The sequence below is a fragment of the Coriobacteriia bacterium genome (genome assembly GCA_013336165.1).
Lineage (GTDB): Bacteria > Actinomycetota > Coriobacteriia > Anaerosomatales > JAAXUF01 > JAAXUF01.
Map to the genome: position 1 here is coordinate 1 of JAAXUF010000001.1, position 57,671 is coordinate 57,671.

Sequence of the window (57,671 nt, forward strand, 5' to 3'; positions counted from 1 at the left end):
GAGCGTAGATGTGTCACCCATGAGGGTGCCGGATGACCATACGATGCCGGCGACCCACCCAAACGCAATAGCAGCACAGGCCGCTGCCAGCACCGCGCCGACCTTGAGCACACGCTTCGTCCGACTGTTCATCGAGGCACCTTCTCTCATACAACGACCAGCACGCCACACAGTCCCATTCATATGACGCACATCACGCCCCGATGGTTCGCAAGCCTTCCAGAGATCTGTGAGGCAGACAGATCTATCTCGCAGGTGTTTGCAGATCGGACTCAACGGGGGATTGTGTGGGTATAGGTGTTATGAGTTCCCATGAAAGTGTTGCATTGTGGGATGAAGTGGCATAGAGTTCTGGGCGTAGAGCGGGGACTCGTGCGGAGGTTCCTGGGCGATAGGCCAGTCGGAGGAGGGGGGCAAGATGTTTCTCGGCGATTACCAGCACACGCTGGACGTCAAGGGGCGCGTCTCCCTTCCCGCGAAATTCCGAGCCGAGATGACGGGCAAGTTGGTCATAGCCAAGGGGCTGGACTCCTGCCTGTATGTCTACTCGGCAGAGGAGTACGCGCGTTTCGAGGAATCGCTTCCCAAGGATGACTTCGATCCGAGTGTTCGCAGGATTCGCCGGTTCTTCCTTTCGGGCGCGGTCGAGGTCGAATTGGATTCAGCCGGCCGGATCTCGCTGCCGTCAGTACTCCGAGAGTATGCGCACCTCAGCAAGGACGTAGCAGTCACCGGCAACGGCAATCGGATAGAGATCTGGGATGCCGTTGCGTGGAGCGAGTACAACGGCGAGACAGATGACATCAGCGATCTCGCCAAAGGGCTGTCCAACGCGGGGCTGCTCTAGAGGTTTGACAATGGAATACCGGCATATCCCAGTTTTGTTGGCCGAGGTCACGCAGCAACTTTCGCCGCAACCCGGTTCGATCATCGTGGACTGCACCTTGGGCGGGGCAGGACATGCGAAACGGTTTCAGGACCTCGTGGCACCTACCGGTACCTTGGTGGGAATTGACCAGGACGATGCAGCGCTCGCCGCAGCAGCAGTCACACTACGCCTCGGCCAACACGATTCGACAGCTAGGACAGTGCTTCTGAAGGGGAACTTCGCCGATCTGGACACGCTTCTCATAGATGCGGGCGTTCCATGCGTCGACGGGTTTCTTTTCGATCTGGGCGTGAGTTCGCATCAGCTTGATTTTCCCGAGCGCGGCTTCTCGTACAACGAAGACGCGCCATTGGATATGCGGATGGATCCGGGTCGTCAGACTCTAACCGCAGCAGAGGTCATCGCAACATACACCGCAGCCGACCTCACCCGGATCATTCGCGACTACTCGGACGAGCGATGGGCGTCGCGCATCGCAGCCTTCATCGTCGAGGAACGCGCGCATCATCCGATTGCGACGACGTTGCAGCTCGTCGAGGTCATCAAGGCTGCGGTTCCCGCAGCCGCCCGCCGAGAGGGGCCTCATCCCGCCAAGCGCACGTTCCAGGCGTTGAGGATAGAGGTCAACGACGAGCTCGGCGTGTTGGCAACAGCGCTGCGCGCCGCGATCAGATGGCTTTCCCCGGGCGGCAGGGTCGCTGTAATCAGCTACCAATCGCTTGAGGACCGCATTGTGAAGACCATCTTCACGGAACTCGCAGGACGGTGCACGTGCCCGCCCGAGCTGCCCGTCTGCACATGCACGCATACGCCGGTACTCCGAATTGTCACACGGAAGGCGATCTTGCCTACCGTAGAAGAGATTAGACAGAACCCTCGTGCTCGCAGCGCCAAACTGCGAGTCGCTGAGAGAGTGTAGAAGACGATGCGTCCGGATTAGACCGGCGAATAGGCGAGGAGGTGTGGCACGATGGGGCTCCCAGCTTTGCGGAACGATCCGCAGTACGAGAGGGTTGCTGAGAAGCCTCGCCTTCGTGTTGTGAAGCCTCAGGCCACCAGTCGCCCTTCTCGGCGACCGGCTGCCGTCTCTCGGAAATCCGTGCAGCGGGTGTATACATCATTTGTGCTCCTAGTCGCGTTGGTAGCGCTTCTGGGTATGGGCAGAGTCTGGCTTTCCGCGTCGGCGGCAAAGGCGTCAATCGAAGTCACGAGTCTGCAGAGCCAGATCAAGGCAGCGCAGAACGAGGGTGATATTCTCGAAGTCCGGAAGAGCTCGCTTGCCACGCCGTCTCGCATTCAGGCGGTAGCATCGACCGCAATGGGTATGGCATCCGCCGCATCGTCGACCTACCTTGATCTGGCAAACGTCCCGACAGTTGCCTCTTTGAAGACGCCGAGCGTTGCTGCTGCAGGGACAACGGGAAGCGCGTTTTCTCGCATGCTGGAAAAGGCTGTGAACATGGCTGCAGGAGAGGCTCACCAGTTGCTTGTGGGCGATGTCGGCCTTGCGTCGGAATAGGGAGCACCGGGGAGGCGGCGGGGCTTCCCGAAAGAGACGATCGCCGGGAAACGGACGAATCCTGTTTCTCTTCGGCACGTTCTCAGTGCTCCTTGCGGCGATCGTTGTCCGCTTGGTCTGGGTTCAGGTGGTTGTTGCCCCCGCCTACGCAGCCCAGGCGACGGCCCAGCGTATGAACGATATCGAGCTGACGGCGCGACGGGGAACCATCTACGATCGTTCCGGTGAGCCTCTTGCGGTCACTGTCGACGCGAGTACCGTATATGCCAACCCCGGCTCCGTGAAGGACAAAGCGCAAACGGCGCAGGTGCTTGCCTCGGTACTTGGGGGGGCAGCCAAAGACTACGAAGCCAAGCTCTCTCGGGAAACAAGCTTCGTATACATTGCGAGGAAGATCGACCCGCAGAAAGCCAAAACCCTTGAGGCCCAGTTGAAAGAGAAGAGTCTCAAGGGGATCGGTTTCCTTGAGGATTCGCTCCGCGTCTATCCCTCAGGCGAACTCGCGTGTCAGGTCCTTGGATTCGTCGGCGTTGACAATGAGGGACTCGCCGGTATTGAGAAGCAGTACAACTCAGTCTTGGCGGGGAAGCCCGGGGTGCTGCTCGGCGAGTGCGATCCATATGGAAGGCTGATTCCCGGCGGCGTCCAGAAGACGATCAAGGCCGTCGACGGCAAAGACATCGTACTCACGATCGACAAGGACATTCAGAATGCAGCGCAGACCGAGCTGGCTGCCGCTGTCTTGAAGTGGGGAGCCAAAGGCGGCTCGGTCATCGTGATGAATCCCCAGACCGGTGAGATCTACGCGATGGCGTCAACGCCGACGTTCGATCCGAATGCCTATCAGACCGCGGATCAACAGGCGATCAGAAACGTCGCAACGTCCGATTCCTACGAGCCGGGATCTACCATCAAGGCCATCACTGCGGCTGCGGTCATCGATGAGAAACTCTACAAGCCGGATTCCATGTTCGAGCTCCCTCCGACATTGACGGTTGCGGGTTACACCATTCATGACTCAGAAGAGCGCGGAACCGTGAACTGGTCGCTGACGCAGATAGTGACCAACTCATCCAACGTGGGCGCGGTTCAACTGGGCACAGCGCTGGGCAAGCAGGGACTCTACGATTACTTTGCCCGGTTTGGCCTGACCAAGACCACCGGCGTGGACTTCCCGGGAGAAGCCAAGGGGCTGCTGGCCGATCCCAGCACGTGGTCAAGCGCATCGATTGCGAACATCCCGTTTGGCCAAGGGCTGTCGACTACGCCACTCCAGCTCACACGGGCGGTCTCCGCGCTGGCGAATGGCGGCCAGTTGGTGACTCCCCACTTTCTGCTGAAGGTGCCACAGGATCCCAATTACTCGATGGTGTGGCCGAAGTCAACGGCTTGTTCGGCGGAGACCGCACGCACGGCCACAAGCATTCTGACGCAGGTCGTGTCCGACGGCACCGGCAAGGCTGCGGCGGTGCCGGGCTATGCTGTTGCCGGAAAGACGGGTACTGCGCAAATCGCGCTGGGCAGCGGACTGGGTTATGCGCAGGGGCAGTACATCGCCTCCTTCATCGGGTATCTGCCTGCCGACAATCCACAGGTGATCATTTCTGTGAAACTCGATCAACCGAGCAACTCAATCTACGGTGGAACGGTTGCAGCACCACTGTTCTCGGCGATCGCCAAGTTCACGGTGGAGCACCTCGGAATCTCCCCATCGACTGGAGCGCTATCTACCGGCACTCCCGCGAAATAGACAGGAATGAACCGCAGTCAACAGGTCGGCGGCAGAGGCGGGTGGCAAGGGCTGGGCATGGTAGAATCGCACGTTGAATTCCTCAGGGAGACCGAGTGACTGACACGAGAATCATGACCTTGTTGCAGGGGCTTGGCGCGCGCGCCTTGAGCGACGCAAACCCATCCGTATCCGGCGTTGCCTACCGATCCGATTCCGTTTCGGAGGGCGACGCCTTCTTCTGCGTCCCCGGTCTTGTTCATGACGGTCATGACTACGCCGCCCATGCGGTGGCGCGAGGCGCGGTTGCGCTCGTCGTCGAGCGGGAGCTTCCCGGAGTTGATGCCCCCCAGTTCCTGGTGGCCGACGCCAGGTCGGCGCTCGCGCTGGTCGCATGCACCTTCTACGAAGATCCGAGCGCTTCGCTTTCGGTTGTGGGGATCACCGGGACAAACGGCAAGACCACTACCACATACCTGCTCGATTCGATTCTGCGCGCCGCGGGATTGCTCACGGGCATCATCGGCACGGTGGAAACTCGCATCGCGGGTGAGCAGCAACTTTCGAGCCGCACAACTCCCGAGTCCAGCGATCTGCAGGCGCTTCTCGCGGATATGCGGCAAGCTGACGTTGACGTGGTTTCCATGGAGGTCTCGAGCCACGCGATTGATCTCGGCCGAGTCGAAGGTGTGAGGTTTGCCGTTGTCGCGTTCACCAATCTCACTCAGGATCATCTCGACTATCACCACACCCTTGACGCGTATTTTGCCACCAAGCGCAGGCTGTTCTCGGATTTTGAGGTTGGGGCCCGAGTGGTCAACATCGACGATCCGTATGGCAGAGTCCTGGCTGACGACTTCGGCGATGCACTGACGGTCGGCCGTTCAGAAGATGCCATGGTCCGCGCTGCCGATGAACAGCTTGATGCACAGGGCGCCTCATTTACCTTGGTGATGCCCGAATGGTCGGAGCGCGTGCGCCTTCCACTGGCCGGTGCGTTCAATGTCAGCAACGCGCTCGTCGCCGCTGGCTGTGCGCTTGCTCTGGGCATTGCCCCCTCGGCCATTGCCGAAGGCCTCAGGCACGCCCGTCAGGCGCCCGGCCGCATGGAGAGAATCGACGCCGGCCAACCGTTCGCGGTGGTTGTGGACTATGCACACACCCCTGATGCACTCCAGAAGGCCATTCTGGCGCTCAAGGACGTGACGCAGGGCCGCGTCATCGTCGTATTCGGGTGCGGGGGAGACCGCGATCCCCTAAAGCGCCCCATCATGGGAGCGATAGCCGGTCGATATGCAAGTATCCTGATTGTCACTAGCGACAACCCGCGCTCCGAGGATCCTGCCGACATCGCTCGTGAGATCGAAGGCGGACTGGCGGGCTGCTCGGCCGAGTATGAGGTCGAGCCGGACCGCCGCCGAGCGATTGCGCGTGCTCTTGCGCTCGCCGTCGGCGGAGACGCCGTGCTGATCGCAGGCAAGGGTCATGAGGACTACCAGGTGTTCGCGGATGGTACCGTTCATTTCGACGACCGCGAGGTTGCCCGAGAGGAGTTGACACGCCTGTGCTGACCGCCACTGTTCGCAGCATTGCCGAGATAACCCGTGGTGAAGTACTTGCGGGTTCGCCGGGAAGCGTCGTCTACGGCGTCGCGATTGACTCCCGTCTGGTGACGCCGGGGTGTGCTTTCATTGCGTTTCCGGGTGAGCAGGCTGACGGTCATGATTTCGTTGCTGATGCTTTGGCGCGGGGAGCGCATGCGATCCTAGTCACACACCCGGATGAGCGGCTGGATGAGTTGCTGACGCTGGCACAGGATGCCCAGGCAACAGTGATTCGCGTTGCCGACGCCACCCGCTCCTTGCAGGACTTGGCGCGCTACTACCGATCCCGCCTGCGCTGCGAGGTCGTCGGCATAACGGGGTCGACAGGCAAGACGTCCACGAAGGATTTCCTTGTCGCAGCGCTGTCGGAGACGTTGAACGTGGCATATTCCACGGGGAATCGGAACAACGAACTCGGCGTACCGCTCAATGTCCTTCAGGCGGATGCGGAGGCAGACGTCCTGGTCGCCGAGATGGGAATGCGCGGGCTCGGTCAGATCGATGTCCTGTGCGATATCGCGCATCCGAGGATTGGGCTCATCACGAACGTCGGAACCAGCCATATCGAGATTCTCGGGAACCAAGACGCCATCGCCGAGGCGAAGTCTGAACTCCTGAAGTGCCTGCCTGCCGATGGGATGGCGTTTCTGAACGGCGATGACGCCTATTCGGATACACTGCGGCATCAGACGATGGCGCCGGTGACATCCTATGGGCTGTCAGACGAGTGCGACGTTCGCGGGACCGAGATCGAACTCGACGACCAGAGTCGCGCTTCATTCGACATACTCACGTCGGTGGGGTCGGCCAGAGTCGCTCTTCCCGTGCCGGGCCGTCATAATGTCTACAATGCGCTCGCTGCTGCAGCTGTGGCACTCCACCTCGATGTGCCTTTGGGCAGCGTCGTTGAAGGGCTGTCGAAGGCCTCTCTCAGCGCGATGCGCATGGAGGTGTTTGTTTCCGCGAACGGCAACACAGTCATCAATGATGCGTACAACGCAAACCCGGTTTCGATGCGCGCGGCCATCGAAACCTTGGCTGAGATGTCGAGTTCGGGACGTCGCATTGCGGTTCTCGGCGACATGGCGGAACTTGGGTCGCTCACCGAACTCGCTCACTTCGGCATCGGCGAGCAGGTGGCAAGGCTCGGCATCGATCGGCTGATCGCTGTTGGGCCACGTGCTGCACACATCGCCGAGGGCGCAATCGCCGAGAGAATGCCCGCGGATCAGGTCATGCGGTGCGAGTACGCGAGCGACGCTGCCGAGGCACTCTCCGAGTTGCTGGAACAAGGCGACACGGTCCTCGTGAAGGCTTCACGCGTGATGGGTCTGGAAACGGTTGTTGAGAGGATTGTGAGCGCTCTGTGATTTCGCTGGACAGATATCCCACATATCAGGTCTTCCTGGCTGTTGTCTTGGCTATGCTCGCGGCGGCCGTCCTGTTTCCGGTGTGGATCCGGCTCCTGCGCGTTCGCAATATCGGTCAGCAAGTCCGTGCCGACGGCCCACAAGGGCATCTGGTCAAGCAGGGCACGCCCACAATGGGTGGTGTCCTGATCCTGCTCGTGACAATGCTTGCGTTCTTCCTGTTGGGAACTCCGGATCGCAAGAGCTTGCTCGTCTTGGCGACCATGCTGGCGTGTGGGGCTCTCGGCTTCATAGATGACTGGTCGAAAGTCTCTCACGAACGTTCGCTCGGTCTTCGCCCCCGCACGAAACTGATCTGGCAAGGGGTCGTGTCAGTTGGATTCGGGCTCCTTGTGGTCAACTGGGCTCAGATCTCGACTCTGGTCGAGATACCCCTGGTCAACGTGAACCTCGATTTTGGGGAGCTCGCAACGGCAATTCCCGTGGGCAACGTCTCTGTTGTAATTCCTTGGCTGTATCTCGCACTGGTCTATCTGATGGTGACTGGCTTCAGTAACGCAGTGAACCTGACGGACGGTCTGGACGGCCTAGCGGCCGGGACCGTCATGATCGTCATGCTGGCGTATGCGGCAATCTCGTTTCGTCAGAACACACTGTCGACGGCACTGCTGGCTGCTTCAGTCGCCGGTGCATGCGTCGGATTCCTCTGGTACAACAGCTATCCCGCAGACATTTTCATGGGCGACACGGGCTCCCTCGGGCTGGGTGCGGCAATTGCCGCGATTGCAGTCACGACGAAGACAGAACTGTTCGTTTTGATCATCGGCGGGATCTACGTAGCTGAGATCTTGTCCGTGGTGCTCCAGGTCGCCTCATTCAAGCTCACGGGCAAACGGATCTTCCGTATGGCGCCTTTACACCACCACTTTGAGATGAAGGGCTGGTCAGAGACGAAAGTCATGGTCAGGTTCTGGATCGTCACAGGCATTCTCGCCGGCCTAGGATTCGCGCTGTACTTCGTCGGAACCATTGGAGCGCGATAATGGCCGGCTCACTCGGCAGCATTCTCGTCATGGGACTTGGTCGGAGCGGCCGGGCAACCGTGCACTATGCCGCAGCACTGGTCACGTCCGGCGAGGCTGTGTCCGTCACAGCGGTTGACTGCTCGGACACTCCGGCTCTGCGCGAGGTCGCGACGGAACTGCGGAGTCTTGGCGCGGAGGTTCGGCTCGGCGTGTCCGAGGTCGACGGCCGGTTCGACCTAGGCGTTGCGAGTCCTGGGATCAAACCCGGGTCTGCACTCATGAAGGCGGCGAGAGCCGTTTGCGGGAGAGTCATCTCGGAAATCGAGTTCGCCTATTCGCAATCAGACCGGACGTGGGTGGCGATCACCGGAACCAACGGCAAGACCACGACGACGGCCCTGGTTGCTCATTTGCTCAACACTGCGGGGATTCCTTCGACCGCGGTTGGCAACATCGGAACGCCCGCCACAGCGTGTCTGGCCGAAGACGCGGCGAACGTGTTTGTTGCCGAGGTCTCGTCGTTTCAGTTGGCGCTGACCGAGACGTTTCATCCGAGAGTTGCCGTGCTTCTCAATCTGACCCCGGACCATATCGACTGGCACGGCTCTCTTGAGGCGTATTCGGCCGAGAAGGCGAAGGTTTTTGCGAACATGAGGCCAGGTGACGTCGCCGTCATCGACATGGACGACCCGGGCTCGGCAGTGTTTGCCGAGCCTGTCGCCGAACGTGGCGTTTCCGTGGTGCGGGTGAGCCGGAATGTCTTGTATGCCGATGGCGCGAGCGTAGTTGATGGGGTGATCGTGCTGGCGACCCGCGGGGGTATGATCCGCCTTGTCCGCACCGACGACCTGCAGATCAAGGGCGAGCACAACATCAGCAACGCCCTCGCGGCAATAGCAGCGGCGCATGCCCTCGGCGCTCCTGCTGAAGGTCTGACAGAGGGACTCGTCTCCTTCACTCCAATTGAACATCGGTTGGAACCCGTGGCGGAGATCGAAGGCGTCAGGTGGTTCAACGACAGCAAGGCGACGAATCCGGATGCAGTGCTAAAAGCGCTCACCGCGTTCAAGGGACAGGGGCTTGTCGTTCTTCTGGGCGGACGAAACAAGGGAAATGACTTTCGCACGTTGGCTGAAGCTGTGGCGCATGGGGCTAAGGCGGCAGTTCTGTACGGAGAGTCCCGCCATGAACTCGTGGGTGCGTTTGAAGGACTTGCGGTTCAGATGGTGGTAGTGGACACACTCGCCGAGGCCGTCGATTCTGCGCGGACGCTCTGCGAGCGGGGAGACGCTGTTCTCTTGTCGCCGGCATGTGCGTCTTTCGATCAGTTCTCCTCCTACGAAGAGCGAGGGCGCGCGTTCAAGTCCCTCATCGCCGCGATCGGGAGCGGGCGAGAGTGAGTAGCAAGCAACGTCATCAACTTGCAGGCGGCCCCGTGGCCCGGTACCTGCTGCTCGGCATGGTTGTGTTCCTGACGGCCTTCGGCTTGGTCATGATCTACTCGGCATCATCGATCACTGCGCTCGTCAAAATGGGCTCCGGCCTTTACTACCTTGAACGCCAGATGATTTTTGTTGTGGTGGGCGGCGCTCTCGCGTTCGGCCTGTCGCGCTTCGACTACCGACGCTTTCAAGGTATGCTCGGGTATCAGGCGTGGGGGGTGATCGTGGCCCTTCTGGTGCTAACGTATGTGCTGGGTCAGACGACCAATGGGTCGCGCCGATGGATTCCGATGGGTTTTTTCAACCCGCAACCGTCCGAGTTTGCCAAGGTCGCGTGTGTGCTCGTGGCGGCACTCCTGACCGTGGAATGGCAGCGCCGTCGGATGGAGACGAAGAAGTACCTGTTGCGCATGGGAATCTTTGTCGGGATTCCGGCGCTGCTCATTGTCTTTCAGCCGGATCTGGGAACCGCGATCCTGATGGCTTCCGGTGTGGCAATCGTGCTCTTCCTCGGCGGAATCGAGATAAAATGGGTGACGCGGGCTGCGGTCCTCTTGGTTGCGTTTGGCGTTTTTGCGATCGCAATCGCGCCGTATCGGCTGGAGCGAGTTATCACCGCACTCAACCCTTGGTCTGATCCGACAGACAAGGGTTACCAGACCATTCAGGCGCTTCTTGCGTTCGGTACGGGCGGTATCAAGGGGGTTGGACTCGGACTATCCCGCCAGAAGTGGTTCTACCTGCCGATGGCGGATACTGACTTCATCTTCGCAATGATCGGCGAGGAGGTAGGCCTTATCGGCACCGTTGCCGTCGTGGTGGCTTTCGCTGTCCTGCTCTACGCAGGTGCCCGTATAGCCATGGGGAGCCGGGATCAATTCGGCCGGCTTCTCGCGGGTGCGCTCACGGGTATGCTTGGTTTTCAGGCAATTCTAAACATGGCAGCCGTGACGGGGGTGTTTCCGGTGACTGGGAAACCGTTGCCGTTCCTGAGTTACGGTGGGTCATCTATGCTGGTGACTATGCTCAGTGTGGGGTTGATACTGTCGGTATCTGAGTTCGGCGCTCGAGCGCCTCGCGTGATGCGAGCTGTCCCGAAAAGCAAGGAGCCAATTCGTGCGAATCTTGATGAGCGGCGGAGGCACAGCTGGGCACGTCTACCCCGCGCTGGCAGTGGCGGGGGAGTTCGCTAGCGGGTGTGACGAAATGCTGTTCGTGGGGACACCGACCGGCGCCGAGTCGCGGCTCGTTGCCGCTGCCGGAATTCGGTTTCGCGAGCTCGCAGCCCGAGGGTTTGACCGAGCTCGCCCCTGGACGTTGATCACGTCTTCGCTGCGAATTGCGGCGTCTACTGTCGTTGCATGGGCGTGGATGGGTGCGAATCGGCCCGACGTCGTCGTCGGGTTTGGCGGGTATGTCTCGATTCCTGTGGGTATGGCTGCTGCCGTACGCGGAATCCCGCTCGTCTTACACGAGCAAAACTCGGTCCCGGGACTCGCCAACCGTACTCTTTCCCGCTGGGCTGACAGGGTAGCAGTCACCTACGAGGAATCAAGGTGCTATTTCAGGCATCCCGAGAGGGTCGTGCTGACCGGCAACCCGGTGCGTTCGGCCGTGCTGGGTGCGGATCGCATCGCTGGCCGAGCCGTACTCGGGATTGAGCCGGACGCTTGCGTGCTGCTTGCTTTCGGAGGGAGTCGGGGGGCGCGCCACATCAACTCGGCGCTCATCGGACTCCGCGACCGGTTGCTCGCGATCCCCAACCTTGTGGTGTTGCATGTGGCCGGCCCGTCGGAGGTTTCTACGGTTGCCGATGCGCTCGCGGCAGCAGGCGGGGATCCGGACGACCGCTGGCGCGTCGTGGGCTATCTCGATGACATGGGTTCGGCGTTGGCGGCGGCCGACCTGATCGTCTCTCGTGCAGGAGCGACATCCATTGCTGAGATCACCGCGCTCGGCTTGCCGGCGGTGCTCGTTCCCTTTCCCTACGCCACCGACGATCACCAAACCAAGAACGCGGCCGCGCTGGTCGCGTGCGGCGCTGCGGCGCTGGTGCCTGATTCGGAGCTTGACGAGGAACGGTTTGGCGACGTGCTCGTCGGACTGCTCTCGAGCGCAGAACGCCGTGCTACCATGTCTGCCGCGTCGCGCACGCTTGGCAGGCCGAATGCCGCCGAGCACGTCGCGCAGGTCGTCCGCTCGGCTGCACAGCGCAGCGGCGGGGTATCGCACATCGATTCGACGGAGGAGCTTGGTGTCTGAGCGCGCATACGCACACTTCATAGGCATCGGTGGTGCGGGCATGAGTGGCATAGCGCTCGTGTTGGCGCAGCGGGGCCTGACGGTCACCGGCAGCGACCTGAAGGCCTCACGGTACTCTCGCGCGCTTGAAGACGCGGGTGTCACGGTGTTCGTGGGGCACTCTGCCGAGAACCTCGGGGATCCTCAGGTGGTCGTGGTGTCCTCGGCGATTCCCGAGAACAACTCCGAACTTGTGGAGGCGCGCAGGAGAGGCCTCCCGGTATGGCAACGGGCCCGGATGTTGGCGCATCTGGCCGAGGGTCGCACCACGATTGCTGTGGCCGGGACGCACGGAAAGACCACGACAAGCTCGATGATCGCCACCATGTTGTCGCGGATGGAACTCGATCCCACGTTCCTCATCGGCGGCGAGGTCGAGGGGTTTGGTACGAATGCCGTCAACGGCGGCGGCGAGCACTACGTCGTCGAGGCCGACGAATCTGACGGGTCGTTTGTCCACTTGAATCCCTCGGTCGCCGTTGTGACGAACGTGGAAGCCGATCACCTCGATCACTACGGCACGTTCGATCGGGTTGAGGAGTCATTCATTGTCTTCATGAACAGGGTTCCTCAAGCCGGTTGCCTGGTCGTGTGCGGGGATCAGCCAAGCCTTACAGCACATGCCAAGAACACCGGCCGCCGTGTGGTCACCTACGGGTTCAGCGAAGGATGCGACGTTCGTTGCAGGGTTCTGGGCCGCACCGGAACGGGGATGCGGTTTGAGGCGGTCGCACCCGGTCTTTCCCCCGTCACCTCGAGTGTCTGCATTCCCGGGGAGCACATGGTGAGCAACGCGACAGCGGCTCTGGCGACCGCGTGGGCTCTGGGATTGGATATCGCGGCTGCAGGCGGGGCTCTCTCCGATTTCGCGGGCGTGCGCCGACGTTTCGATCTTGTTGGCGAGGTTGACGGGGTGACGGTTGTTGACGACTATGCTCACCACCCGACCGAAGTGCGTGCAACGCTGAAAGCTGCACACGGCCTCGGCTTCGACAGGGTCTTCGTGCTCTTCCAGCCGCACCGCTACTCCAGGACTGAAGCCTTTGCCGACGATTTCGGCGATGCACTTGCGGGGGCCGAACGCGTTGCCCTCATGGACGTCTACAGCGCGGGAGAAGCGCCGGTACCCGGAGTCAGTGGCAAGACAGTGTTGGAAGCCGTCCTGAAGCGCCATCCGCGCACGCAGACGGCATATCTCCCGCATCGTTCCGAAGTAGTTGCCTATCTCGCTTCGCGGGTCAGGTCAGGCGATCTTGTGCTCACGATGGGGGCGGGGGACGTCACCACGGTCGGCCCCGAACTGGTACGCGAACTCTCGAAGACATCGGCCGAGGACGGCGTTCCGTGTCGCTGACGGATGCCCATGCGCGGCTTCGAGAAAACCTGTCCGGCGTCGTCAGGCGTGACGAACCCATGGCTCGGCACACCTCTTTCCAGATTGGCGGCCCGGCTGCGTTGTTCGTCGAATGCAACACGCTCAGCGACCTGTCTTCGGTCGCATCGATACTGGCCGAAGAGGATGTGCCATCCGTCGTTCTCGGCAAGGGGAGCAACGTACTGGTGGCCGATACCGGTTTCGAAGGTGCGGTCATCACTTTGGGGAGAGACTTCAAGCGGCACTCACTGGACGGCGAACACCTCAGGGCAGGCGCGGGGGTGATACTTGCGGCGATCGTACAGGATGTGTTCAAAGCGGGGTACTCCGGTCTGGAGTTCGCGGTGGGCATTCCCGGAACCGTAGGCGGCGCGCTTGCCATGAATGCAGGAAGTCGGGACGTGTGGATTGGTGCCAACGTTGAGTCGGTCACACTATATGTCCCCGGGACCGGGCTGGTTGCGGTTCGAGGGCCGGAAATCGCATGGTCCTACCGTCGCAGTGACCTGCCGCAGCGTGGCGTCATTGTGGAAGCCGTGTTGAAGGTGGCCGAGAACGACGTGGTGCAGATTCGCAGAACCATGGAGGCGAATCTTCGAAGGCGCAAGCGCACTCAGCCGCTGGGTGTCCCGAGCGCAGGTAGCGTGTTCGTCAATCCCGACGGCGACTCCGCGGGGCGCCTGATCGAGTCCGTGGGGCTTAAAGGGAGACGAGTGGGGCACGCGCAGATCTCTGATGTCCATGCAAACTTCATAGTGAACACCGGTGGGGCAACAGCTACAGACGTCATATCACTGATACGTATCGTCCTTGATGCAGTGAGGGATTCCCATGGGGTCGAGCTCAAACCGGAGATCCGGTTCCTCGGGTCGTTCGTCGAAGCGTAAGCGCGTCGTCATAGGTGCCGATGAGACCCTAAGGGTAAAGTATAACCATAGGGAAGATAGCACTGGGCCTGACCGTCCACGCGTCGTCCACAAGGCAGGCCAGGGATCCGGGCAGCGGGCAGGCAGCACGGCCGGGCGCCGAATGGCAACAGAGAAGCGTCAACAGCGGGATCGCCGCCGACAGGCTGTCTCCATGCACAGGGTTCTTGTATCGATTGTCTTCGTGGGCATACTGGCATTGGTTGTGTGGGGATTGGTTGCCTTGTGGCGTGCGCCCTTGTTCCCTATACGACATGTGGAAGTTTCAGGAGCCACTCATCTGTCGCAGGAGTCGATTCTGGCTAGCGCATCGGTTCCTGCCGATGCAACATTACTGAAGTTGCCGTCGTCGGAGATAGAGAAAAGGCTGCTCGCCGCTCCGTGGATCGCCGAAGTGCGAATCTCGCGAAGTCTTCCGGATACGTTGAAGATCGCCGTTGTCGAGCGGGTTGCGGCGGCGGTCGTTCGCAGCGGCACCGCTATGTGGCTGGTTTCCGCGGACGGATTCTGGTTAGAGCAGCATTCCGCCGTTGAGACCTTTGCGGTTCCGGCGGTTGTCGACGTAAGCGGGCTTGCGCCCGTGGCAGGGGAGCGTATTTCGTCACCCGAGGTCACAAACGTGCTGTCGGTTCTCCGTGGGCTCAGTCCTGATCTTAGTACTCGGATTGTCCGCATTTCCGCTGCAAGCGTCGACAAGACGACCATTATCCTAACCGGACCGATCGAGGTTGTCGTCGGCGAGGCCGACGACATTGCCAAGAAGGACCAGATCGTCAGAGGAATCTTGGCGGGGCAGAAGAACGTGGTCTACATCGATGTGCGTCTGGTGGACAAGCCGACTTGGCGTGGTCTGGGAAAGTAACCGCGGTATGCTGGACTGAATGCCGGAGGGTTTGTCCGTCGTCATTTCGATTTGCTACTTGCGTCATACGTAACGTTTATGCGAAGATTGACTGTTGAAATCATACACTAAATGTTAACTTGAGGTCAAGGGTGTGAACAGACCGGTTTCCGGGGAGGGTTCAGGATGCTCGATACAGGCGCGAACTACTTGGCAGTGATAAAGGTCGTCGGGGTTGGCGGCGGCGGGACGAACGCCATCAACCGCATGGTGGAGGCCGGTGTCAAAGGTGTCGAGTTCATCGCTGTGAACACCGATGCCCAGGCACTACTGATGTCAGACGCGGACTACAAGGTCCACGTGGGAGTGAACCTCACAAAAGGTCTTGGGGCGGGTGCTGACCCGGATGTCGGTTACCAGGCGGCAGAGGAGAACAAGGCCGAGATCAAGGAAGCGCTTCAGGGCGCCGATATGGTCTTCATTACCGCAGGTGAAGGCGGCGGCACCGGCACCGGCGCTGCGCCGGTCATCGCGCAAATCGCCAAAGAAGAGATTGGCGCCCTGACGGTCGGCGTCGTCACGCGGCCATTTGCGTTCGAGGGCCGCAAACGCGCACTGCAGGCCGATGACGGGATCAAACGCCTGAGCCAAGTGGTGGACACGCTCATCATCATTCCGAACGACCGGTTGCTGCAGGTTGCAGAGAAGAAGACATCAATACTCGACGCATTCAGAATCGCCGACGACATTCTTCGTCAAGGAACCCAAGGCATTACGGACCTGATCACGGTCCCGGGATTGATCAACCTCGACTTCGCAGATGTACGCACCATTATGGCCGACGCTGGTTCGGCTCTGATGGGTATCGGACTCGCCACGGGCGACAACCGGGCTCATGACGCGGCCGCGGCTGCGATTTCAAGCCCGCTTCTGGAGTCCTCGATACAAGGGGCGACCGGAGTACTGCTGTCCATCTGTGGCGGCAGCGACTTGGGACTCTTTGAAGTCAACGAGGCCGCGGAGGTCGTTGCAGCAGCGACAGCGCCGGAAGCAAACATCATCTTCGGGGCGGTCATCGACGATTCGATGATGGACCAGATCCGAGTGACTGTCATTGCCACTGGATTCGATGGTCGAAAGAAGCAAGAGACGATGAAGTTCGCTGCAACTGAGGTGGAAGGAACACCGTTCTCTCGCACATTCGAGCCGTTGTCGGAAGACGAGTTGGATATTCCTGCATTCCTCAAGAAGCGGACCTTCTAGTCTCATAGTTTTGCCAACCATGAACAAATGAGAACCCCGTCGGACTTGCTCTCGACGGGGTTCTCCATCTTGAATACGTGGTATTTCTTTGGGCGCGCCCAACGGGAACAATTCTGCGAGTAGGGAGTTGACGAGAATGGAGCCAGCAGAATTGATGCAGCCGCAACTCCAACGCGTGACAGCACATGGGATCGCCTATTGGACGGACCGCGCTCTTCAGGACAGCACGGGGATTCTTGTGGCCTTTTCGGAACGTCTCGGCGGAATCAGCAAAGGACAGTTTGACTCACTGAATCTCGCATCTCACGTGGGCGATGATCCCGATTGTGTGGACGAGAACAGGAGTCGCTTCTTGGAAGCGCTCGGGATCATGGAGTGCCGCACCGATCTTGTGACGGCTGAGCAAGTGCATGGCGTCAAGGTTGCCACCGTAGGCCGACAAGATGCGGGCTCGGGGGCGTTTGCGGCAGGCGGCAGAGGGGCACTGCCGCAAACCGACGCAATCCTGACGGGGGAGCAGAGAGTCCCGCTGATGCTGTGCTACGCGGATTGCGTGCCGATCGTCATTGTCGCTCCGAGCAGGACTGTCGCTGTGGTGCATGCCGGGTGGCGTGGCGCAATTGAAGAGATGGCGAGTTCTGCGGCCATTGCCTTGGCCCGGATTGCGGGTTGTTCGGCCAGGGATTTGACTGCATACATCGGACCACACATCCATGCCTGTCACTACGAGGTTGACGACACCCTGATGTCGCAATTCGTTAACAAGTTTGGTACTCTTGCGCGGGCAGATTCAGGGGGTCTTGACCTCGATGCTGCCGTAACCGCAAGCCTTGACCGTGCAGGAGTCATTCCGTGCAACATCGCACGTCTCGGGATATGCACAGCCGAGACCACCGACAGATTCTTCTCTCATCGCGCAGAGCACGGCCGCACAGGAAGACATGCGGCTCTGGTGTGCGTGCTCTGAGGGCGCTTGGCATCCTCGCGGCAGGGCTTTTTGTCTCCTCATTCCTACTCACTGGGTGCGCAAGCGGCCTGAGGAACGTGAGCCAGATCACGGTCAGCGGTTCAACGACGATCCTTCCGATTGCCGAACAGGCGGCCGAGACTTTCATGCAGCAAAAGCAGGGCGTTTCGGTTCTGGTTTCAGGTTTGGGCTCCTCGGCGGGCATCGAGGCGGTCTCGGCCGGAACGGCTCAGATCGGCACGTCGTCTCGCGATGCGAAGGCGGAGGAAAGCAACTTAGGGCTTGTCGACACCCCAATCGCCTACGATGGTATAGCAGTGATCGTGAATCCCTCGAACCCGGTGAACAATCTCACGAGCTCGCAATTGCGCGATATCTTTGCCGGTAAGATCACCAACTGGAAAGAAGTCGGTGGGAAGGATGAGCGCATCTCCATCGTCAACCGGGATGAAGCCTCCGGGACGCGTGAGGCGTTCTCGAAACTCGTTATGAAGAGTCAGGCGTTTGACCCGGCTGCTGCGGTGCTGCCCGGGACAGGTCAGGTTCGCGACGTGGTGGCACGAGCGAGCGGAGCAATCGGGTACATCTCACTTGGCTTCGTCAAGCCGAGGTTCACCAACGTGACCGTCAAGGCCGTCTCCGTCGATGGCGTTGAGCCAAGCGAGGCGACGGTCGCTTCAGGCACCTACCCGATAGGGCGAGCTCTTCATTTCTTCACGAAGGGGCAGCCGACGGGTCTTGTCAAAGAGTACATAGACTTCGTGCTGTCTTCGCAGATTCAGGACAGTGTCGTCATTGATGCCGGATTTATCCCCATTGCGAATGGGGGCAAGCAATGAGCGAAGATACCGTCCACGCCGAACACGGCAAACTCCAGCTCGTGAGTCGAGCCACCTACACAAAGGAATGGCTCTTAGCGGCGCTGTTTTTCATGTGCGCATTTGCGGCGGTTCTTGCAGTAGCGCTGATCTTCCTGTTCGTCGGCTGGAAAGCGTGGCCAATTGCCACGGACTACGGAATCGGCAACTTCGTGTTCGGCAAGGTGTGGTCATCAAGCACCAACACATTCGGGATCCTGCCGCTCATAGCGGGGTCGGCGATTGTCACGTTTGGCGCGCTCTTGCTGGGTACACCGCTTGCTGTTGGGACTGCCGTGTTTTTGTCGGAGATCGCGAGTCCTCGAGTCCGTTCAATCGTACGTCCGGCAGTAGAGCTGTTGGCGGGCGTGCCGTCTGTCATCTACGGGTTTTTTGGAATCGTCATGTTGCGCCCGTTGATTGCACACTTCACGGGCAGCCTCGGGTTCGGCGCGTTGACAACGTGGATCGTTCTCGCAGTCATGATCGTCCCGACCATCGCTACTCTCTCCGAGGATGCATTGCGCTCGATTCCGCTCGGGATACGCGAAGCTTCCTATGCCATGGGCGCGACAACCTGGCAGACTATCTACAAGGTGGTTGTTCCTGCAGCCAAGATCGGCATATTCGACGCCGTGATTCTGGGGATGGGCCGCGCGATCGGCGAGACAATGGCCGTGTTGATGGTCGTAGGCAACGCCCCGGTCTTCCCGAAAGGGATCACAGCTCCCTTCGCGACGCTGACGAGCCAGATCGTTCTCGACATGCCGTATTCCATCGGTTTGCACCGCACGGCGCTCTTTGCCATGGCGGTAATGCTGTTCGTGTTCTCGATGCTTCTCGTGCTGGCGGTTCGCCTGCTTTCGAAGCTGAGGGACTGATCCGATGAACAGGAAACTGGCAAATACGCTTGCTATCGGGTTCTTCTGGGCCGCCGCGGCAATCACAGTCGCCATCCTCGGCACCCTCATTGTGTATGTCTTCATCAATGGGATACGGGCAATCTCACCCGCATTCATCTTCACCTGGCCGCACGGCGTCAACTCCGAGGGTGGAATCTTCCCGACGATCATCTCAACCATCTACGTGACCGGTCTTGCCATGTTGATCGCGACTCCGGTTGCGGTTCTTGCAGCCGTCTATCTCGCCGAGTACGCGCATCAGGGCCGCGTCGTCTCGGCTATTCGCTTTGCGGCCGACTCTCTAGCGAGCGTGCCTTCGATCGTCATGGGGTTGTTCGGCTTCGCGCTGTTTGTGGAGACGATGGGACTTGGTCTGTCCATGGTTTCCGCGTCGCTGGCTCTCTCCTTGCTTATGCTTCCGATTATCATGCGGACTACGGAAGAGTCGATTCGCGCCGTGCCAAAGTACATCCGGTGGGGCTCGTACGGCCTGGGTGCCACGAAATGGCAGACCGTTAGCCGAGTAGTCCTGCCTGCGGCTGCACCGCGCATCATCACCGGTGTGGTGCTCGCCGCGGGGCGGGCAGTGGGCGAGACCGCCGTCGTGCTCTATACGATGGGGCAAGCGGTGAACCTGCCGGTCACGCCGCTTGATTCGGGACGGCCGATGACCGTCCACCTCTATCTGCTCGCGGTGGAAGGTATCAACCTTCCGGCCGCCTATGGGACGGCACTGCTACTGATGATCATGATTCTCGGCTTCAATCTTGGCGCTCGGTGGATACTGCGCCGGTATCGAAAGGTGTAACGGAAAATGCCAAGCCAGTCACCAAGAGCCACATCGTTTGCTGAGGGAGGCGCTCCAAAGGTCAAGGTTCGCGACTTGAGCTTCTGGTATGACGACTTCAACGCGCTGACGGGTATCAATGTCGACATCGCAAGCAAGGCCGTGACGGCCTTCATCGGGCCCTCCGGCTGTGGCAAGTCGACGTTCTTGCGTTGTATCAACAGGATGAACGACCTTATCCCGGGGACAAAGGTCGAGGGCACAATGCTTATCGACGGCGCGGACATCTACGGGCCGGGCGTAGACCCGGTTGACTTGCGTAGGCGAGTTGGGATGATTTTTCAGCAGCCAAACCCGTTTCCTCAGTCGATCTACGACAACGTTGCTTTTGGGCCTCGGCTTCAAGGGATCCGCAGAAAAAGCGAACTCGACGCGGTTGTCGAGGACTCCCTCAAAAGAGCCAACCTCTGGAAAGAGGTGAAGGATATCCTCGGCAGGGGTGGCCTTACGCTGTCCGGTGGCCAGCAGCAACGGCTGTGCATCGCCCGCGTTCTGGCTGTGCAGCCGGAAGTGCTCCTCATGGATGAGCCCTGTTCGGCAATCGACCCGACATCAGTCCAGAAGATCGAGGACCTGATGGACGAGATCAAAGAGACCGTCACCATCGTGATCGTGACCCACAACATGCAGCAGGCCGCCAGGGTGAGCGACTTCACCGCGTTCTTCCTGCAGGAACTCGCCGGAGAACCCGCGGTTCTGGTGGAGTTCGGGCGCACGAACGAACTCTTCACGAGCCCGACCGACAAGCGAACGGAAGACTACATCACCGGCCGGTTTGGCTAGGCGTCCTGAAAGCGATTTCTGATGGGCACCGACATGTAACAACTTGATACAAATACGATTCGACCGGGTGGCTATACTGGATCCGTTCAAACTTGCACTAGGGAGACAACATGCGCGAACAATTCAGGCAAGAACTGAAATCGATCCATGCCGACGTCGTAGCCATTCTGGAGTCGGCGACCGGGTTGGCGCGCGATGGAGTGACCGCGCTCATTTCGGGCGACGTTGACCTGGCTCAGAAGGTGATTGCCGGAGACGATGCCTTGCGGGAGCGCTGCCTCGGTATCGAGGAACGTGTGATCGAGACGATTGCCACGCAGTCTCCGGTTGCCCGCGATCTTCGGCTTCTTCAATCGCTTGCGTACATGGCGATACGTCTCGAGCGCATGGCCGACCTTGCGGCGAACATCGCGAAGGCAGCCAAACGCACCGCCGGGCGCCGTGGACCGCAGACGCTCTACGATCTGATTCAGGCACAGGGCAACTTGGTCTATCGGGTCTTAGATGCCACTCGAGAGGCGCTGGAGGCCAAGGACATCGAGTTGGCCAGAAAGCTTCCTGAGCTCGACGAGCCCATCGATCACCTCTACAAACAGTTCTTCCGCGAGTTGGCTCGCGTCAAGAGCGAAGAAGACATCGAGTGGGCCTCTCAGATGGTGCTCGCGAGCCGCTATCTTGAGCGCATTGCCGACAATGCGGTCGATATCGGTGAACGCGTTGCCTACCTTGTCACAGGCTATCGCGATGGGCATTCGGCGGAAACCGCCGGCAACTTGACCGCGGAGTAGACATGTCGGTAATCGCCGAGCGGTACGCGGCCGTACGTCGTCTGGTAGCGGATGCCGCGGATGCCGTCGGCAGGAACGCCGATGAGGTCACAATCGTAGCGGTCACCAAGACCGTCGGCGTCGAGGTCGTTCGCCAAGCGTTACTGGCGGGTATATCCGACTTCGGCGAGAATCGGGTACAGGAACTGCTCGGCAAGTACGGGCTCTTCCCTGACGCGCGGTGGCACTTCATCGGCACGTTGCAGACCAACAAAGTCAAAGACGTCGTGGGACGGGCGTGCCTGATCCACTCGGTGGATTCCCTTCATTTACTGCACGAAATAGCCCACAAGGCGGAGCAGGCCGGGACAGTCCAGCAGGTTCTCCTCCAGGTGAACGTGTCGGGCGAGCAGTCCAAGCACGGATTCGCTCCGGAAGACGTTCATGAGGCGCTGATAGAGGTATCGCATCTTCGCGGTCTTGAGGCACGCGGGCTGATGACCATGGCTCCATTGGGGCGGGAAGAAGACGCGCGCCCGTTCTTTCGTGAGCTGCGTGAACTGCGAGACTCACTGCGAGCTATGCCGCTAAATGGTGTAAAGTTAGACGAGCTTTCGATGGGTATGAGCAACGATTTCCGTGTGGCCGTCGAAGAGGGCGCGACTATTGTTCGCGTCGGCGGGGCAATCTTCGGGAGGTAGGCGCGGAGTCAAGGGAGACTACTGTGGGCCTTTGGCAGAAAATGAAGGTGCGTCTCGGTCTGGAAGACGATTGGGACGAGTACTATGACGACGAAGACGAAGGCTACGAGAGCGAAGCCGTCGAGACCCGCGACGAATACGATTCGTCGCCGCGGCGGGGAGCATATCAGTCGCCGTATGGCTCGGGTGCAGGGCAGGGCGCAGTCAAGAGACTGGATCGTGGTCCGGATCTCGATCGTGCCCGGAGCAGCGCGTCCCAACTCAAGAGCGTGCCAACCGGCGCCGCGTCTGTGACCCCGGTTTCTTCGAACATGAAGATGCATATCGCCGAGCCCAAGAGCTTCACGGAGGCCCAGTCGATTGCAGACAAGTTCAAACGCGGGACTCCGGTCATCTTGAACCTCTCGGCCACCCAGAGCGACCTGGCGAAGCGGTTGCTGGATTTTGCATCCGGCCTCACCTACGGCCTCGACGGTGGACTTCAGAAGATCTCGGACAAGGTGTTCATGCTGACGCCGCACAACGTGGACGTTTCCGATGCCGATAGGCGCCGGTTGCGAGACACGGGACTGTTTCCCCGAGAGTGACTGCGAAGGAAAGACACATGAGAGACGGCTTCAGGTACGAGGGCACTCTCGCCGTCGTTGGCGGCGGCCGCATGGGCGAGGCGATCGTGCGCGGGTTGCTCGGCTCGGGAGCCGTTGATGCAGCCAGGGTGACGATTTGCGAGCCCACGTCAAGGCGCCGAGAAGAACTCACTGCGGCTTATGGAGTTCGTTGTGTCGCGCATGGCGCCGACGGGCTCCCGGCCGACATCGTGATCCTTGCGGTCAAGCCGCAGGTCATTGATGCGGTGGTCGCGGAGCTCTCTGAAGCTCTTTCGAAATCTCTTGTTGTCTCGATTGCGGCGGGGGTCACCTGCGCCTCGCTTGAGTCAGTGCTGCAACCAGGTGCGGCGGTCGTTCGAGTCATGCCGAATACCCCCGCCATGGTTGGCGAGGCGATGTCGGTCGTCAGTGGAGGTGGTTCGGCCACTGCTGCGCAGGTCGATCTCGTGCGTGCGTTGTTCGCACTTGTCGGCGAAGCAATCGTTCTTGATGAGCGCTATCAGGATATCGCCACGGCGATTTCGGGTTCGGGACCGGCGTACTTCGCGCTCGTGGTCGATGCGCTGGCGCGCGCGGGCGTTCGTTGGGGTTTGCAGCGCGAGACCGCGCAGGCTCTGGCCGTACAGACCATGCTCGGAACGGCCAAGTGGATCAGCGAAAGCGGAACGCACCCCGCGGCCCTGATCGATGCCGTTTCGAGCCCCGGTGGCACCACGGCGGCTGCAGTGGATGCACTTGAGGCATACGGCGTTCGCTCGGCGTTCGCCGACGCGGTTGCCGCAGCGGTCGAGCGCGCCAAGGAGTTGGGTGCGTGAGCGCGATTCTGGTGAGCGTGGTCAGAGGGTTCGGCCAGTTTTACGGACTCTTGATAGTGATATATGTTCTGATGTCTTGGTTTCCGATGCGCGGCGTGCTGTATGACGTGTATCGTGTGATCGGGACATTGGTCGAGCCGTATCTGGGATTGTTTCGCAGAATCATCCCGCTGATCGGCGCAGTCGACATCTCGCCGATAGTCGCATACTTTGTGTTGCAGCTGATCGTCGACGGTGTACTCATGCTTCTGCAGGGCGGTTTGTAGCATAGCGGGAATGGCTCGGGGGATTGCCCGTCTTTTGGAGAGGAAACGAAACCCATGAAACTCACTCCGCTCGATATCCATCACAAGGAGTTCCGGCACTCGTTGCGCGGGTACAGCGAGGAAGAGGTGGATAAGTTCCTCGATGAAGTAGCCGATGACTTCGAGCGGTTGTTCAAAGAGAACATCGAGCTGAATGAGCGTCTGGAGGCGGCGTCAGAGAGACTGCGCAGCTACCAGTTGATGGAGTCAACAATCAACCATACCCTCGTGACGGCGCAACGTTCGTCGGAAGAGGTCATCGCCAAAGCCCATCTGGAGGCCGATGCGCTTCGACGTGACGCCGAGAGCAAAGCGCAGGAGATCGTGCATGATGCGCTCAGGCAGCGACAGGACACAATCAATGCCCTCGCTCGACTCAGGCAGGCCGAAGCCGATTTCAGGAGCGACTATAGGAGTCTCCTCGACAGGGAGATCAAGGGACTCGATAAGGCAAAACCAAGAGACGACGTAAGTCTTCTCTTGGAGCAGGCCGATGCGGGCGAGGCCGCACGTGGGGTGACGGGTGACACTCGGTCCTACGCTCCGGTGAGTCCCGCTGCGACGGTTGTTGAGCATGAGGAACCGATTGCCGTTGCGTCACGTGAGACAGCCGCGGAGGAGACACCCGCTGTTGAGCCTGCCGAAACGGTCTCCACGCCTGCGGTTGTCAAGGTTCCGGCCCAGGCGAAAACCGCCCGCGTTTCTCACACAGAGAGCGTAGTTCTCGGCGAGGCGGAGGAACCGGATCTGCTCTTCGGCCAGATCGAGCTTGATGATCCGGATGAATTCGAGATCCCGGGACTTGCCTCATTGGGTGAGCGCGAGGATGACATAGATATCGAGGAGATCGACTAGCTCTTGAGTGTACTTGCGGTTCATGTGACGCCGAAGTCAGGGCGCAACGAAGTTGTCGGCTGGCGCGGGCACGAGCTTTCGGTTCGCGTGTGTGCTCCGCCGGAGGCCGGAAAGGCGAACGCAGCCGTCTGCAAAGTGATCGCGGAAGCTCTGGGTGTGCCGAACAGCGATGTCCGAGTACGCCGCGGCGAGGGGTCTCGGCACAAACAGCTTGAGGTGTCTGTGAACGAGTCCGAGATCCGTGCCGCGTTCGGCGAACCGGATGAGTCTTTGTTCTAGGGATCTCGTCAGCGCGTCGAGGTGGCGCGTCGGTGCACCAGCATTGTTTGACCTGCCGGGACAGCGTGAGCCATAATCCAACGCACAGGCGCAGTGTTTTTGCGCGTGCAACAGGCGATGACGGGGAAGAGTAGGCACCAAGAGCGCCCTTTCAGCGAGCGGGGACAGTGAAAGCCCGCGGGTGGCATGGAGTTCGAAGATCACCCCAGCAGCTTTGAACCGAACGCCTTTTGGATCGTCGGATTAGGCAAGTAGGCTTCGACGGGGGCTCCCGTTACAGGGCAACCGAGTGGCGCGCGGGTCTTTGGAAGACTCCACGCAAGCTGGGTGGTATCGCGGAGCGAGAACGAACACGCGCTTCGTCCCGGCGGTCATGGGACGAGCGCGTTTTTTGTTTGCCCGCGCAATGAGGGCCGAAAAGAGAGGGTGCGTCGTGGCACAGGATTTCAAACAGACGATGAATCTGCCGCAGACAGGGTTTCCGATGCGGGCAAGTCTTTCAACGCGCGAACCCGAATGGCTCGCGTTCTGGGATCGGATCGACGTGTATAGGGAATCGCTCAAGAAGAGCGAGGGCAAAGCACCCTTTGTTCTGCATGACGGCCCGCCATACGCGAATGGTCACATTCATATGGGCACCGCGTACAACAAAGTGCTCAAGGACCTCATCGTGAAGTACAAGTCCATGCGTGGGTTCTATGCCCCCTACGTCCCAGGGTGGGACTGTCATGGCCAGCCAATCGAGCATCAGGTCGAGAAGAACCTCGGCCCCCAGAAGATGAAAGAGACATCTCAGTCGGAACTTCGACTGATGTGCCGCGAGTACGCTCTTAAGTTTGTTGACGTGCAGCGTGAAGAGTTCAAGCGCTTGGGAGTCCGCGGCGACTGGGACGAGCCCTATCTGACGCTTCATCACAGCTATGAGGCGGGCGACGTCAAGGTCTTCGCGAAGATGTATGAAGCCGGAATGATCTACAAGGGCCGCAAGCCCATCCACTGGTGCAAGCGCTGCCACACGGCTTTGGCTGAAGCCGAGATCGAGTACTCGGACGAGCAGAGCGACAGTATCTACGTGAAGTTCAGGCTCATCGACGACGCGTCCGCACTCGCCCTTGCCGAGACCCCTGCGAGTGTTCTCATCTGGACGACTACCCCGTGGACGCTGCCGGCGAACGTTGCCGTGACCCTTGCCGACGACGCCGACTACGTGGGTGTGCTGGTCGAAGGGGAAGTGCTGATCATGGCCGAGGCCCTCGTGCCTGCCGTCGCCGAGGTCGCCGGGTGGGAGGACCGCGCACTGGTCACCGGTTCTGATGGCGAGCCCGTGCGGGTCAAAGGGCGCGACCTCGCGGGGCTGCGCTACTCCCTTCCTGTGCACGAGAGTGCGAGTGGGGTCATCATCACCGGCGAGCATGTGGAACTCACCGCCGGAACCGGCGCCGTTCACACCGCGCCGGGCCATGGCGAGGACGACTATCTGGTGGGTATGAAGTTCGGTCTGCCGATGCCCATGCCGGTCGACGACAACGGTGTGTTCGACGAAGGTGGCGGCCCGTTTGCTGGCATGTCCGTGGATGCTGCCAATCCCGTGATCATCGAGTGGCTCAGAGAGCGCGGCAAGCTTGTGGCGGCGGGCAGGATCAGTCACAGCTACCCGCACTGCTGGCGCTGCAAGAAGCCGGTGATCTTCCGCGCAACCGACCAATGGTTCGTATCGATGGATGCGACACACCTGCGCGAGGCGGCACTGCGCGAGATCAACCAGGTCGAGTGGATTCCGGGGTGGGCGATCAACCGCCTGTCTTCGATGATCGCCGACCGTCCTGACTGGTGCATCAGCCGCCAGCGGGCTTGGGGAGTGCCAATCCCGGTGTTCGAGTGTGCGCAATGCGGCGAGACTGTCGCCACGCCTGAGACGTTCTCGGCGGTCGAGGGACTATTTACGACCGAAGGTGCCGATGCGTGGTTCACAAAGGCGCCCGCCGAGTATCTGCCGTCAGGGACGGCATGCGCTCGTTGCGGCGGCACGGATCTGAAACGCGAGACCGATATCCTCGATGTGTGGTTCGAGTCCGGCGTCTCTCACACGAGCGTTCTTGAGACGCGGCCGTCACTTCGCCGACCGGCGACGATGTATCTCGAGGGCTCTGACCAGCACAGGGGCTGGTTCCAGAGCTCGCTTCTGACAAGCGTCGGAGCATACGACAAGGCACCGTTTGAGAAGGTTCTGACGCACGGGTTCATTGTCGACGGCGACGGACGCAAGATGTCCAAGTCCATTGGCAACACGATCTCTCCGCTCGACATCATCGCGAAGTCGGGCGCCGACATCGTCCGCCTGTGGGTTGCCTCGGCGGACTATGGCCAGGACGTATCGGTGTCGGATGAGATCCTCGATCGGACAAGCGAAGCCTATCGACGCATCCGCAACACATTCCGATTCCTGCTCTCCAACCTCTATGACTTTGACGCCACGGCGGACCTTGTCGGCTGGCATGAGATGCCCGAGATCGATCGGTTCGCTCTCGCGCAACTGAGTGACCTGACGGAGCGGGTGACTGCGGCCTACGACGAGTGGCGTTTCCATGCGGTCTATCGCGCGCTGTATGACTACGTGACGGAGCTGTCATCGGTCTATCTCGACGTGCTGAAGGACCGGCTCTATGCCGACGCCCCCGCGAGCCCATCTCGTCGCAGTGCCCAGACGGTGCTCGCGAGGATTCTGGGTGTTATGGTGCGGCTGCTTGCACCGGTGCTGTCGTTCACGTGCGAGGAAGTCTGGAGCTACCTGCCGGAGGGTATGCGGGACGCCGAGAGCGTTCAGCTCACCGAGTGGCCAGTCGTCGAAGTTCCCGCTGATGAGGCGGATGCTTTGCGCAAGGCCTACGAGGTCGTTCTCTCAGTGCGCGAACTTGCCACGAAGGCGATGGAAACCGCCAGAAACGATCGCGTTATCGGCAAGAGCCAAGAAGCGAGGATTGTGATCGAGGCTCCCGGACATGTGCTCAAGGTGCTCGAAGGCCGCGGGATTCGGTCGCTTGCAGAGATCATGATCGTCGCAGACGTGGTCTTGAAGCGTGGCGATGAGCTGAACGTGAGCGTGGCGCCGGCTGAAGGCGAAAAATGCCCGCGGTGTTGGAATCTAAGGGACTTGGGTGTAGAGGGCGATCATCCGGGCGTATGCGAACGTTGTGCAGAGGTACTGCGGGAGATTGGCTGATCAAGCGTGCAAATCCCGTTTGTCTAGGGTGGTACAATCAAACCGGTCAACTGACGCGCCCGGCACAACTGCGCCGGGCGCGTGCTTACGAGAAGGAGGCGGCCATGAGCGACACGATCGATACTGAGATGCGTATCCGTCTGGAAGATGAGCTGTCTCGCCTCACTGCCGCTGTGGCGGAGATTGACGCTTCCGAGAGGGAGTCTCTGTCCGAAGCAAGCGGGGAGAACTCCTACCGCGACCACATGGCCGATCAAGGAAGCGCGACTTTCGAGCGCGAGCTTGATCTGTCTCTTGAGCAGAACGAACGCGATGAACTTGCCGAGGTCCGGGTTGCCCTCGATCGCCTGAATGCGGGAACCTATCGGACATGCTCTCGTTGTGGCGCCGAGATACCCGTTGCACGGCTTAGAGCCGTGCCCACTGCGAAATTGTGTGTTCAATGCAAAGAAATCGAAGAATCCCGTTAGGACTCGGCCATCCGGGCCGGGTCTTCATAGTCACAGCACTCTCCATCCTCGCCGTTGATCAAGCGGCAAAGGCCGTTGTGCGCGCCACGTTGTCTTCAGGAAAATCGATCGTCATTATTCCCGACGTATTCGATCTGACCTACGTGCGCAACGTGGGAGCCGCCTTCGGGATGTTCCCAGGGCAGCAGCCCTTGTTCATGCTTATGTCCGTGGTGTTCCTCATCGCCATCGGGGTGTACTGGTATCGCGCGCGTCCCAGCGAGTGGCCGATCGTCGTCGCCCTGGCGTTGGTTGCAAGCGGAGCGGCGGGAAACCTGATAGATCGCGCCTTCATTGGTCAGGTAACGGACTTCTTCTACTTCAAACTCATCGACTTCCCGGTCTTCAACGTCGCCGATATGGCCCTAGTCGTGGGAGTAGGGTTGCTCATGATTTGGATTCTGTTCGGCCCGCAGCCTGAGAATGCGGATGGCGGTTCGTGACGCCCTCGGAATACTACGAGCACCTTGTCACACCCGATGAAACCGGGATGCGGCTCGATACTCTGCTTGGCGGGTTTGACTTCATCACTTCACGCTCGGCGGCCGGAAGGCTGATCGAGGACGGACTGGTGCTTGTGGGCGGCACCGCGGTTGCGAAGCACCACTCAGTTCGCGCGGGCGAGCGCATCGAGATCGAAGTGCCGCCGTATGACCGTGGCAATCTCATCGCCGAGGACATCCCTCTCGATATCCGCTACGAAGACGCGCACATGATCGTGCTTCTGAAGCCAGCCGGGCTGGTCGTCCATCCCGCGGAGGGGCATTGGACCGGAACGCTCGTTCACGCACTCTTGGCACACTCCGACGATCTGGGCAGCATTCAGGGCGAGGATCGCCCGGGGATTGTGCATCGGCTCGACAAGGACACCTCGGGACTCATGCTCGTGGCGAAGTCCGATGAGGCACAAGTCCTTCTCCAAGAGGCCATCAAGATCCGGGCGGTCGATCGCCGTTATCTGACGCTCGTACACGGGCGGATCGCGCCAGACACGGGGCTTGTTGATGCTCCGCTGGGTCGCGATCCCAGGGAGCGCATGAAGATGGCAGTCTCCAGTGCTGCCAATGCGAAGCAGTCAGTCACGACCTTCAAGGTGCTCGAGCGATTCGACGCGGGTTTTGCGGATGACGGTTTCACCCTGCTGGAGTGCAAACTCTACACGGGGCGGACACACCAGATCCGTGTGCACATGGCCTACATTAAGCATCCGTGCGTAGGGGATCAGGTCTACGGTCAGAGGCGCCTGAGGGCCGACCTGGGGCTTGAGAGGCAGTTCCTGCACGCCTACAGGCTGGCTCTGCCGCATCCGATAACCGGCGAGGAGCTCGAGTTCTTTGACCCGTTACCCGAAGACCTTGCCAGCCGCCTCAAGTCAATAGAATCCTATTCCGCCGGTAGGACACCGGCAGGTGAAGAAGTGCTTCAGCTGCTTGCCAAAGGCCCTGACTCTGACGATGCAACCTGGTGATCAAGCGCCGCGGTCTTGTCGGCAGGGAGGTGTTGCGCTACTCTGATCCCGACCTTTAACCCGGTCCCGTGAGGCCGGCAAGGGGACGCAGACTCATAATGCGGATGCTTGCTAGCTGTATCCACTTGATGACGTGCCTCTTCGCCGCCGGCGGAGAGGTGTTTTCGTATTCGAGGGGGTGCACCGGTGGAGTACCGCACGAAGGCGATCGTGATGGATTCCGAAGCGATATCCAGAGCCACGACCCGCATCGCGCATGAGATCCTCGAGGCCAACAAGGGTGCTGCGCACGTGGCGTTCGTCGGCATAGTCACCCGCGGCGCGCTTCTCGCCGAGCGACTTGCGGCGAAGGTTCGAGAGATCGAAGGCGCCGAGGTACCCGTCGGCACGCTCGATATCAGCTTCTACCGGGACGATCTCGCGATGAGACTTTCTCCTGAGGTCCACCGCACGGATATCCCGTTCGATGTCGAGGGACGCACCATCGTGCTTGTGGACGACGTGCTCTTCACGGGCCGCACGATCCGCTCGGCGATGGATGCGATCATGGACTACGGTCGGCCGGATGCGATGCAGCTAGCGGTTCTTGTGGACCGTGGTCACAGGGAACTTCCGATTCGGGCGGACTATGTGGGCAAGAACGTTCCCTCATCGCGCAAGGAGCGTGTGAAGGTGCGTCTCTGCGAGATCGATGGCCATGATGCCGTCGAGATCCTTGAGGCTGTCGAAGATGGAGAGGTGTAGCGGTGCTTTCTTCACGCCACATCATCGACATTGAAGACCTGTCGGTCGATGACATCTACCTCATCCTGGACACCGCACGGTCGTTCAAGGAAGTCAGCGAGAGGCGCATCAAGAAGTTGCCGACGTTGCGCGGCCTGACCATCGTGAACCTATTCCTCGAGCCGAGTACGCGCACCCGGACTTCCTTTGAAATCGCAGCCAAGCGCCTCTCAGCCGACGGCATCAACTTCGCGGCATCGTCTTCCGCCACCGTGAAAGGCGAGTCCCTGGCTGACACCGCTGAGACGCTCTCGGCCATGGCGTGCGACCTGGTGATCGTGCGCCACAAGTACGCCGGTGCACCGCGCATTCTTGCGGAGCACATGGACACCCGTGTAATCAATGGCGGAGACGGCATGCACCAGCATCCGACGCAGGCGCTGCTCGACCTGTTCACGATGCGCGAGCACTTTGGGCATCTTGAGGGGTTGACCGTCGGCATCGTCGGCGACATCGCGCACTCTCGGGTTGCCGGCTCGCTGGTTCCCGCGCTCAAGATGGTGGGTGCGCGGCCGATCGTCGTGGGCCCGCCGACACTGATGCCGTCTCGGCCAGACGTGCTCGGTGCCGAGGTTGTCACGCAGCTCGACGACGTTCTCGGCGAGCTTGATGTGGCCTACATGCTGCGCGTCCAGATGGAGCGCACCGAGGGGATGCCGTTCCCGAGCGTGCGCGAGTATGCGCGGCTGTGGGGCATGAACTCGGCGAGGCTCTCGGCGATGAAGCCGGAGGCGATCGTGATGCACCCGGGTCCGATGAATCGCGGCGTGGAAATCTCCGCGGCCGTGGCCGATAGCCCGCGCGCGCTGGTGCTCGATCAGGTCAACGCCGGTGTGGCTGTCCGTATGGCTGCGATGTACCTGCTCTTGGGAGGGGATGCAAGTGGCGCTTCTGCTTAAGGGCGGGCGTGTGGTCGACCCGGCCGTGGGACTCGATGCCGTGTGTGACATCGTGATTCGCGACGGCCTCATTGTCGAGATAGGCAGCGACCTCACGATCCCGAAGGGGATCACGGTCGACTGCGCAGGCAAAGTCGTCGTTCCGGGACTCGTGGACGCGCATACGCATCTGCGCGAACCCGGACGCGAGGACGAGGAGACGATTCTGAGCGGCACCCGGGCCGCGGCGCACGGTGGATTTGTGGCGGTGTGCGCGATGCCCAACACGTCGCCGGTATGCGATGAAGGTGCTGCGGTGCGCGCCTTGAAGCAGCGTCCTGCCGATCATAGGTTCGCGCGAGTCTATCCGATCGGAGCGCTGACTGTCGGCAGCAAAGGTGAGTCGATCGCCGAGATCGGCGACATGCTCGCCGAGGGTGCGGTCGCGTTCTCCGATGACGGGCGTGGTGTGCAGAACAGTGGGATGATGCGGCGCATCATGGACTACGCGAAGGCCTTCGGCACGACGGTGATCAGCCACTGCGAGGATGAGGCGCTGGCCGGTCGCGGCGTCGTCAACGAAGGTGTCGTGTCGACGCGGCTCGGTCTTCCCGGCTGGCCAGCAGCCGCCGAGGAGACTCAGGTCGCGCGCGACATTCGGCTGTGCGAGCTCACCGGCTGCCGCCTTCACCTCGCACACCTCTCGACCGCAGGCAGTGTCGAGCTGGTGCGGCAGGCCAAGATGCGCGGCGTGGCGGTGACCTGCGAAGTGACTCCGCACCATCTCTTCCTCGATGAGGACGCGATCTCGGCGAACTATGACACAAACCTGAAGATGAACCCGCCGCTGCGCACGGCCGCCGATCGTGAGGCGCTCGTCGCCGGGCTGCTTGACGGCACCGTTGACTGTATCGCGACCGATCATGCTCCGCATGCTGCGCATGAGAAGGCGCTCGAGTTCGAGTTGGCGCCATTTGGGACCACCGGGCTTGAGACCGCGCTGCCGCTGGTGATCACGAACTTGGTGGCGCCGGGGTTCTTAAGCTGGAGCGACGTCGTGCGGTTGATGGCTCACGGGCCTCGCAAAGCGCTTGGGTTGCCGGAGGCCACGCTTGCGCCGGGAGAGGTCGCCGATATTACGATCATCGACCCTGAGGCAAGCGTCGAGGTGACTCCCGAGTTCTTCGAGAGCAAGTCGGGCAACTCGGCGTTTCTGGGTGCGAAACTGACAGGCAAGGCGACTGGAGTGCTCATTCAGGGATACTTCTCGCTTGAGGACGGAAAGGTGGTCTGACAAGTGACCGATCGCAAGAAAGCGATTCTGGCGCTTGAGGACGGAACGGTCTTCGAAGGCCTTGCGTGCGGCGCACAGGGTGAGGCGGCCGGCGAGGTGTGCTTCAACACGTCAATGGCCGGCTATCAGGAAGTCCTGAGCGATCCGTCCTATGCGGGACAGATCGTCACCATGACGATGCCGCACATCGGCAACTACGGCGTAAACGGCGCCGACATGGAGTCGCGTGGTGTGTTCGCGAAGGGGTTCGTCGTTCGCGACATGTGTGCCGAACCGTCGAGCTGGAGAAGCGAACAGGCCCTGCCGGCGTTCCTCGAGGAGCGCGGCGTTGTTGCCATTGAGGGCATCGACACGCGGCGCCTTACGAAACATCTGCGCGAGCGTGGCGCAATGCGCGCTGTGATCTCGACGCTCGACCTTGATGCCGATTCGCTGGTCGCCAAGGCGAAGGCTTCGCCGGGGCTGGTCGGCCGCGATCTGGTGGCCGAAGTCGCTCTGGGCGAAACGTATCACTGGGGCGACGAGATGCCTGGCGGCTGCGAAGTGCCCATCGATACCGGCGTGCTGCCCGTTGTGCCGCGCTATTCGATCGTGGCGTTTGATTCCGGCATCAAGTACAACATCTTGCGCCGTCTCGCCGAGGCCGGCTGCGACATCACGGTGGTTCCGCCGACGACGACCGCGGCGGATGTGCTCGCCATGCGGCCGGACGGCCTGTTCTTCTCGAACGGCCCGGGCGATCCGGCGGCGGTTGACTACCTGTACGCGACGCTGCGCGAACTGCTCGGTCGTGTGCCGGTGTTTGGGATCTGCCTCGGGCATCAGATGCTCTCACTCGCGGTGGGCGCCGAGACATTCAAGCTCAAGTACGGGCACCGTGGAGGCAACCAGCCGGTCAAGAACCTGCTGACCGGCCAGGTGGAGATCACCGCCCAGAACCACGGCTTCTGCGTGGATTTCGCAAGCATCGGCCCACTCGTGGCCGAGGAGAGCGGCGGCCTTGCGCTCGACCCAGCCGATCTGGCCGCGTGGGTTGCGGCCGGCGTGGCGCCGGTCGTGCGCTCGGCGCAGTTCGGTCGCGTGCAGCTGACGCACGTGAACCTGAATGACATGACCGTCGAGGGCATCAGGCTGCTCGACCTGCCGGCGTTTTCGGTCCAGTACCACCCCGAGTCCGCCCCGGGCCCGCACGACGCTCGCTATCTGTTCGACACGTTCACGCGCCTCATGGATGAGAACGGTTTGTCGTCTGAAACCACCACCGGAATTCGCTAAGGAGCCAGATTGCCCCGCCGAGAAGACATCAAGAAGATCCTCGTGATCGGCTCAGGGCCGATCGTGATTGGGCAGGCATGTGAGTTCGACTACTCGGGCGCCCAGGCATGCAAGGTGCTCAAAGAGGACGGCTACGAAGTCATTCTAGTAAACAGCAACCCCGCCACGATCATGACGGACCCCGGTCTGGCCGACAGAACCTACGTCGAGCCGATCACCCCCGAGTTCGTCGAGAAAGTAATCGCGCGGGAGCGCCCCGACGCGCTCCTCCCCACACTTGGCGGGCAGACGGGCCTCAACTGCGCGGTCGCGCTGGCCGAGGCCGGCACGCTCGACAAGTACGGCGTCGAACTTATCGGCGCCAAGCTCGACGTCATCAAGAAGGGAGAGGACCGCAAGCTCTTCGCCGAGGCGATGGGGCGCATCGGTCTCGATGTAGCGCGCGGAGGATACGCGTACTCGGTGCTCGACGCCGAGGTACTCGCTGCTGATCTGGGCTTCCCATGCGTCGTCCGACCGTCGTTCACGATGGGCGGTGCCGGTGGCGGCATCGCATATAACATCGACGAACTGCGGGAGATTTCCAGCCACGGCATTCAGCTCTCACCGGTGGGCGAGGTGCTCATCGAGGAGAGCGTCATCGGCTGGAAGGAGTTCGAGATGGAGGTCATGCGCGACGTCAACGACAACGCCGTGATCGTGTGCTCCATCGAAAACGTCGATCCGATGGGCGTACACACGGGCGACTCGATCACCGTCGCTCCTGCCCAGACGCTCACCGACCGCGAGTATCAGGCGATGCGCGACGCCTCCATCGCCATCCTGCGCGAGATCGGCGTCGAGACGGGCGGCTCCAACGTCCAGTTCGCCATCAACCCCGACGACGGCCGCATGGTCGTCATCGAGATGAACCCGCGCGTGTCGCGCTCCTCGGCGCTGGCGTCCAAGGCTACCGGCTTCCCGATCGCCAAGATCGCCGCGAAACTTGCTGTGGGCTACACGCTCGACGAGATCGACAACGACATCACCAAGGTGACGCCGGCGTGCTTTGAGCCGAGCATCGACTACACGGTCGTCAAGGTGCCGAGATGGGCGTTCGAGAAGTTCCGCGGCACCGACGAGACGCTCACGACCCGCATGAAGTCGGTGGGTGAGGCGATGGCGATCGGGCGCACGTTCGAGGAGGCGCTCTCGAAGGCATTCCGCTCGCTCGAGAATGGGCGCGGCGGCCTAGGCGCCGACGGCAAGGACGTCTTCGACGAGGCCAAGTTCGAGACGCGGCTGTCGGTCCCCAACGAGCTGCGGCTCTTCTACGTCGCCGAGGCATTCCGCCGCGGCCGCAGCGTCGACGACATCTTCGAACTCACCAAGATCGATCGCTGGTTCCTGCGCCGGATCGAGAACCTCATCGCCGCCGAGAACCCACTGCGCGGCCGCGCCCTCGCGTCGCTGACTGCCGAGGAGTTGCTGGCAGCCAAGCGCATCGGGCTCTCCGACATCCAAGTCGCACACCTCACTGGTTCGACCGAGGCTGAGGTCCGCTCGGCGCGCAAGGCCCTCGGCATCGAGCCGACGTTCAAGTCGGTCGACACCTGCGCGGCCGAGTTCGCCGCCTCCACGCCGTACTACTACAAGACGTACGAGGACGAAGACGAAGTCGCGCCAACTGACAAGCCCAAGGCGATGATCCTCGGCGCCGGGCCCAACCGCATCGGCCAGGGTATCGAGTTCGACTACTGCTGCGTGCATGCCGCCTACGCCCTGCATGACATGGGCTACGAGACCATCATGGTCAACTGCAACCCCGAGACGGTTTCGACCGACTACGACACCTCGGACCGGCTCTACTTCGAGCCGCTCACGTTTGAAGATGTCATGGACATCGTCGATGCCGAGAACCCCGCCGGCGTCGTGGTGACCTTCGGCGGCCAGACGCCGCTCAAACTCGCCCGTGCGCTCGAGGAGGCTGGCGTGCCGATCATGGGCACCAGCCCTGAGGCCATCGACCTTGCCGAGGACCGCAGGCGTTTCAGCGCCATCCTCGACGAACTCGGCATCATGTACCCGGCTGCCGGAACCGCGAACTCCTTCGCCGAGGCGCTGCGGGTCGCCGAGCGGATCGGGTTCCCGCTGCTCGTTCGTCCGAGCTACGTGCTTGGCGGGCGCGGCATGGTCATCGCCTACAACGGGCAGTACCTCGAGAAGTACATGGCCGAGGCGGTCTCGATCTCACCCGAGCATCCAGTGTTGCTGGACCGCTTCCTTGAGGGTGCGGTCGAGGTCGATGTTGACGCAGTGTGCGACGGCGACACCGTGTACGTCGGCGGCGTCATGGAGCACATCGAGGAAGCCGGGATCCACTCGGGTGATTCGGCGTGTTCGATCCCGCCGTACTCGCTTTCCGAGGACGTCGTCGGCCGTATTCGCGAGCATTCGCGCGCGCTTGCGATGCGTCTCGGCGTGCGCGGCCTCATGAACGTGCAGTTCGCGGTCAAAGACGAGCAGGTCTACGTGCTTGAGGTCAATCCGCGTGCCAGCCGCACGGTGCCGTTCGTCTCCAAGGCGACCGGCGTGCCGCTTGCCAAGGTTGCCGCCCGCGTAATGGCCGGTGAGAAGCTCGCCGAGATGAACCTCCCTGCCGAGGACCGCGAACCCAAGCGGTTCTGCGTCAAGGAAGCCGTCATGCCGTTCGGGCGCTTCCCGGGCGCCGACTCTGTCCTCGGGCCGGAGATGAAATCGACCGGCGAAGTCATGGGTGTGGCTGCTGACTTTCCGGCAGCCTACGCAAAGTCGCAGCTCGCGATCGACTATTCGCTGCCCACTTCGGGCACGGCATTCATCTCGGTGTGCGACCGGGACAAGCGCCAGATCACTGGGCTCGCGAAGCACCTGACGACTCTCGGGTTCTCGATCATGTCCACGCGAGGCACCGCCAAGACGTTTCGCTCGGCGGGTATTCCGGTGCGCGAGGTTCTCAAGAAGCACGAGGGCCGACCCAACATCATCGATCACATCGCCAATGGCGAAGTCCAGCTCGTGATCAACACGCCGTTTGGACAGGAAACGCGCTCGGACGGCTATCACCTTCGCTCCGCCGCCATCCGCCACGGCATCACCAACATCACGACACTCTCGGCAGCCTCGGCGATCGTTCAGGCAATCGAGGCGGTCAAGGAGGGCAGGCTCGACGTCTACGCCCTCCAGGACTTCGAGTTGGCGGATGCGGCCGATCGCGCGTCGGAAGCCTCGGGACTCTCATGATGGCGGACGACACAAGACCGACACTCGAGCGTGTCACCGTGCTCGCGAACGAGCGTGTCGCCGAGGGCGTCGGCCTGATGGTGCTTCACGCGCCGCGGTGTGCCGCCGCAGTGCAGCCGGGCGAGTTTGTTCACTTGCGTGTGGCCACGGGTTCCGACGCAATCCTGCGACGGCCGTTCTCGGTCTACCATGCACACGGTGAGCGCATCGAGTTGCTCTATCAGGTCCTCGGCAAGGGCACACTCCTCATGGCCGAGAAAATCGCAGGCGATGAGATGGACCTTGTGGGTCCGCTCGGCCACGGCTGGCACGTTCCCGAAGGCGTTACACACGCACTCCTCGTCGCCGGCGGTTTGGGCGCAGCGCCCTTGGCGATGCTCGCTGAGAAGATGGCGCAACGCGGCATTGCGGTGACGGTAGCGCTGGGAACGCCAACGGCCGAGAGGCTCTTTGGCCGAGAGGATTTCGAGCGCATCGCGCGGCAGGTCGTCGTGGCTACCGACGATGGCTCGGCAGGGGAGCACGGGTTCGTGACAGTGGCAGCCGAGCGCCTGCTTTCCGAGCAGAGATTCGACTTGGTTTGCACGTGCGGTCCCGAAGCTATGGAGCGCGCGATCGCGCGTTTGGCATCGGCACACAGGGTACGGTGCCAGGTGTCGCTGGAACGGCTCATGGCATGCGGCATTGGCGCGTGTTTGTCCTGTATCGTATCAACCCGTGATGGCCTCAAACGCGCATGCGTTGACGGACCGGTATTCGATGCCGAGGAGGTGGTCTGGGATGCGTCGCAAACACCGCCGAAGCACTAGGCCATCAATCGCCGTCGGCACGTCCCCGATGGGATGCGTTCCCGCAATGATGGATCGACCCCTCGATCCGCGTGCAGTCTCGCCGATCTTGGGAGAGGTGAGATAGTGACACTCAATATAGACTTGAGGGTTAGCATAGGAACGCTCGAGCTGAAGAATCCGGTGATGACGGCATCCGGCACATTCGCGTCTGGTAGAGAGTTTGCTGATTTCGTGGATCTGACTCGACTTGGTGCCATCGTGACCAAGGGGGTCTCGGCATGCGCCTGGCCCGGTAACCCGAGTCCTCGTATCGCTGAGACCGCCAGCGGCATGCTGAACTCGATCGGCCTTCAGAACCCGGGCGTCGATGCGTTTGTCGAGAAGGATCTGCGGTGGCTTGAGGACAACGCCCCAGGGACGCCGGTGATCGTAAACGTGAGCGGCCACAGCGCCGAGGACTACGTAGACGTCATCAGACGGCTTGAGATCGAGCCCGGTGTGGCGGGATACGAAATCAACATCTCATGCCCTAACGTCGAGCAGGGAGGCATGGCCTTCGGCACTGATTGTCTGTCGGCCGCGGCGGTCACAGCGGCGTGCCGGGCGGCTACCGCACGGACGTTGATCGTCAAGCTGACCCCGAATGTGACCAGCATCGCCGAGATCGCACGTGCGGTAGAGGCTGAAGGTGCGGATGGAGTATCGGTCATCAACACACTGCTGGGTATGGCAATAGACGCCGAGTCGTGCCGGCCCTTGCTCGCGCGGGTGGTCGGAGGGCTGTCCGGACCTGCGATCAAACCCGTCGCACTTCGGGCGGTGTGGGAGGTCGCCAACGCGGTCAAAGTCCCCGTCATCGGCATGGGTGGCATCGCGAACGGAACCGACGCTGTCGAATTCCTCCTCGCGGGTGCCTCAGCTGTTGCCGTGGGCACCGCGAACTTCGTCGACCCAACTGCTACGATTCGTGTCATAGACGGCATTCGCGAGTACTGTGAGCGCCACACTGTCTTGCGGGCGCGCGACCTGACCGGGGCGCTAAGAGTGTGACCGGGGGTACTCGGCGTGGCTGACAACTTGTTCAAACGATTCATCGCCGTCCTCGGCACTGTTCCTGAGCCGAGAGCACCGATCATCCCAAAAGGGTTGCGCATTCCGTTCTTTCTGGGGCTGATTGCACTATCGCTGCTGCTCTTGGCTCTCATTGTCTTGCTCGTCGTGGTCCCCGAGATTTCGGCGATGAAATCGACCGGCACCATGAGGCTCGATGTATTCTGGCATGCCGTCGCGTAACCCGAAAAGAGAAGCCATGGCCGAGAATCCCATAATCGTGGCGCTTGATGTCTCTGCCGAGGAGGCCGTTGCTCTGGCGCGTTCGCTCCAAGGTCGCGTGCGGTGGCTCAAGGTCGGGATGACGCTCTACTATGCCGCAGGGCCGCGTATCATCGCGGACCTCCGCGAGCTGGGCTTTGACGTTTTCTGCGATCTCAAACTGCACGACATTCCGCATCAGGCAGCCGGAGCAGCTGCTGAGATCGCTCGTCTGGGAGTGGGGATGTTGACCATCCATGCGTGTGGCGGCTTGGCCATGATGCAGGCAGCTGTGGAGGCGTCTGCGAACGCAGCAAAGGACGCTGGTTTGCCTGTGCCGGCGGTGCTCGCGGTCACGGTCCTGACCAGCATGGACAGCGCGGCGTTGGCCGATGTCGGTGTCAATCGGGCCGCGTCCGACCAAGTCCGAATTCTTGGCCAACTGGCGCGTGACGCGGGTGTCGATGGTGTCGTGTGCTCTCCGCACGAAGCTGCGGAGATGCGGGCGCTTTTTGGCAGGAATGCGTTTGTGGTGACACCGGGAGTGCGCCCCGCAGGAGCTGCCGTCGGCGATCAGGCGCGAGTCGCGACGCCTGCGGCTGCACTTCTGGCCGGGGCGAGCCATCTGGTGATTGGTAGACCCATAACTTCGGCGCCGGAGCCGGCGGCCGCGGTGGATGCGATACAACGTGAGATCAGGGAGAAACTTCAGTGACCAACATGAACGATGCCGAGATCATGCAGGCTTTGGAGAGGGCCGAAGCGATCCGTAGCGGACACTTCGTGCTCACAAGCGGACGTCATTCAGCCCAGTACGTTCAGTGCGCACGGGTACTCGAAGATCCTGCCCTCACCACCGATCTCGCGCGAACCGCAGTATCGCGCCTTCCGGAGGACCTCGAAATCGACATCATAGCCGCACCAGCGGTTGGTGGCTTGATCATTGGATTTGCGGTCGCACAGGCACTCGGGGTCAGGTTCATCTTCAGCGAACGCGAGCAGGGCCGGATGGTCTTTCGCCGAGCATTCGAAGTGCCTGCAGGTGCCAGGGTGCTCGTGGTTGAAGACGTGGTCACCACGGGTGGGAGTGTGGCTGAGGTTATCGATCTTGTGCGGGCCGCAGGTGGCACCGTTGTAGGAGTCGTCTCTTTGATAGACAGGGGTGGGGAGAAGAAGTTCGATGCACCCTTTTGGCCTCTCCTTCAACTTGAGGTTGAATCATGGGAGTCGTGTTCGTGTGTCCTATGCGCCGACAACATCCCCGTGTACTCGCCAGGCAGCAGGAGAATTTCCTAGGGATGCTTGGCATAACCGCAGGTCAGGCGTAGCATAACGAGCTACTTCGGTTGACATTGCCACCGTAGATATCGTGAATTGCAGGCACTTGGGCACCGTGACACGGTGTCTGATGGATGAGGAGGACGCATGGCACTTCCGACCCTTTCCGATGCTGATCGTCAGAACGCACTCAAGAAAGCCGCCGAGGCTCGTCAGCAGAGGGCAGCTTTGCGTGCCGAGATCAAGAGCGGCAAGCTTTCGTTTGTCGATGTGATGCGCCGCAGTGATGATCCTGTGGTCGCGCGTATCCGAGTCTCTGCCCTTCTCGAGTCGCTTCCCGGTTACGGGAAGGCCAAGGCCCAGAAGATCATGGGCGAACTCGAGATCTCCGAGAGCCGCCGCGTTCAGGGGCTGGGTGCCCGTCAGCGTGAGCAGCTTCTCGAGCGTCTCGGCTAGTCCGCTGCAGTCACCGGGCGAAACCAGAGCCTGCGATTCGTCGATGCGCAAAGGCAATCTGTTCATCATTTCCGGTCCTTCAGGAGCGGGCAAAGGAACGTTGGTCAAAGAACTCCGCGGTCGGATTGCAGACTTGTGGGTTTCTGTTTCCATGACGACGCGGAGTCCAAGGCCCGGTGAGGTTGAAGGCCGAGAGTACAGTTTCGTCTCAGAAGATGCCTTCGATCGTCTTCGGGCGCAGGACGGCCTCCTTGAGTGGGCCGAAGTTCATGGCAATCACTACGGAACACCCAAGGCACTTGTGGACAGCAAGATCGCCGAGGGGCGTCAGGTCGTTCTCGAAATCGACCCGCAGGGTGCCTTTCAGGTGAAGACCCTCATGCCGGAGTCCGTGCTTGTGTTTGTGATGCCACCGTCGTTTGACGAATTGCAGCGTCGGCTCGTGGGGCGGGGGAGCGAAACCGAGTCGCAAATAGCGGCGCGCCTTGCCACCGCTCGCCGTGAGCTCGAACTTGTGGGAAAATACGACCATGTGGTAATAAACGACGATCTGCTCAGGGCTACTGGCGAGCTTGAACGGATCATCGATGAGTATGCCGATTCGAAAGAAATCTGAGGTTTGCGAATGTCTGTCATCAATCCCGAGATCGACGTACTGCTCTCAAAGGTCGACTCGAAGTACACGCTGTGCGTTCTGTCCGCGAAGCGCGCCCGTCAGATCAACGACATGATTCATGGCGTCCGCGACCAGGCCCTCCTCACCATGCCGACCAGCGAGATCGCCAAACTCACCAGTACCAAGCCGCTGTCCCTCGCACTTGACGAGATCGCAGTCGGCGATGTCGCCTACGAGCGTGCTAAGGACAGCTACAAGTAGGCACACCTCACCTCGCCAGCTCCGAACGCCGACTTCGAGATTTCGCAGTCGGCGTTCGTGTATTCAGGGCGCGTTTGGCGGCTGAAAAACTCGGTGGCGCCTTGTAGAAGCTGCAGACGCGTTCTCCTGAGTGGTATCATGTGTACAACTTTGTGCACAGACAGCCGCGGGCACGGGCGCGGCCGGCGAGGAGAGGGGTACCACGTATGCTTGACGCCACCTTGGCGCATGACGGCATCGACGCGCGTCTCGATATGTTCCGTGAGCGCCGAGCTTCACTCAAGGACAGCAACCGCTACTTCTACCTGCAGCCAACGGTGGGGCCCGTGAATCACCGGACCACCATGGCTGACGGACGCGATATGGTGATGCTCGCCTCGTACAGTTATTTGGGCCTTATCGGCCACCCAAGAATCGATGCGGCCGCCGAGAAAGCCGTTCAGGACTACGGTACGGGTGCCGGCGGAGTCAGGCTCCTGACCGGCACGAGCGACTTGCATGAGCAGCTTGAGGCCAGGGTCGCCAGTTTCACGAAACGCGAAGACTCCTGCGTGTACTCGAGCGGATACGTCACCAACGTGGCGATCATCACCGGACTCACCGGGCCTGGCGATCTCATCCTGATGGACAAGCTCGATCACGCCTCGATCGTGGACGGTGCGCTGCTGTCAGGAGCGAAGTGGCATACCTACCGCCACAACGACATGGGCCACCTAGAGAAGCTCCTCCAGAAGGCACAAGGCGAATACGGCACGATTCTGGTTGTTGCAGACTCCGTCTTCTCCATGGATGGAGACGTGATGGACTTGCCGTCGACGCGTGCTCTGTGCGACACATACGGCGCCCGCCTGATGGTCGACGAGGCGCACTCGATCGGCGCTCTGGGCAAAACGGGGCACGGCATCGAGGAGTATTTCGACATGGTCGGCTCCATTGATCTGAAAATGGGTACGCTGTCCAAGTCGATTCCAAGCATCGGTGGGTATCTGGCGGGCGATCATGATCTGATCGACTACCAGAGGCATTACTCTCGGCCGTTCATCTTCTCTGCTGCTCTGCCGCCCGCTTCCACAGCCGCCGCGCTTGAGGCTTTCAACGTCATCGAAGATGAACCGTGGCGCGTCAAGCAGCTGCATGACATCACTCGTCTGTATACCGAGGGCCTCAAGGCTCAGGGGTGGAACACGATGGATTCGACCACGTGTGTCGTACCGGTGCTGGTGGGCGACGAGTCTCTTACGATGGATTTGACCCGGATGCTCTTTGACCGCGGGGTATTCGTGTGCCCGATCGTTCATCCGGCAGTCCCGCGCGGAAGCGACCGCCTGCGCACGTGTCTTATGGCCACGCACACCAAAGAGGACATCGCACAGGTTCTGGCCGCCTTTGCCGATGCGGGAAAGCAGCTCGGCCTCATCTAGAACGATCGTGGGTGGGGCGTGACGTGTTCGCATCTTGCGTGCGGCGTCCGCACCACCCACGATGTATACTGTGTCGGCAGCCGAGAGGTTGCATTTGGCGGGTGGGCGCCGAAAAGCAGGGGGACTTCGTGGATTCTCCATCTAGGGCACTTACCACGAGCGGAATCAACAGGGGTATCAGGCGGATTGCCTGGGTACCGGCGCCGCTTCTAGCCGGAATCTATGCGGCTGTGCTGTTCTCCCAACTGAGCGGCATGAATCGACTGGCCCCGCTCGAGGCGATCTATCTGGTGCCGATAGTGGCCAGTGTTGTGCTTTCCATCCTCGCGTCCCTCAGATCGTCCGGGGCAGAGCGCATGTTCTGGGTCTTTCTTGCGGCGGCGAACCTCATGCTTGCGTTCTGCGAGTTCCTTCTCCTGTGGTGGGTGGGCTTCATATCTCCTGCGGGTCCCCCGGCTATCTCATGGCCCTTCCAAGGACTTCACGTCGTGGCGGTGATGTGTTTTCTGGGACTTGTGCTGGCAATGACTCGCCTGCAGGACGGAAGACGCCCCGCACGCATAAGGTTCGCCTTGGACGCGGCAGCGGTGGCAGTTCTGATCTACGTAGTGTTACTGGGTCTGTACGCACATCCTCTCATGAGCACAGTGGCCGCACCTGCGTCCGCGGCACTGGTGGGGGCTGCGTATCCGCTGGCAGGCCTGCTGCTGCTCTTTGGCGCGCTCGGCAATCTGGCGGGATTCAAGTTCGTTAGGTGGCGGTCATGGGAGGCGCTCGCCGTGGGCGCGATCGTGGTCTATGCCATCGCCGTCTGCCTATGGCCGGTATGGTATCTGAGTGTCGCTGAGACTACGAGAAACGTATCTCGCGGGGTTCTTGATCTTGTGCAGTTCGGTGGCCACTACATGCTCATGATGGCTGCAGTGTATCGGTTGACCGAGAAGGAGAAGGTCCATCTTCGCCCTCTGCCTCTTCCGGCCTTTGCTCGTCGGCCTTGGGTTTCCGTTCTGGTTCCGATAGCGAGCGTTCTTGGGATTCTTGCGCTGGCGGCCGCTCGCTTACAGACGAGCGATAGCCAATGGTTCCGGGCTTACGGAGTGCTTGTCGTCATACTCCTGGCTCTCGTTTTGGCCAGAAGCCTGCTCGTCGCACTCGAACACAGCGTGCTTGCGCGCGAGACTGTGACCGACCCGTTGACCGGTCTGCCGAACCACAGTTACCTGAGGGCAATACTGACTCGTGAGTTCGATGACGCCAGAGTGTATGGCGAGGAGATGGCACTCGCAGTGCTCGATATCGATGACTTTCACGTCTACAATGAGCGGCTTGGGTATGAGGCAGGAGATCGTACGCTCAAACACATCGGTGAGGTTCTCCAAGCTGCGACCAACGACGGCACCATCGTAGGACGTGTCGATGGGGACCGGTTTGCGATTGTGTTTCCTCTCAAGGGCTCGAGCGCGGCTGCTGTGTGCTGCCAGCAAATCGTCGACAAGATCGAGATACTAGTGGCCTCGTCCGACGGAGAAGTATCCATCTCGGCGGGGATCGCATCATTTCCTCGCGACACAGAGGACCTGGAGGAACTGAAGCACCTCGCAGAAGGTGCGCTTTATCACGCAAAGAGAAGCGGCAAGAATCGCGTGATCATCTACGAGCCCAACCGTCTCCAGGACCTCACCGTGAAAGACACGATGGACAGGATGCAGCGTCAGTCCTTCCTCTCATCGGCCAAAGCGCTCACGGCCGCTCTCGAAGCCCGGTATCCAAGCTCCCAGTTCCATTCTCGGCGCGTGGCCGAGTCTGCCCGGCGTTTGGCAGTGCAGTTGGGTCTTTCCGATGAGCGCGTGTGGCTGGTCGAAGTGGTCGCCCTTCTGCACGATGTTGGCAAGATAAGCCTGCCGGACACAATGATGAACGCAGCCCGTCTCGTCGGCGATTTTGGACGCGAGTACGTCAGACAGCATACCGAGAGAGGCCACGATATCCTGGTGTCGGCAGGCCTTTCGGACGTGGTCCCATCGGTTCGGTCGCACCATGAGAGATGGGACGGCACCGGCCTGCCGGACGGGCTTGTGGGCGAGGAGATTCCGCTGGAAGCGCGTATCGTGGCGGTATGCAATGCGTATGAGTGGATGACCTCTGACCGCGAGTCGGGTGACGCCATGGCGTGGAACTTCGCCCTGTGCGAGATCGAGAAGGGCGCCGGATTACGGTTCGATCCGGCGATCGCCGCCGCGTTCGTCCGGATGGTTTCAGGTGAGCATGCTCACGCCGAGACGTCCGATCAGGGCGTGCTCAGCGCAGCGATTCGATGACGCCCGCGAGGTCGCGAGGCACCAGCGCTCTCTTCCAGCCCGGGGTCGAGGCGGCCGGGACACCATCCTCGTATGCGGGGACCGCATCATCACGGAAGTACACTCCGATCGGAATCCGGCATTGCTCGGGCGCACACGTGAGATCGTGGAATGTCGACAGGGAGAGCTCGAACGCTTTCACGCGGTCCGTGGTGTCCCAAGGGCTCTCTTCGAGCTTGTAAACCCGTTCACGCATCCAGGCGAATGTGTTCAGGTGATTCCATGTCACACACGGCTGGAAGACGTCGACGAGCGCCAAGCCCTTGTGAGTGAGCGCCTGGATGTAGAGGCCGGTGAGATGCTTGATGTCGCCCGCGAAGCCCCGCGCGACGAACGTCGCTCCCTCCGAGAGCGCGAGGCCGATTGGATTGACCGGCTGCTCGAGAACTCCGGTCGGCGTTGAGACCGTCTGCATGAGGTGATCCGTGGTCGGCGATGCCTGCCCCGTGGTGAGTCCGTAGATCTGGTTGTTGTGCGCGATGACGGTGAGGCCGATATTGCGGCGGATGGCGTGAACAAGATGCCCTACGCCGATGCCGTAGCCGTCTCCATCGCCCATCTCGACGATCACGTGGAGGTCGGGGCGTGTGAGGCGTAGCGCGGTTGCGGGCGGGATCGCTCGGCCATGCAGTGCGTGCATGCCTTGCACGTCGAAGAAGTCCGCCCCGTTTCCGTGGCAGCCGATGCCCCAGACGACGGCGAACTCGTGCTTCTCCCATCCCAGCTCGGCCAATGCGTGCTTCAAGGCCTCGGCCATTCCGTAGTTTCCACATCCCGGGCACCAGGTGGGCTTGATTGTGCTGGCTAAAGCTTCTGCGTTTGGCATCTAGATGCCGCCTCCCTTGCCGAGAAGTGCGCCGGCGGGTGTCAAGGCTATGTGGTTGCCGAGAATACGGTGCACGGTCGCGTACACCTGTTCCGGAGAGAAGGGCCGTCCGTCGTGGCGGTTGATGCGGTGTCCGGGTTCGCGCAAGCACTGTTCGCGGATGAGCCCCTCGAGCTGCCCCGTGGCGTTGCCTTCGATCACCAAGGAACGCGCGGAGTGGTCGAGGAAGCCGCCCACGGTGTCACGCGGGAACGGCCACAGCGTGACGAGCTGCAGCATGTTGACCGAGACGCCATCTACTTCCAGCCACTTCATGGCCTCCCGCACCGGCATCTTCGTGGAGCCGAAGAGGATGATCGAGATATCGGCTTCACGCGGGCCGAAGAGGACCGGCGGCGGGACCAGCGTTTCGGCGAGGCGGAGTTTGCGCAGCCTCTTCTCGTTCTGCGCGACTCGGTTCGCCGCGTCTTCTCCGGGCGCCCCCCAGCCGCGCTCATCGTGCTCATAGGAGTTGACGATCTGCTGGGCACCGATGACCCCAGGCAAAACGCGAGGGGAAATGCCTGAGTCAGTGACGCGGTAGCGCAGGTAGTCGGTCACTTCTCCCTCTGTCTGAAGCTCGCCTCGCTCGATCGTGACGGCCGCCGTGTCGAACGGCTCGAGTGTCTGGCGGTTGTCTGAGAGGTAGGTGTCGCCGAGCAGGATGACCGGCGTTTGGAGCTGATCGGCGAGGTTGAACGCCTGCCAGGTGAGTTCGAAAGCGTCGGTCTGGTCGCCGGGCGCCAGAACCACGCGCGGAAACTCGCCCTGCGCCGCGTGCAGCGCGAAGCGCAGGTCCGACTGCTCCGTCCAGGTGGGAAGCCCGGTAGCAGGTCCGGGCCGGGTGAAGAGCCCGACCACGACGGCGGACTCGGACGCACCGGCGAACCCAAGGCCTTCGACCATGAGCGAAAATCCACCGCCGGAGGTGGCGCACATGGAGCGCGTCCCGCCGAATGCCCCGCCGATCACCATGTTCATGGCGGCGATCTCGTCCTCGGTGTGCTTCACGACCACGCCTTGATCATCCGCGTGCGCGGCCATGAAGTGCAGGAGCGAAGATGCCGGCGTCATCGGGTAGGCGCAGTACAGGCCGATGCCGGCAGCCAGCGCCCCCAAGCCGACCGACTCGTTGCCATCCGCAAGAATGCGTGCCGCCGGAAGCGGAAGGTCGCCAAAGCGGTAGGGGAATGCGCAGCCCACGGTCTGTGCGTGCTCGAAACCCCGCGTGGCGGCCAAGATGTTCTGCTCGGCTATCGCCGGTGCTTTGTGGGCGAACTGGGCGCGTAGCGAGTCCAGGAGGCCTTCCAGCGGGAATCCCATGTGGCCGAGCACCGCGCCGAGTGCCGCTACGTTGCGCATGATGCGGATTCCGCCGATTTCGTGGACGATGTCGGTAAGCGGCACCGGCACGAGGCAGAGGTCTTCTCGGCCGGCATCGATTTCTGAGGCGGCGATATCGGCCGGGTCGAAGAGGATGGCCGCACCGGGGGAGAGCTCGCTCAGGTGCGCTGGGATGGTTGCGGCATCGAGCGCGACCAAGATGTCGGTTGCCATCACATGGCTGAAGATCTCGTCTTCGCTGATCCGTAGGTGATAGGTGTTGTGACCACCTTTGATGAGCGATGGGTACTCGGTGAGATCAAAAGTGCGATAGCCCGCGCGGGCGAACAGGCGGGCGAGCGTCTGGCCGGCGGCCTTGATCCCGAACCCGGCAGGTCCTCCGATGCGGATTCGCACTTCCCGGCCGTAGGGGCGATTGTGGCTCATGAGATCCCTTTCGCAAGACGACAGTTGCACCGGCATGCCATACTTGTCCCCATGAAGGACGCTTCCCAAAAACCGACAGTGATTCTGGGCGTGACAGGCTGCATCGCCGCCTACAAGGCGTGTGAGCTGGCGCGCACGCTCATGCGCGCCGGATGTCGCGTGAAAGTCGTCATGACCGAAGCTGCGACTCACTTCGTCGGACCGACGACGTTTCGTGCGCTCACTGGCGAGCCAGTGGCCGTGGGCATGTGGGACGCAGCCGGTGCTGCTATTCACCACATCTCGCTTGCCGAGGAAGCCGACGTCTTCGTCGTGGCCCCGGCCACTGCGAATACGCTGGCGAAGCTTGCGTGCGGGCGCGCCGATGACCTGCTCTCTACCTCAGCGCTTGCTACGCAGGCGCCTCTGGTGTTGGCTCCGGCGATGAATGTGCATATGTGGCGCGCCGAGGCGACTCAAGCCGCGATGGCGACGCTCAGAGTGCGTGGCGCGGGCGTGGTCGAGCCCGACAGCGGAGAGCTTGCGTGCGGTGACATCGGCGAGGGCAGGCTTGCCACGGTGGAGGCGATCGCCGAGGCCGTGCTGGCCGAGGTGCACCGCTCGCGCGATCTGGCCGGAGTGCGCGTGCTTGTGACCGCGGGTCCGACGCAGGAGCCCCTAGACGCGGTGCGGTTCATCGGCAACCGCTCGAGCGGCAAGGCCGGTTACGCGATCGCCGAGGAGGCCGCTCGGCGCGGCGCACACGTGACGCTCGTGAGCGGACCCACCGTGCTGCCGGACCCCTTCGGCGTGACGACGGTGCGGGTCAATACCGCCGAGTCGATGCGCGACGCCGTCGTTCGCGAATACCCGCAGACCGACGTGGTCGTGGCGAGTGCGGCGGTCTCTGACTTTCGTCCGAAGGCTCCCGCCGGGCACAAGCAGAAGAAGGCCGACGCACCGCTGGTGCTGGAGCTTGAGCGCACGCCCGACATTCTCGCCGGTCTGGGAGCCGACAAGGGCGATCGGGTGCTGGTTGGCTTCGCCGCCGAGACGAGCGATTGCGTGAAGTACGCGAGCGAGAAACTGGTTGCGAAGAACCTCGATCTCGTGGTTGCGAACGACGTGTCAACTGAAGGCCTCGGGTTTGGCTCTGACACGAACAGAGTGTGGCTGGTTTCTGCGGAAGGCGTCGATGCATTGCCGGTCATGTCGAAGAAGGCGATAGCTCAGAGGATCTGGGATCGGATCGCTCCAATGGCGGTCAGAGCCACTCATCCACGAAATGAAGAGGGCACCCCATGAAACGTCATCTCGAAGGTCACGCAAAGCGGCTTTCCGCCTATGTCGGCGAGGACGAGCAGTACGACGGCAAACCACTCTACCGCGCGCTGATGGAACAGTCCCGCATCCAAGGGTGCGCCGGTGCAACCGCTCTGCGCGGAATGGCAGGGTTCGGCGCGTCGAGCCGAGACATCGCGAAGCACGGTCTGCGCATGTCGAGTGACCTTCCCGTGCTCGTCGCCGTGATCGACGACGCGATCCGCATCACGGCACTTGCCGAGGTGTGGACTGCGATGCTTCCTGCTGGGCTCATCGTGCTGGAAGACGTCAATGTTGTGGCGTATGTGAGCGCGGAAAACGAGTTCAAGCCTGAGGTTGGAGCGGCCGAGTAGCTCGGACTTGACCAACCCCGCGGGTAAGTTCGCGTAAGTGGTTGCTCGCTTCACCCGTGGCAGGTACCATAGCGTCTTGCCGCTTGTCGGCACGTCGGGCTGTGGCGCAGCTTGGTAGCGCACTTGACTGGGGGTCAAGGGGTCGCAGGTTCAAATCCTGTCAGCCCGACCATCGCACGATCACGAGGCACCCTTCGGGGTGCCTCGTTTCGTCTACCGGCGGGAATGGGGGCGACGCGCGCCGAGCGCAGTTACAAACGCGTCCCGCCAGTGTTCGGCAGCACCAGGGCGACCCCTAGGTCTGCATCCGAAGTCGCCCCGCTAGACCGCCAGTCGCAGATTCCTGCTCACTGTCTCGCGTAATCCGTTGGGCACACCGTGCTCGGCGGCCAAGACGTCCCATCGCGATACGTGTTCGACCGTCTCGTCGATCACTTCGTCGATTCTCCGCTTCGTGAACAGCGGGCTCAGCCGCTGGACAGCGTAGAAGTCCTCTCTGGTGAAGTCGTCCCGTTTCCCGTTGAGTGTCATCCAGTGGCTTGCGACCCACGGGCTTCCGGGCTTGTAGCTGTAGGCGAGGTCGTACGCGGGCGCCAGTCGCCACCGACCGTCCTCGTCGAGCATGAACGAGACGTTCTTTGAGTGGTCGTCGTGGTTACGGGCAACGATGTTGAAGACCATGCGCCTGAACAGCTGCATCGCGTCCTCGGCGCCGAGTCCGAGCTCCCGCGCAGTGGCGAACAGCTCGGCGTAGGAGTAGGAACCCGCCCGCTTGTAGCTGACGTGCGCCAGGGCGTTCAGCGTCTGGACGTGGCGTTTGCGGTTGCCCACTCGGTCGAAGCGCTGCGTGATGAAGTGACGCCGGTTTCCCTCGTCGAGGAGTCGACAGGGCATCATCTCGATTTCGCAGGCGGTCGCCATGAGATAGTACACATACTCCATCGCGCCGTAGCCCAATGGGTCGCCGAACGTCTCCTCGCTCCGACTATGCTCGCTCACACCGTCGAACTTCATGATGCAGTGCGTGAAACCGTCGGGGACGTCCACCTGCCCGGATCGCACACTGGTGAAGTCGTCGTTGAACGCGAGAACCGCCTTTGGGCGAGCGCCTCCCGCGCTCACGCCCACTGAGAGCAGCGCGAGCATAGCGTCCTCGTCGTTTCGGCCGTGGGCGCCGAGCTGCACCCCGAAGTCTGCGCGCTCGTTGAGGACCTCCTGGGCAACCGCGACGAGCGACTCTATTTCGACCTGCTGTGAGGCGTTCAGACCCTTGCGTCGTTCGGCGGGGTGATAGCTGAGCGCGCCCATGCCGCGCTGGCCGATGTACTTGAGGCGCTCGATCGGGGTGATGTCGGCGGTCGAACGACCTCGACTGGCGGTCCAGGCCGCCAGCACCGCGTTTCCGAAGTCGTCGGGTAGTGAGTCGGCGATCATCCCAGGCAGGCCGTGGAACACCTCAGGATCTGCCTCGGGGAACGAATAGACGCGGGCGGACAGCGCCATCTTGAGAGGTGAGAGCTCGATGCCTGTCCTCACGAAGTGAGGCTCGTACTCGAACGAGCCAAGGCCGGTCTCGGTATCGTAGCTGATTGCTCCCACATCCAGCTCACCGCATCTGACGGCCGCGACGTCCGTCACCATGAGGTCTCATCCTTCTTGACACGAGTCGGCGTGGGCTTGTTCTTGGCTCTCGACGCTCTCTGGCGCTCACGGCCTCTGAGCTTCGCGAGCTGGAGAGGCGAGATCTTCTGCACGGGCAGGAACGCATCCAGCTGGTTCACCATGTTCATCGCGAGGAGGATGGCGACGAGGTTCTCAAGCTGAACACGTCCCTGCTCAGCGGCGACCACGGTCGGTCGACTGAGGCCCGCACGTGACGCCACCTCGGCTTGCGTCAGGTCTGCGTTCAGCCGGGCATTTCGCAGCCGATCGCCCAACTCGTCGGCGATGGCTGTTGGTGACATGTTCTCAAATGTCATAATGTCCACCAACCTTTACAGTAAGTGAGAATAGCACTCGTAAAGTAATCGATAATTGACATTGTAGCATATGAATACTGTTCACGTACTCGCAGCTGCGTTCGGTTGCCGCAGGTCCTCAACTGGAGCGGCCGAGTCTGGCCTCGATTCGCGCTCGCAGCAGTTACAAACGCGTCTACTAAGTCCGACCATCGCACGATCACGAGGCACCCTGCGGGGTGCCTCGTTTCATTTGGCTGCGGGAATATGACCAAGAAGCGTTCCAAACGCATCTCGGCCGTTGTCCAGTCGCGTTCACTCGACGTTAAGACTCTCAATCCCGGGGTCGGCGGATTCCCTGACGCGGTTGGACGGCGGGATGGGGTGGAATCCTGTATGGGTGGCGTCATTGCGCTGACGGCAGCTGGCGACGCCTGACTCAAGGACTCGCTCAGGGACGCACCATCTCCGAGTCGGCGTGTAAACGGTTTACTTGTACATCGGCTGCGCGTCCGTTGAGTCCGCAGGTTCTGGCGAGTATCATGAACGCGCTGCCTCGCATCTCACTGCCGTTGGGAGCAATCGAGTAATGGCGGATGCCGCGACCCCGCATGATCGTGATAGCGCGCTGACTGACCTCGGGGAGCTGTCGTCCGGCAATCCCGCACGGACGTCGGGCGATCTCGAGACCGCTGGGCTACCGGGTGAGGAGCGATACCGGCTCCTTTTCGATTCGCTGTTGTACGGATACTGCACCGTCGAGATGATCTTCGACGACGACAATAACCCGCTCGACTACCGCTTCGTCGAGGTCAACCGGCGATTCGAGCAACAGACCGGGTTGCACGATGTTCAAGGGAAGCGAATTCGCGAACTCGCCCCCGACAACGACCCATACTGGTACGAGATCTACGGGAGAGTCGCGCTGACAGGAGAGCCCGCGCGCTTCGAAGCCCCCGCAACGGCGCTCGGCCGCAACTACGAAGTCTCTGCCTTCCGTGTCGGAGCCCCCGCCAGTCGCCTGGTGGGCATCGTCTTCAGCGACATCACGGATCGCATGGTCGCCGCGCAACTGGTCAAGGACGAACTGGCGAGGACGCAGCTCCTGCTGGAGTCTGCATCCGCGCTGGCTGAGGCCACGAGTGTTGAGGGCGCCCTGCAACAACTTGCCCGTCTCGTGTTGGAGGCGACCGGGATCAAGCGGGCGTTCGTCAATCTGATCGACGTTGAGCGAGAAATCCTCATGCCGAGAATCGCCACGGGAGGTCTCGTGCTCCCAACCGGGGGAGAGATTCCGTTCGGCCAACTCAGTGAGACATCTCTGTCCGCGATTCGTGCGGCCACCCTGACGATCCTCGACTACGAACTGCCCGAGACGCCAGAGAAGGATCGGGCTATCGCCAAAGCGAACGCCTGCAGAGTCGCACTGTTCGTTCCGCTGCAGACAGGCGGCCAACTTGTCGGTCACGTGACCTTGGACGAGCCGGGGCAACGTCACGACTTCACCGACCGCGAAATGGATATTGTGGCGGGCATTGCTTCGCATGCGTCAACCGTGGTCAAGAACGCCTTGCTTCTCGACTTTGAGAGAGAATCAGTGCGGCTGAGCCAGGCGCTCAATGAAGTCAACCGCGCCGTTCACTCGACTCTTGAGATCGACGAAGTGATGCAACACGCGCTCGAGGCCGGCTCCAAGGCGCTTGCCTGCGACGCAGCTACCATCGAGATGCGCGAAGGCGATGAGTGGATCGTGCGCCACCAGACGGGATTCTCGCCAGAAGACGTCGGCTGGCGGCTAAGCGAGAAGGAAGCACCCATCGCGACAAGGGCGGCAGGGCTGAAGCATCCGTTTGCGATCGAGAACATGTGTGGCGACGAGACAGTCGACGTCGGTTTCGTCAATAGGTACGGGCCCAAGTCGGTCTTGGCGGTGCCATTACATGCCAAAGGAGAGGTCATCGGCTGTGCACTGTTCTACTCTTCAGCCGCAGTGCGTCGCTTCACGGACGCCGAGATCGACTTCGGCGGCAAACTCGGCTCAGCGGTCTCCCTCGCGCTTGAGAACGCTCGCCTCTACAGCATCGAGCGTAATACCGCCCAGACGCTACAAGGGGCGTTGCTCACATTGCCCGAGTCAGTCCACGGCATCGACTTCGCGGCTTCGTACCGGCCCGCCACGGAGTCGACACTTGTCGGTGGGGACTTCTACGATCTCTTCGAACTCGACTACGATCGCTTGGGCATCACTATCGGCGACATTTCGGGCAAAGGGCTCAAAGCCGCTGTTCTGACATCTCTGGTGAAGGACACCATCCGAGCGCACGCCCATGAGAGTGGAAAGACTCCTGCACAGATACTCACGCTCGCCAACGACCTCGTGCAGAGATCCACGGCGCCTGAAGTTTTCGCGACCGTGTTCTTTGGCATTTTGGACAGAGTGAACGGTCGGCTTTCCTATGCGAGCGCTGGGCACACGACGGCTGCGATTCTGAAGCCCGAAGGCACCGTGGTAACACTGCCGTGTACGAACCCGATTCTCGGGGCATTCGCGTCGGTTGAGTTCGGCGAATGCGAAGCTCGGGTCGGCTCGAATGAGATTCTGTTCCTCTACACCGATGGGTTGACGGAAGCACGCCAAGCCGAAGAGATGTACGGCGAGGACCGGCTGCTTGACCGGCTCGCCTCGTCGGGGGCAGACTGCGCGCGAGATGTGGTCGACGAGGTGATGGCGGACGTCTTGACTTTCTCTTCCGGTCAACTGCGCGATGACCTGGCGATCCTCGCAGTCAGGCGCCTGGAGGCCCCGCCGCACCGAAGTCAGTGACTGCGGGCATGATAGAGGCCAATATGGCGCGGGTTAAGACAGATGACAGAGGCGTGACAACGTGCCTCGTATTGCCGGCCTGACCACAGAGATCGCGGGACTCTTAGTCCCAAGGTCATAGGTGTTGTGACCGTGCCGCAGTTACAAACGCGTCCACTAAGTCCGACCAGTAGAACTGCAGATGAGAGGCCGTGTTCCGGGAAACCGTGAACCGGTCTCTCATTTGTTTTCGAGGGCGCGTGTAGCCGAACTCCGAACAAGCCCGCTTGAGGCCAAGGAGAGAGCAGTAGACGCTGGTCTCGAGGCGCCGCTCTTTGTCGTGGCCACGCTGAGCGTAGAACGCGCACATGTGTTGGTCTTGCGGGAGACTCATCAGGGCTGCTTCGTGCGTGTGTCGGATGACTTCATCCGCTCACAAGCGGGGGGACTTCTGCTTTCTTGGATGGGACATCGTCAAGCAGTCTCTTGAGTTCGCCAGGGATGATGGCTTCGATCATTCGGCCGAAGGTTTCAGGCGGAGTATCCATGCCGCGAGAGAACCACTGTTTGGCATGCGCAGATTCCGACGAAGCGTACGACTGAATGCAGAAACGAAGCAGGGGTGATGGATCCGGCATGCCGTGATACTCACTGAGGGTTTGCAGGATGGTGTGCTCCCTCTGCATCGCGACACGCTCTCGGGCATGAGAACGCTCATCATAGTCCGTGGCCATGTACTCGTAGAACTTGCGCTCGCTGACCAACGTCTCGAAGTGTTTGACGAGTCCTTCCAAGCACGTCAGAGTCCGGCCGATCTCGTCCAGGTAGAGTCGCTGGCAGACACCCGCATACCAGTAGCCGATGTCGAACTTGTTCTCAAAGTGATAGTAGAACGTGCGTCTCGAGATCCCACATTTCATGCAGATCTCACCGACGCTCATGCTCGAAATCGGTTTGTCGACAGCGTGCAGTATCTGCAACTTCACAAGGAAGCCCGGCTCTACGACGAAGACCCGTTCATTCATGATCTCCTCCCGCCTGCGCGACTGCGTACGCCCCATGCACTCAGGATAGCTCATGGGGCGCAAGGTGCAACACGACCCTTCACGATGGACTCGAAGTGTGTCGGTCGGTTGCACAGAAGCGAGTGTTTGATTCCTAGTCGACGAACTGCCCCGATCCCAGAATCGTAGTCGGAGGGGTGCGATATTCGCCCCAGACTAGTCTGCGGAGGGAAGGGGTTTGCATGGATGACAAGGAGATTGGTGTCGACTATGGCCATGAGAGAGGAGTCGGCCTTTCTCGCCGAGCGTTCCTGAAGGGAAGCGGGGCGCTGGCAGGAGCAGCTGTACTCGCCGGGAGTGGTCTTGGTCTGACCGGATGTACGTCGAATGCAGATGCTAAGACGGGCAATGCCACGGGAAACGGATCATACAGTGTCATTGACGTCGAGCTTCTGATCATCGGTGGCGGGCTTGGGGCCCTGTCTGCGGCCTACCAGGCCGTTGAGAAAGGGCAGAACGTTACCATAGTAGACAAGGGTCCGTTCGGTTTCAGCGGTGCCGCCGGATTCAACTGGGATCTCATGCATGAATGGGTTCCAGCGAGCGACTTCAAACTCGAGCCGATCATCCCGAACGTGACCAACGAAGTCGCGCTCAAGGCAGCCATGCTGACGGATCCGAATGCGGACGGCCTGGTAACCCTCATGAATCGTGGTCAAGTGGCTGGCCGCCGCAATCCCGACGGAAGCGTTCGGTACGTTCTGAAGGTTCCGGGATTCGAGATCATCGAGGGAAGCTACCCGCGTCATGAGCAGGACCAGCTCAAGAGGTCGCCGTTTCTCAGCATAGAGGATCGAACGATGCTGACGGACCTGCTGGTCAATGACGGCGTCTGCCTAGGCGCGATCGGCATCCATTTGCCGAGCGGTGAACTTCGAGTATACCGCGCGAACGCCGTCATCCTTGCAGCCGGTGGCAGTTGCTGGATGAACGGATGGAGCACGGTGTCTGCAAGGACGATCAATAGTCCCGACAACACGTCCGACATCGAGATAGCGGCTTATCGGCATGGTGCGGCGATTGGAGATGCCGAATACGGAGCATACGACCTGATCACAACCTATCCGACAGGCATCGCCTATGGCTTCAACTCAGGCATCGGCGCTGACGCGAACGAGAATGCGTACATCCTCGGCGGAGACGGCAAACCCCTGCTCACGGACCCGTCGTACGACAAGGTACGCTTCCAGTTTGACCGGGTGTACTTCAATCAGATTCTCGGAACAGAACTGGCGAAGGGCCGAGGTACGAAGAGCGGCGGGTGCCTCATCGATCTTAGCAAGCCTGAGATACGTGCAGGCCTCCGCCAAACCTATGCGCGCTCCATCGCGCTGTTCAAGGACAACTTCGGCATCGATGTGAGCACCGATCTCATCGAGCTTGGCCTCGAAATGTATGAACATGGTG

The 57,671-nt window shown here is 61.1% G+C and carries 54 protein-coding genes and 1 tRNA gene (1 of these 55 running past the window's edge); 50 read left to right on the plus strand and 5 right to left on the minus strand.

Features of this window, described 5'->3' with window-relative positions:
• Positions 1-418: 418 nt before the first annotated feature.
• The 45 genes from mraZ to HGA39_00225 all read left to right on the plus strand — a co-directional run bounded on the left by mraZ (position 419) and on the right by HGA39_00225 (position 46,110).
• Positions 419-847 carry a division/cell wall cluster transcriptional repressor MraZ gene (gene mraZ / locus HGA39_00005; protein NTW27739.1) on the plus strand — a complete coding sequence of 143 codons (429 nt, stop codon included), beginning with the start codon at positions 419-421 and terminating at the stop codon, positions 845-847.
• A 4-nt stretch (positions 848-851) separates the two neighbouring features.
• A complete protein-coding gene (gene rsmH, locus HGA39_00010; GenBank protein NTW27740.1) occupies positions 852-1,808 on the plus strand; it encodes a 16S rRNA (cytosine(1402)-N(4))-methyltransferase RsmH in 957 nt (318 codons plus the stop codon).
• Positions 1,809-1,988: 180 nt separating this feature from the next.
• Complete coding sequence (gene ftsL / locus HGA39_00015) at positions 1,989-2,408, plus strand: cell division protein FtsL (protein ID NTW27741.1); 420 nt, start codon at positions 1,989-1,991, stop codon at positions 2,406-2,408.
• Entirely contained in the window at positions 2,395-4,158 is a 1,764-nt protein-coding gene (locus HGA39_00020; protein NTW27742.1) for a penicillin-binding protein 2, read from the plus strand. The genes ftsL and HGA39_00020 overlap by 14 nt, the downstream gene beginning before the upstream one ends.
• A gap of 113 nt (positions 4,159-4,271) precedes the next feature.
• Positions 4,272-5,708, plus strand: coding sequence for a UDP-N-acetylmuramoyl-L-alanyl-D-glutamate--2,6-diaminopimelate ligase (locus HGA39_00025; GenBank protein ID NTW27743.1), 1,437 nt, complete (start codon positions 4,272-4,274; stop codon positions 5,706-5,708).
• A complete protein-coding gene (locus HGA39_00030) occupies positions 5,702-7,111 on the plus strand; it encodes a UDP-N-acetylmuramoyl-tripeptide--D-alanyl-D-alanine ligase (protein ID NTW27744.1) in 1,410 nt (469 codons plus the stop codon). The genes HGA39_00025 and HGA39_00030 overlap by 7 nt, the downstream gene beginning before the upstream one ends.
• Positions 7,111-8,154: a phospho-N-acetylmuramoyl-pentapeptide-transferase gene (locus tag HGA39_00035; protein ID NTW27745.1), complete on the plus strand. Its 1,044-nt coding sequence runs from the start codon at positions 7,111-7,113 to the stop codon at positions 8,152-8,154. Before HGA39_00030 ends, HGA39_00035 begins: the two co-directional genes overlap by 1 nt.
• The gene (gene murD / locus HGA39_00040) at positions 8,154-9,536 is read left to right on the plus strand and encodes a UDP-N-acetylmuramoyl-L-alanine--D-glutamate ligase (GenBank protein ID NTW27746.1); all 1,383 of its coding nucleotides are present in this window, start codon (positions 8,154-8,156) and stop codon (positions 9,534-9,536) included. Before HGA39_00035 ends, murD begins: the two co-directional genes overlap by 1 nt.
• The gene (gene ftsW / locus HGA39_00045; GenBank protein NTW27747.1) at positions 9,533-10,771 is read left to right on the plus strand and encodes a putative lipid II flippase FtsW; all 1,239 of its coding nucleotides are present in this window, start codon (positions 9,533-9,535) and stop codon (positions 10,769-10,771) included. The genes murD and ftsW overlap by 4 nt, the downstream gene beginning before the upstream one ends.
• Complete coding sequence (gene murG / locus HGA39_00050; protein NTW27748.1) at positions 10,695-11,840, plus strand: undecaprenyldiphospho-muramoylpentapeptide beta-N-acetylglucosaminyltransferase; 1,146 nt, start codon at positions 10,695-10,697, stop codon at positions 11,838-11,840. The genes ftsW and murG overlap by 77 nt, the downstream gene beginning before the upstream one ends.
• Positions 11,746-13,233: a UDP-N-acetylmuramate--L-alanine ligase gene (locus tag HGA39_00055; GenBank protein ID NTW27749.1), complete on the plus strand. Its 1,488-nt coding sequence runs from the start codon at positions 11,746-11,748 to the stop codon at positions 13,231-13,233. Before murG ends, HGA39_00055 begins: the two co-directional genes overlap by 95 nt.
• Before the next feature lie 59 nt (positions 13,234-13,292).
• Positions 13,293-14,141, plus strand: coding sequence for a UDP-N-acetylmuramate dehydrogenase (gene murB, locus HGA39_00060; GenBank protein ID NTW27750.1), 849 nt, complete (start codon positions 13,293-13,295; stop codon positions 14,139-14,141).
• A 142-nt stretch (positions 14,142-14,283) separates the two neighbouring features.
• Positions 14,284-15,042 (plus strand): FtsQ-type POTRA domain-containing protein, encoded by a 759-nt coding sequence (locus tag HGA39_00065; GenBank protein NTW27751.1) that lies wholly within the window; start codon positions 14,284-14,286, stop codon positions 15,040-15,042.
• A 165-nt stretch (positions 15,043-15,207) separates the two neighbouring features.
• On the plus strand, positions 15,208-16,284 hold the full coding sequence (ftsZ, locus tag HGA39_00070; GenBank protein NTW27752.1) for a cell division protein FtsZ: 1,077 nt from the start codon (positions 15,208-15,210) through the stop codon (positions 16,282-16,284).
• A 136-nt stretch (positions 16,285-16,420) separates the two neighbouring features.
• Positions 16,421-17,251, plus strand: a complete 831-nt coding sequence (locus tag HGA39_00075) for a laccase domain-containing protein (GenBank protein ID NTW27753.1) — start codon at positions 16,421-16,423, stop codon at positions 17,249-17,251.
• Entirely contained in the window at positions 17,161-18,090 is a 930-nt protein-coding gene (locus tag HGA39_00080) for a phosphate ABC transporter substrate-binding protein (protein ID NTW27754.1), read from the plus strand. The genes HGA39_00075 and HGA39_00080 overlap by 91 nt, the downstream gene beginning before the upstream one ends.
• 92 nt (positions 18,091-18,182) lie before the next feature.
• A complete protein-coding gene (gene pstC / locus HGA39_00085; protein ID NTW27755.1) occupies positions 18,183-18,989 on the plus strand; it encodes a phosphate ABC transporter permease subunit PstC in 807 nt (268 codons plus the stop codon).
• 4 nt (positions 18,990-18,993) lie between these two features.
• The gene (gene pstA, locus HGA39_00090; protein NTW27756.1) at positions 18,994-19,818 is read left to right on the plus strand and encodes a phosphate ABC transporter permease PstA; all 825 of its coding nucleotides are present in this window, start codon (positions 18,994-18,996) and stop codon (positions 19,816-19,818) included.
• Positions 19,819-19,824: 6 nt separating this feature from the next.
• Positions 19,825-20,640 carry a phosphate ABC transporter ATP-binding protein gene (gene pstB / locus HGA39_00095; GenBank protein ID NTW27757.1) on the plus strand — a complete coding sequence of 272 codons (816 nt, stop codon included), beginning with the start codon at positions 19,825-19,827 and terminating at the stop codon, positions 20,638-20,640.
• A 110-nt stretch (positions 20,641-20,750) separates the two neighbouring features.
• The gene (gene phoU / locus HGA39_00100) at positions 20,751-21,428 is read left to right on the plus strand and encodes a phosphate signaling complex protein PhoU (protein NTW27758.1); all 678 of its coding nucleotides are present in this window, start codon (positions 20,751-20,753) and stop codon (positions 21,426-21,428) included.
• A gap of 2 nt (positions 21,429-21,430) precedes the next feature.
• A complete protein-coding gene (locus HGA39_00105) occupies positions 21,431-22,108 on the plus strand; it encodes a YggS family pyridoxal phosphate-dependent enzyme (protein NTW27759.1) in 678 nt (225 codons plus the stop codon).
• Between the two features lie 23 nt (positions 22,109-22,131).
• On the plus strand, positions 22,132-22,695 hold the full coding sequence (locus HGA39_00110) for a cell division protein SepF (protein ID NTW27760.1): 564 nt from the start codon (positions 22,132-22,134) through the stop codon (positions 22,693-22,695).
• Positions 22,696-22,712: 17 nt separating this feature from the next.
• The gene (gene proC, locus HGA39_00115) at positions 22,713-23,531 is read left to right on the plus strand and encodes a pyrroline-5-carboxylate reductase (protein NTW27761.1); all 819 of its coding nucleotides are present in this window, start codon (positions 22,713-22,715) and stop codon (positions 23,529-23,531) included.
• Between the two features lie 71 nt (positions 23,532-23,602).
• A complete protein-coding gene (locus HGA39_00120) occupies positions 23,603-23,797 on the plus strand; it encodes a YggT family protein (GenBank protein ID NTW27762.1) in 195 nt (64 codons plus the stop codon).
• Between the two features lie 54 nt (positions 23,798-23,851).
• Positions 23,852-24,691 (plus strand): DivIVA domain-containing protein, encoded by an 840-nt coding sequence (locus HGA39_00125; protein ID NTW27763.1) that lies wholly within the window; start codon positions 23,852-23,854, stop codon positions 24,689-24,691.
• Positions 24,692-24,694: 3 nt separating this feature from the next.
• A complete protein-coding gene (locus tag HGA39_00130) occupies positions 24,695-24,970 on the plus strand; it encodes a DUF167 domain-containing protein (GenBank protein NTW27764.1) in 276 nt (91 codons plus the stop codon).
• 433 nt (positions 24,971-25,403) lie between these two features.
• The gene (ileS, locus tag HGA39_00135) at positions 25,404-28,190 is read left to right on the plus strand and encodes an isoleucine--tRNA ligase (GenBank protein ID NTW27765.1); all 2,787 of its coding nucleotides are present in this window, start codon (positions 25,404-25,406) and stop codon (positions 28,188-28,190) included.
• Between the two features lie 104 nt (positions 28,191-28,294).
• Positions 28,295-28,660: a TraR/DksA family transcriptional regulator gene (locus HGA39_00140; GenBank protein NTW27766.1), complete on the plus strand. Its 366-nt coding sequence runs from the start codon at positions 28,295-28,297 to the stop codon at positions 28,658-28,660.
• Entirely contained in the window at positions 28,633-29,142 is a 510-nt protein-coding gene (lspA, locus tag HGA39_00145) for a signal peptidase II (GenBank protein ID NTW27767.1), read from the plus strand. Before HGA39_00140 ends, lspA begins: the two co-directional genes overlap by 28 nt.
• A gap of 47 nt (positions 29,143-29,189) precedes the next feature.
• Positions 29,190-30,167 carry an RluA family pseudouridine synthase gene (locus HGA39_00150; protein ID NTW27768.1) on the plus strand — a complete coding sequence of 326 codons (978 nt, stop codon included), beginning with the start codon at positions 29,190-29,192 and terminating at the stop codon, positions 30,165-30,167.
• A 186-nt stretch (positions 30,168-30,353) separates the two neighbouring features.
• Complete coding sequence (gene pyrR, locus HGA39_00155) at positions 30,354-30,911, plus strand: bifunctional pyr operon transcriptional regulator/uracil phosphoribosyltransferase PyrR (GenBank protein NTW27769.1); 558 nt, start codon at positions 30,354-30,356, stop codon at positions 30,909-30,911.
• A gap of 2 nt (positions 30,912-30,913) precedes the next feature.
• Complete coding sequence (locus HGA39_00160; protein NTW27770.1) at positions 30,914-31,849, plus strand: aspartate carbamoyltransferase catalytic subunit; 936 nt, start codon at positions 30,914-30,916, stop codon at positions 31,847-31,849.
• A complete protein-coding gene (locus tag HGA39_00165) occupies positions 31,833-33,122 on the plus strand; it encodes a dihydroorotase (protein ID NTW27771.1) in 1,290 nt (429 codons plus the stop codon). The genes HGA39_00160 and HGA39_00165 overlap by 17 nt, the downstream gene beginning before the upstream one ends.
• Positions 33,123-33,146: 24 nt before the next feature.
• The gene (gene carA / locus HGA39_00170; protein ID NTW27772.1) at positions 33,147-34,397 is read left to right on the plus strand and encodes a glutamine-hydrolyzing carbamoyl-phosphate synthase small subunit; all 1,251 of its coding nucleotides are present in this window, start codon (positions 33,147-33,149) and stop codon (positions 34,395-34,397) included.
• A gap of 9 nt (positions 34,398-34,406) precedes the next feature.
• Positions 34,407-37,658 carry a carbamoyl-phosphate synthase large subunit gene (carB, locus tag HGA39_00175; GenBank protein ID NTW27773.1) on the plus strand — a complete coding sequence of 1,084 codons (3,252 nt, stop codon included), beginning with the start codon at positions 34,407-34,409 and terminating at the stop codon, positions 37,656-37,658.
• Positions 37,655-38,467, plus strand: coding sequence for a dihydroorotate dehydrogenase electron transfer subunit (locus HGA39_00180; protein ID NTW27774.1), 813 nt, complete (start codon positions 37,655-37,657; stop codon positions 38,465-38,467). The genes carB and HGA39_00180 overlap by 4 nt, the downstream gene beginning before the upstream one ends.
• A gap of 33 nt (positions 38,468-38,500) precedes the next feature.
• Positions 38,501-39,499, plus strand: coding sequence for a dihydroorotate dehydrogenase (locus HGA39_00185; GenBank protein NTW27775.1), 999 nt, complete (start codon positions 38,501-38,503; stop codon positions 39,497-39,499).
• Positions 39,500-39,514: 15 nt separating this feature from the next.
• On the plus strand, positions 39,515-39,742 hold the full coding sequence (locus HGA39_00190) for a hypothetical protein (protein NTW27776.1): 228 nt from the start codon (positions 39,515-39,517) through the stop codon (positions 39,740-39,742).
• Positions 39,743-39,758: 16 nt separating this feature from the next.
• Complete coding sequence (gene pyrF / locus HGA39_00195; GenBank protein NTW27777.1) at positions 39,759-40,475, plus strand: orotidine-5'-phosphate decarboxylase; 717 nt, start codon at positions 39,759-39,761, stop codon at positions 40,473-40,475.
• Between the two features lie 5 nt (positions 40,476-40,480).
• Positions 40,481-41,056: an orotate phosphoribosyltransferase gene (locus HGA39_00200; protein ID NTW27778.1), complete on the plus strand. Its 576-nt coding sequence runs from the start codon at positions 40,481-40,483 to the stop codon at positions 41,054-41,056.
• Positions 41,057-41,185: 129 nt separating this feature from the next.
• Complete coding sequence (locus HGA39_00205; protein ID NTW27779.1) at positions 41,186-41,494, plus strand: integration host factor; 309 nt, start codon at positions 41,186-41,188, stop codon at positions 41,492-41,494.
• Positions 41,495-41,537: 43 nt separating this feature from the next.
• Positions 41,538-42,110 (plus strand): guanylate kinase, encoded by a 573-nt coding sequence (gmk, locus tag HGA39_00210; GenBank protein NTW27780.1) that lies wholly within the window; start codon positions 41,538-41,540, stop codon positions 42,108-42,110.
• Positions 42,111-42,119: 9 nt separating this feature from the next.
• Positions 42,120-42,371, plus strand: a complete 252-nt coding sequence (gene rpoZ, locus HGA39_00215) for a DNA-directed RNA polymerase subunit omega (GenBank protein NTW27781.1) — start codon at positions 42,120-42,122, stop codon at positions 42,369-42,371.
• Between the two features lie 206 nt (positions 42,372-42,577).
• The gene (locus HGA39_00220) at positions 42,578-43,792 is read left to right on the plus strand and encodes a pyridoxal phosphate-dependent aminotransferase family protein (protein ID NTW27782.1); all 1,215 of its coding nucleotides are present in this window, start codon (positions 42,578-42,580) and stop codon (positions 43,790-43,792) included.
• Between the two features lie 128 nt (positions 43,793-43,920).
• A complete protein-coding gene (locus tag HGA39_00225; protein NTW27783.1) occupies positions 43,921-46,110 on the plus strand; it encodes a diguanylate cyclase in 2,190 nt (729 codons plus the stop codon).
• On the opposite strand, the gene HGA39_00230 is transcribed toward HGA39_00225, so the two are convergent.
• Entirely contained in the window at positions 46,091-46,975 is an 885-nt protein-coding gene (locus HGA39_00230) for a 2-oxoacid ferredoxin oxidoreductase (protein ID NTW27784.1), read from the minus strand. The genes HGA39_00225 and HGA39_00230 overlap by 20 nt on opposite strands.
• Positions 46,976-48,784: a 2-oxoacid:acceptor oxidoreductase subunit alpha gene (locus HGA39_00235; GenBank protein ID NTW27785.1), complete on the minus strand. Its 1,809-nt coding sequence runs from the start codon at positions 48,782-48,784 to the stop codon at positions 46,976-46,978.
• 51 nt (positions 48,785-48,835) lie between these two features.
• Here HGA39_00235 and coaBC point away from each other — a divergent pair, with 51 nt between their 5' ends.
• The 3 genes from coaBC (at position 48,836) to HGA39_00250 (ending at position 50,611) form a co-directional block, all read left to right on the plus strand.
• Entirely contained in the window at positions 48,836-50,068 is a 1,233-nt protein-coding gene (gene coaBC / locus HGA39_00240; protein ID NTW27786.1) for a bifunctional phosphopantothenoylcysteine decarboxylase/phosphopantothenate--cysteine ligase CoaBC, read from the plus strand.
• Positions 50,065-50,439 carry a DUF190 domain-containing protein gene (locus tag HGA39_00245; protein NTW27787.1) on the plus strand — a complete coding sequence of 125 codons (375 nt, stop codon included), beginning with the start codon at positions 50,065-50,067 and terminating at the stop codon, positions 50,437-50,439. Before coaBC ends, HGA39_00245 begins: the two co-directional genes overlap by 4 nt.
• A 95-nt stretch (positions 50,440-50,534) precedes the next feature.
• Positions 50,535-50,611, plus strand: a tRNA-Pro gene (locus tag HGA39_00250).
• 149 nt (positions 50,612-50,760) lie between these two features.
• Here the strand turns inward: HGA39_00250 and HGA39_00255 are convergent.
• Both HGA39_00255 and HGA39_00260 read right to left on the minus strand, forming a co-directional pair.
• Positions 50,761-52,080, minus strand: coding sequence for a type II toxin-antitoxin system HipA family toxin (locus tag HGA39_00255; protein NTW27788.1), 1,320 nt, complete (start codon positions 52,078-52,080; stop codon positions 50,761-50,763).
• Positions 52,074-52,418, minus strand: coding sequence for a helix-turn-helix transcriptional regulator (locus HGA39_00260; GenBank protein ID NTW27789.1), 345 nt, complete (start codon positions 52,416-52,418; stop codon positions 52,074-52,076). The genes HGA39_00255 and HGA39_00260 overlap by 7 nt, the downstream gene beginning before the upstream one ends.
• A 568-nt stretch (positions 52,419-52,986) precedes the next feature.
• Between HGA39_00260 and HGA39_00265 the strand changes: the two genes are divergently transcribed.
• Complete coding sequence (locus HGA39_00265) at positions 52,987-55,221, plus strand: SpoIIE family protein phosphatase (protein ID NTW27790.1); 2,235 nt, start codon at positions 52,987-52,989, stop codon at positions 55,219-55,221.
• A gap of 404 nt (positions 55,222-55,625) precedes the next feature.
• Here HGA39_00265 and HGA39_00270 read toward each other — a convergent pair whose 3' ends face one another.
• Positions 55,626-56,225 (minus strand): TetR family transcriptional regulator, encoded by a 600-nt coding sequence (locus HGA39_00270; protein ID NTW27791.1) that lies wholly within the window; start codon positions 56,223-56,225, stop codon positions 55,626-55,628.
• Between the two features lie 221 nt (positions 56,226-56,446).
• Between HGA39_00270 and HGA39_00275 the strand changes: the two genes are divergently transcribed.
• Positions 56,447-57,671 carry the 5' portion of an FAD-binding protein gene (locus HGA39_00275; GenBank protein NTW27792.1) on the plus strand. It continues 632 nt past the right edge of the window, so the window shows 1,225 of its 1,857 coding nt (coding positions 1-1,225); the start codon lies at positions 56,447-56,449; the stop codon falls past the right edge of the window.

Coding starts and splice junctions, on each gene's coding strand:
- phoU (NTW27758.1), top strand. CDS start 20,751: ATGCGCGAACAATTCAGGCAAGAACTGAAATCGATCCATGCCGACGTC.
- HGA39_00235 (NTW27785.1), bottom strand. CDS start 48,784: ATGAGCCACAATCGCCCCTACGGCCGGGAAGTGCGAATCCGCATCGGA.
- pstA (NTW27756.1), top strand. CDS start 18,994: ATGAACAGGAAACTGGCAAATACGCTTGCTATCGGGTTCTTCTGGGCC.
- HGA39_00245 (NTW27787.1), top strand. CDS start 50,065: ATGAAACGTCATCTCGAAGGTCACGCAAAGCGGCTTTCCGCCTATGTC.
- HGA39_00200 (NTW27778.1), top strand. CDS start 40,481: ATGAACGATGCCGAGATCATGCAGGCTTTGGAGAGGGCCGAAGCGATC.
- proC (NTW27761.1), top strand. CDS start 22,713: ATGAGAGACGGCTTCAGGTACGAGGGCACTCTCGCCGTCGTTGGCGGC.
- HGA39_00265 (NTW27790.1), top strand. CDS start 52,987: ATGGCGGATGCCGCGACCCCGCATGATCGTGATAGCGCGCTGACTGAC.
- pstB (NTW27757.1), top strand. CDS start 19,825: ATGCCAAGCCAGTCACCAAGAGCCACATCGTTTGCTGAGGGAGGCGCT.
- HGA39_00260 (NTW27789.1), bottom strand. CDS start 52,418: ATGACATTTGAGAACATGTCACCAACAGCCATCGCCGACGAGTTGGGC.
- HGA39_00180 (NTW27774.1), top strand. CDS start 37,655: ATGATGGCGGACGACACAAGACCGACACTCGAGCGTGTCACCGTGCTC.
- HGA39_00220 (NTW27782.1), top strand. CDS start 42,578: ATGCTTGACGCCACCTTGGCGCATGACGGCATCGACGCGCGTCTCGAT.
- pyrF (NTW27777.1), top strand. CDS start 39,759: ATGGCCGAGAATCCCATAATCGTGGCGCTTGATGTCTCTGCCGAGGAG.
- HGA39_00255 (NTW27788.1), bottom strand. CDS start 52,080: ATGGTGACGGACGTCGCGGCCGTCAGATGCGGTGAGCTGGATGTGGGA.
- ftsZ (NTW27752.1), top strand. CDS start 15,208: ATGCTCGATACAGGCGCGAACTACTTGGCAGTGATAAAGGTCGTCGGG.
- coaBC (NTW27786.1), top strand. CDS start 48,836: ATGAAGGACGCTTCCCAAAAACCGACAGTGATTCTGGGCGTGACAGGC.
- lspA (NTW27767.1), top strand. CDS start 28,633: ATGCAAAGAAATCGAAGAATCCCGTTAGGACTCGGCCATCCGGGCCGG.
- gmk (NTW27780.1), top strand. CDS start 41,538: ATGCGCAAAGGCAATCTGTTCATCATTTCCGGTCCTTCAGGAGCGGGC.
- HGA39_00270 (NTW27791.1), bottom strand. CDS start 56,225: ATGAATGAACGGGTCTTCGTCGTAGAGCCGGGCTTCCTTGTGAAGTTG.
- HGA39_00140 (NTW27766.1), top strand. CDS start 28,295: ATGAGCGACACGATCGATACTGAGATGCGTATCCGTCTGGAAGATGAG.
- HGA39_00205 (NTW27779.1), top strand. CDS start 41,186: ATGGCACTTCCGACCCTTTCCGATGCTGATCGTCAGAACGCACTCAAG.
- HGA39_00105 (NTW27759.1), top strand. CDS start 21,431: ATGTCGGTAATCGCCGAGCGGTACGCGGCCGTACGTCGTCTGGTAGCG.
- HGA39_00055 (NTW27749.1), top strand. CDS start 11,746: ATGCCGCCGAGCACGTCGCGCAGGTCGTCCGCTCGGCTGCACAGCGCA.
- HGA39_00080 (NTW27754.1), top strand. CDS start 17,161: ATGCACAGCCGAGACCACCGACAGATTCTTCTCTCATCGCGCAGAGCA.
- rpoZ (NTW27781.1), top strand. CDS start 42,120: ATGTCTGTCATCAATCCCGAGATCGACGTACTGCTCTCAAAGGTCGAC.
- murD (NTW27746.1), top strand. CDS start 8,154: ATGGCCGGCTCACTCGGCAGCATTCTCGTCATGGGACTTGGTCGGAGC.
- HGA39_00120 (NTW27762.1), top strand. CDS start 23,603: ATGTCTTGGTTTCCGATGCGCGGCGTGCTGTATGACGTGTATCGTGTG.
- pstC (NTW27755.1), top strand. CDS start 18,183: ATGTGCGCATTTGCGGCGGTTCTTGCAGTAGCGCTGATCTTCCTGTTC.
- HGA39_00230 (NTW27784.1), bottom strand. CDS start 46,975: ATGCCAAACGCAGAAGCTTTAGCCAGCACAATCAAGCCCACCTGGTGC.
- HGA39_00065 (NTW27751.1), top strand. CDS start 14,284: ATGGCAACAGAGAAGCGTCAACAGCGGGATCGCCGCCGACAGGCTGTC.
- HGA39_00150 (NTW27768.1), top strand. CDS start 29,190: ATGCGGCTCGATACTCTGCTTGGCGGGTTTGACTTCATCACTTCACGC.
- HGA39_00075 (NTW27753.1), top strand. CDS start 16,421: ATGGAGCCAGCAGAATTGATGCAGCCGCAACTCCAACGCGTGACAGCA.
- HGA39_00025 (NTW27743.1), top strand. CDS start 4,272: ATGACCTTGTTGCAGGGGCTTGGCGCGCGCGCCTTGAGCGACGCAAAC.
- mraZ (NTW27739.1), top strand. CDS start 419: ATGTTTCTCGGCGATTACCAGCACACGCTGGACGTCAAGGGGCGCGTC.
- HGA39_00185 (NTW27775.1), top strand. CDS start 38,501: ATGCGTTCCCGCAATGATGGATCGACCCCTCGATCCGCGTGCAGTCTC.
- murB (NTW27750.1), top strand. CDS start 13,293: ATGGCTCGGCACACCTCTTTCCAGATTGGCGGCCCGGCTGCGTTGTTC.
- HGA39_00125 (NTW27763.1), top strand. CDS start 23,852: ATGAAACTCACTCCGCTCGATATCCATCACAAGGAGTTCCGGCACTCG.